General features: G+C 43.8%; 51 protein-coding genes and 2 tRNA genes (1 of these 53 only partly in view). 47 read left to right on the forward strand and 6 right to left on the reverse strand.

The features are described from left to right. The 6 genes from rpiA to D8791_RS04645 all read left to right on the forward strand — a co-directional run. On the forward strand, positions 1-172 hold the 3' end of the coding sequence (gene rpiA / locus D8791_RS04615) for a ribose-5-phosphate isomerase RpiA (RefSeq protein WP_125446448.1). Its footprint begins 506 nt before the window's first position; only the last 172 of its 678 coding nucleotides appear in the window; its start codon lies beyond the left edge, outside the window; the stop codon is at positions 170-172. A 13-nt stretch (positions 173-185) separates the two neighbouring features. Continuing rightward, positions 186-1,397, forward strand: a complete 1,212-nt coding sequence (locus tag D8791_RS04620; RefSeq protein ID WP_048764634.1) for a phosphopentomutase — start codon at positions 186-188, stop codon at positions 1,395-1,397. Positions 1,398-1,422: 25 nt separating this feature from the next. Beyond that, a complete protein-coding gene (locus D8791_RS04625; protein ID WP_125446449.1) occupies positions 1,423-2,235 on the forward strand; it encodes a purine-nucleoside phosphorylase in 813 nt (270 codons plus the stop codon). A 355-nt stretch (positions 2,236-2,590) separates the two neighbouring features. Next, the gene (gene deoD / locus D8791_RS04635) at positions 2,591-3,298 is read left to right on the forward strand and encodes a purine-nucleoside phosphorylase (protein ID WP_015604594.1); all 708 of its coding nucleotides are present in this window, start codon (positions 2,591-2,593) and stop codon (positions 3,296-3,298) included. A gap of 2 nt (positions 3,299-3,300) precedes the next feature. Further along, the gene (locus D8791_RS04640; protein WP_125446451.1) at positions 3,301-4,077 is read left to right on the forward strand and encodes a Gbs1250 family HEPN protein; all 777 of its coding nucleotides are present in this window, start codon (positions 3,301-3,303) and stop codon (positions 4,075-4,077) included. Continuing rightward, the gene (locus tag D8791_RS04645) at positions 4,070-4,801 is read left to right on the forward strand and encodes an NAD-dependent protein deacylase (RefSeq protein ID WP_048792245.1); all 732 of its coding nucleotides are present in this window, start codon (positions 4,070-4,072) and stop codon (positions 4,799-4,801) included. The genes D8791_RS04640 and D8791_RS04645 overlap by 8 nt, the downstream gene beginning before the upstream one ends. Positions 4,802-4,849: 48 nt before the next feature. Here D8791_RS04645 and D8791_RS04650 read toward each other — a convergent pair whose 3' ends face one another. After that, entirely contained in the window at positions 4,850-5,758 is a 909-nt protein-coding gene (locus D8791_RS04650; RefSeq protein WP_002895403.1) for a LysR family transcriptional regulator, read from the reverse strand. Between the two features lie 110 nt (positions 5,759-5,868). On the opposite strand from D8791_RS04650, the gene D8791_RS04655 reads away from it, so the two are divergent. The 13 genes from D8791_RS04655 (at position 5,869) to nt5e (ending at position 19,452) form a co-directional block, all read left to right on the forward strand. Continuing rightward, positions 5,869-6,684, forward strand: a complete 816-nt coding sequence (locus tag D8791_RS04655; RefSeq protein WP_125446452.1) for a hypothetical protein — start codon at positions 5,869-5,871, stop codon at positions 6,682-6,684. 145 nt (positions 6,685-6,829) lie between these two features. Then, the gene (locus D8791_RS04660; RefSeq protein WP_125446453.1) at positions 6,830-7,675 is read left to right on the forward strand and encodes a hypothetical protein; all 846 of its coding nucleotides are present in this window, start codon (positions 6,830-6,832) and stop codon (positions 7,673-7,675) included. 27 nt (positions 7,676-7,702) lie between these two features. Beyond that, entirely contained in the window at positions 7,703-8,668 is a 966-nt protein-coding gene (locus tag D8791_RS04665; RefSeq protein WP_125446454.1) for a hypothetical protein, read from the forward strand. 212 nt (positions 8,669-8,880) lie between these two features. Then, positions 8,881-9,687, forward strand: coding sequence for a dihydroorotate dehydrogenase electron transfer subunit (locus tag D8791_RS04670; RefSeq protein WP_125446455.1), 807 nt, complete (start codon positions 8,881-8,883; stop codon positions 9,685-9,687). A 12-nt stretch (positions 9,688-9,699) separates the two neighbouring features. Next, complete coding sequence (locus D8791_RS04675) at positions 9,700-10,638, forward strand: dihydroorotate dehydrogenase (protein ID WP_125446456.1); 939 nt, start codon at positions 9,700-9,702, stop codon at positions 10,636-10,638. 203 nt (positions 10,639-10,841) lie between these two features. Beyond that, the gene (pyrF, locus tag D8791_RS04680) at positions 10,842-11,534 is read left to right on the forward strand and encodes an orotidine-5'-phosphate decarboxylase (RefSeq protein WP_015604612.1); all 693 of its coding nucleotides are present in this window, start codon (positions 10,842-10,844) and stop codon (positions 11,532-11,534) included. Between the two features lie 47 nt (positions 11,535-11,581). Next, on the forward strand, positions 11,582-12,211 hold the full coding sequence (gene pyrE, locus D8791_RS04685) for an orotate phosphoribosyltransferase (RefSeq protein ID WP_005589648.1): 630 nt from the start codon (positions 11,582-11,584) through the stop codon (positions 12,209-12,211). Between the two features lie 112 nt (positions 12,212-12,323). Then, entirely contained in the window at positions 12,324-13,856 is a 1,533-nt protein-coding gene (locus D8791_RS04690) for a glycosyltransferase-like membrane protein (protein WP_125446457.1), read from the forward strand. A gap of 1 nt (position 13,857) precedes the next feature. Beyond that, a complete protein-coding gene (locus D8791_RS04695; protein ID WP_125446458.1) occupies positions 13,858-14,610 on the forward strand; it encodes a DUF4336 domain-containing protein in 753 nt (250 codons plus the stop codon). Between the two features lie 34 nt (positions 14,611-14,644). Then, positions 14,645-15,298 (forward strand): uracil-DNA glycosylase, encoded by a 654-nt coding sequence (locus D8791_RS04700; RefSeq protein ID WP_125446459.1) that lies wholly within the window; start codon positions 14,645-14,647, stop codon positions 15,296-15,298. Between the two features lie 8 nt (positions 15,299-15,306). Continuing rightward, positions 15,307-15,771, forward strand: coding sequence for an NUDIX hydrolase (locus D8791_RS04705; protein ID WP_125446460.1), 465 nt, complete (start codon positions 15,307-15,309; stop codon positions 15,769-15,771). A gap of 12 nt (positions 15,772-15,783) precedes the next feature. Continuing rightward, positions 15,784-17,052, forward strand: coding sequence for a dihydroorotase (locus D8791_RS04710; RefSeq protein WP_125446461.1), 1,269 nt, complete (start codon positions 15,784-15,786; stop codon positions 17,050-17,052). A 141-nt stretch (positions 17,053-17,193) separates the two neighbouring features. Next, positions 17,194-19,452 carry a cell surface ecto-5'-nucleotidase Nt5e gene (gene nt5e / locus D8791_RS04715; protein ID WP_125446462.1) on the forward strand — a complete coding sequence of 753 codons (2,259 nt, stop codon included), beginning with the start codon at positions 17,194-17,196 and terminating at the stop codon, positions 19,450-19,452. 183 nt (positions 19,453-19,635) lie between these two features. Here the strand turns inward: nt5e and plsY are convergent, their stop codons facing one another. Then, a complete protein-coding gene (plsY, locus tag D8791_RS04725) occupies positions 19,636-20,280 on the reverse strand; it encodes a glycerol-3-phosphate 1-O-acyltransferase PlsY (RefSeq protein WP_125446463.1) in 645 nt (214 codons plus the stop codon). A gap of 222 nt (positions 20,281-20,502) precedes the next feature. Here plsY and parE point away from each other — a divergent pair, with 222 nt between their 5' ends. From parE to D8791_RS04860, 26 genes are all read left to right on the forward strand, one after another. Beyond that, positions 20,503-22,446 carry a DNA topoisomerase IV subunit B gene (parE, locus tag D8791_RS04730; RefSeq protein WP_125446464.1) on the forward strand — a complete coding sequence of 648 codons (1,944 nt, stop codon included), beginning with the start codon at positions 20,503-20,505 and terminating at the stop codon, positions 22,444-22,446. 21 nt (positions 22,447-22,467) lie between these two features. Beyond that, complete coding sequence (locus D8791_RS04735) at positions 22,468-22,932, forward strand: hypothetical protein (RefSeq protein ID WP_260473506.1); 465 nt, start codon at positions 22,468-22,470, stop codon at positions 22,930-22,932. A 29-nt stretch (positions 22,933-22,961) separates the two neighbouring features. Further along, positions 22,962-23,792 carry a hypothetical protein gene (locus D8791_RS04740; protein WP_125446466.1) on the forward strand — a complete coding sequence of 277 codons (831 nt, stop codon included), beginning with the start codon at positions 22,962-22,964 and terminating at the stop codon, positions 23,790-23,792. Positions 23,793-24,000: 208 nt separating this feature from the next. After that, entirely contained in the window at positions 24,001-24,741 is a 741-nt protein-coding gene (locus D8791_RS04745; protein ID WP_125446467.1) for a DUF6261 family protein, read from the forward strand. Positions 24,742-24,815: 74 nt separating this feature from the next. Continuing rightward, a complete protein-coding gene (locus D8791_RS04750) occupies positions 24,816-25,499 on the forward strand; it encodes a hypothetical protein (RefSeq protein WP_125446468.1) in 684 nt (227 codons plus the stop codon). 75 nt (positions 25,500-25,574) lie between these two features. Beyond that, a complete protein-coding gene (locus D8791_RS04755; protein WP_125446469.1) occupies positions 25,575-26,408 on the forward strand; it encodes an aminoglycoside 6-adenylyltransferase in 834 nt (277 codons plus the stop codon). Then, entirely contained in the window at positions 26,389-27,123 is a 735-nt protein-coding gene (locus tag D8791_RS04760; protein WP_125446470.1) for a CPBP family intramembrane glutamic endopeptidase, read from the forward strand. Before D8791_RS04755 ends, D8791_RS04760 begins: the two co-directional genes overlap by 20 nt. A gap of 52 nt (positions 27,124-27,175) precedes the next feature. Next, entirely contained in the window at positions 27,176-29,626 is a 2,451-nt protein-coding gene (gene parC, locus D8791_RS04765) for a DNA topoisomerase IV subunit A (RefSeq protein WP_125446471.1), read from the forward strand. Between the two features lie 62 nt (positions 29,627-29,688). Next, positions 29,689-30,792 (forward strand): branched-chain amino acid aminotransferase, encoded by a 1,104-nt coding sequence (locus tag D8791_RS04770; RefSeq protein ID WP_125446472.1) that lies wholly within the window; start codon positions 29,689-29,691, stop codon positions 30,790-30,792. Positions 30,793-30,885: 93 nt separating this feature from the next. Next, complete coding sequence (locus D8791_RS04775; protein WP_125371053.1) at positions 30,886-31,116, forward strand: DUF2969 domain-containing protein; 231 nt, start codon at positions 30,886-30,888, stop codon at positions 31,114-31,116. 50 nt (positions 31,117-31,166) lie between these two features. Beyond that, a tRNA-Tyr gene (locus D8791_RS04780) sits at positions 31,167-31,247 on the forward strand. 9 nt (positions 31,248-31,256) lie between these two features. Next, a tRNA-Gln gene (locus D8791_RS04785) sits at positions 31,257-31,328 on the forward strand. Between the two features lie 163 nt (positions 31,329-31,491). After that, a complete protein-coding gene (rpsA, locus tag D8791_RS04790; RefSeq protein ID WP_015604624.1) occupies positions 31,492-32,694 on the forward strand; it encodes a 30S ribosomal protein S1 in 1,203 nt (400 codons plus the stop codon). Positions 32,695-32,863: 169 nt separating this feature from the next. Next, entirely contained in the window at positions 32,864-33,583 is a 720-nt protein-coding gene (locus D8791_RS04795) for a matrixin family metalloprotease (protein WP_125446473.1), read from the forward strand. 4 nt (positions 33,584-33,587) lie between these two features. Beyond that, complete coding sequence (locus D8791_RS04800) at positions 33,588-33,953, forward strand: hypothetical protein (RefSeq protein ID WP_125379614.1); 366 nt, start codon at positions 33,588-33,590, stop codon at positions 33,951-33,953. Between the two features lie 425 nt (positions 33,954-34,378). Further along, positions 34,379-35,212: a PRD domain-containing protein gene (locus D8791_RS04805; RefSeq protein ID WP_125379613.1), complete on the forward strand. Its 834-nt coding sequence runs from the start codon at positions 34,379-34,381 to the stop codon at positions 35,210-35,212. Between the two features lie 24 nt (positions 35,213-35,236). Continuing rightward, positions 35,237-35,554, forward strand: coding sequence for a PTS lactose transporter subunit IIA (gene lacF, locus D8791_RS04810; protein ID WP_125371058.1), 318 nt, complete (start codon positions 35,237-35,239; stop codon positions 35,552-35,554). Next, positions 35,554-37,260, forward strand: a complete 1,707-nt coding sequence (locus tag D8791_RS04815) for a lactose-specific PTS transporter subunit EIIC (protein ID WP_125446474.1) — start codon at positions 35,554-35,556, stop codon at positions 37,258-37,260. The genes lacF and D8791_RS04815 overlap by 1 nt, the downstream gene beginning before the upstream one ends. Positions 37,261-37,491: 231 nt before the next feature. Continuing rightward, complete coding sequence (gene lacG / locus D8791_RS04825) at positions 37,492-38,898, forward strand: 6-phospho-beta-galactosidase (RefSeq protein ID WP_125446475.1); 1,407 nt, start codon at positions 37,492-37,494, stop codon at positions 38,896-38,898. A 223-nt stretch (positions 38,899-39,121) separates the two neighbouring features. After that, on the forward strand, positions 39,122-41,017 hold the full coding sequence (locus D8791_RS04830; protein ID WP_125446476.1) for an ABC-F family ATP-binding cassette domain-containing protein: 1,896 nt from the start codon (positions 39,122-39,124) through the stop codon (positions 41,015-41,017). A gap of 417 nt (positions 41,018-41,434) precedes the next feature. Continuing rightward, positions 41,435-42,298 carry an Rgg family transcriptional regulator gene (locus D8791_RS04835; protein ID WP_125446477.1) on the forward strand — a complete coding sequence of 288 codons (864 nt, stop codon included), beginning with the start codon at positions 41,435-41,437 and terminating at the stop codon, positions 42,296-42,298. Between the two features lie 78 nt (positions 42,299-42,376). Further along, positions 42,377-43,558 carry an MFS transporter gene (locus tag D8791_RS04840; protein WP_125446478.1) on the forward strand — a complete coding sequence of 394 codons (1,182 nt, stop codon included), beginning with the start codon at positions 42,377-42,379 and terminating at the stop codon, positions 43,556-43,558. Between the two features lie 256 nt (positions 43,559-43,814). Then, positions 43,815-44,219: a PaaI family thioesterase gene (locus tag D8791_RS04845; protein ID WP_005589681.1), complete on the forward strand. Its 405-nt coding sequence runs from the start codon at positions 43,815-43,817 to the stop codon at positions 44,217-44,219. Continuing rightward, positions 44,200-44,961, forward strand: a complete 762-nt coding sequence (locus D8791_RS04850) for an HAD family hydrolase (RefSeq protein ID WP_125446479.1) — start codon at positions 44,200-44,202, stop codon at positions 44,959-44,961. The genes D8791_RS04845 and D8791_RS04850 overlap by 20 nt, the downstream gene beginning before the upstream one ends. A 158-nt stretch (positions 44,962-45,119) precedes the next feature. Next, positions 45,120-45,878 (forward strand): triose-phosphate isomerase, encoded by a 759-nt coding sequence (gene tpiA, locus D8791_RS04855; protein WP_005589685.1) that lies wholly within the window; start codon positions 45,120-45,122, stop codon positions 45,876-45,878. Between the two features lie 64 nt (positions 45,879-45,942). Continuing rightward, a complete protein-coding gene (locus D8791_RS04860) occupies positions 45,943-49,467 on the forward strand; it encodes a GBS Bsp-like repeat-containing protein (protein WP_125446480.1) in 3,525 nt (1,174 codons plus the stop codon). Between the two features lie 187 nt (positions 49,468-49,654). On the opposite strand, the gene D8791_RS04865 is transcribed toward D8791_RS04860, so the two are convergent. Genes D8791_RS04865 through D8791_RS04880 form a run of 4 tightly spaced genes read right to left on the reverse strand, consistent with a single transcriptional unit; the run spans position 49,655 to position 54,231 of the window. Next, positions 49,655-50,890: an aminoacyltransferase gene (locus D8791_RS04865; RefSeq protein ID WP_125446481.1), complete on the reverse strand. Its 1,236-nt coding sequence runs from the start codon at positions 50,888-50,890 to the stop codon at positions 49,655-49,657. 14 nt (positions 50,891-50,904) lie between these two features. After that, on the reverse strand, positions 50,905-52,119 hold the full coding sequence (locus D8791_RS04870) for an aminoacyltransferase (RefSeq protein WP_185760560.1): 1,215 nt from the start codon (positions 52,117-52,119) through the stop codon (positions 50,905-50,907). Next, entirely contained in the window at positions 52,119-52,928 is an 810-nt protein-coding gene (yidA, locus tag D8791_RS04875) for a sugar-phosphatase (RefSeq protein WP_125446483.1), read from the reverse strand. Before yidA ends, D8791_RS04870 begins: the two co-directional genes overlap by 1 nt. A 1-nt stretch (position 52,929) precedes the next feature. Further along, positions 52,930-54,231 carry an HD domain-containing protein gene (locus D8791_RS04880; RefSeq protein ID WP_125446484.1) on the reverse strand — a complete coding sequence of 434 codons (1,302 nt, stop codon included), beginning with the start codon at positions 54,229-54,231 and terminating at the stop codon, positions 52,930-52,932. Positions 54,232-54,348: 117 nt separating this feature from the next. Here D8791_RS04880 and D8791_RS04885 point away from each other — a divergent pair, with 117 nt between their 5' ends. Together D8791_RS04885 and D8791_RS04890 are read left to right on the forward strand one after the other, a co-directional pair. Beyond that, positions 54,349-54,738: a YwiB family protein gene (locus D8791_RS04885; RefSeq protein WP_185760561.1), complete on the forward strand. Its 390-nt coding sequence runs from the start codon at positions 54,349-54,351 to the stop codon at positions 54,736-54,738. A gap of 206 nt (positions 54,739-54,944) precedes the next feature. Beyond that, positions 54,945-57,641: a cation-translocating P-type ATPase gene (locus D8791_RS04890; RefSeq protein WP_125446486.1), complete on the forward strand. Its 2,697-nt coding sequence runs from the start codon at positions 54,945-54,947 to the stop codon at positions 57,639-57,641. Positions 57,642-57,671 lie beyond the last annotated feature (30 nt).

Consider the following 57,671-nt stretch of genomic DNA (forward strand, 5'->3'; position numbering starts at 1 on the left):
GCAGAACTTCATTATTGATCTAGATCTAGGTGTAATCGAAAATCCCGTCGAATTTGGCCGAGAATTAGATCATATCGTGGGCGTTGTTGAGCACGGCCTTTTCACCAAAATGGTCAACAAGGTGATCGTCGCTGGTCAAGGTGGCGTAAACATTTTAGAAGCAAATAACTAGAAAAGAGGTTTTCATGTCAAAATTTAATCGTATTCACTTAGTTGTTATGGACTCAGTCGGCATTGGGGCAGCACCAGATGCTAACAATTTTGTTAATGCAGGGGTGCCAGATGGAGCTTCCGATACGCTGGGACATATTTCCAAAGCAGTCGGCCTAGACGTGCCAAATATGGCTAAGCTGGGCTTGGGCAATATCGAGCGTGAGCAAGCCTTGAAAACTGTACCAGCTGAGGAAAATCCAAGTGGTTACTATACTAAATTAGAAGAAGTTTCTTTAGGTAAAGACACGATGACAGGCCACTGGGAAATCATGGGTCTGAATATTACTGAGCCTTTTGATACTTTCTGGAATGGCTTCCCAGAGGAAATCTTGACTAAAATTGAAGAATTTTCTGGTCGCAAAGTTATTCGTGAGGCGAACAAACCTTATTCTGGCACGGCAGTTATTGACGACTTCGGGCCTCGTCAGATGGAAACTGGCGAATTGATTATCTATACTTCTGCAGATCCAGTTCTTCAAATTGCGGCCCACGAAGAAGTGATTCCTTTGGAAGAGCTCTATCGTATCTGTGAATTCGCCCGCTCTATTACCTTGGAACGCCCTGCGCTTCTAGGACGGATCATCGCTCGCCCTTATGTAGGTGAGCCAGGCAACTTCACTCGTACAGCCAATCGCCATGACTATGCAGTTTCTCCATTTGAACCAACTGTTTTGGACAAGCTCAATGAAGCCGGCATTGATACTTATTCAGTTGGTAAGATTAACGACATCTTCAACGGTGCTGGTATCAACCACGACATGGGTCACAACCAATCCAATAATCATGGAGTGGACAATCTAGTCAAGGCTATCCAGTCTGAGGACTTCAAGTACGGTTTCTCATTTACCAACTTGGTAGACTTTGATGCTCTTTATGGTCACCGTCGTGACCCGCATGGCTACCGTGATTGTCTGCAGGAGTTTGACGCTCGCTTGCCAGAAATCATTGAAAACATGCGTGAAGATGATTTGCTCATGATTACCGCTGACCATGGTAATGACCCGACCTATGCTGGAACTGACCACACTCGTGAGTACATTCCGCTCTTGGTCTTTGGTAAATCCCTCAAGGGGAATGGTCACTTGCCTGTCGGACATTTTGCGGACATTTCAGCAACCATCGCTGACAACTTCGGTGTGGATAAGGCCATGATTGGTGAAAGCTTCTTGGACAAATTGGTATAAGCATAGAGAGTGAGGGAAATATTTTATGACAACATTATCTGAGAAAATCAAAGCAACGGCAGCCTTCCTGAAAGAAAAAGGCATGACGGAACCTGAGTTTGGTCTGATTTTGGGATCTGGTTTGGGAGAGTTGGCTTCTGAAATTGAAAATGCCGTTAGTCTTGACTATGCGGACATTCCAAACTGGGGCCGCTCAACTGTCGTTGGGCATGCTGGTAAATTAGTCTATGGAGATTTGGCAGGGCGCAAAGTATTGGCACTGCAAGGTCGTTTCCATTTCTACGAAGGAAATCCTCTCGAAGTTGTCACTTTCCCGGTGCGCGTGATAAAGGCTCTTGGTGCGACAGGTGTTATTGTGACAAATGCTGCCGGTGGTATTGGATATGGTCCTGGTACGCTTATGGCGATTACTGACCACATCAATATGACGGGTCAAAATCCTTTGATTGGTGAAAACTTGGATGAATTTGGCCCACGTTTCCCTGATATGTCTAAATCTTACACTCCAGAATACCGTGCAACTGCTCATCAAGTCGCTGATAAGCTTGGTATTAAGCTGGATGATGGTGTCTATATCGGTGTTACCGGTCCAACTTACGAAACGCCAGCAGAAATCCGTGCTTATAAGACACTCGGAGCAGATGCAGTTGGCATGTCTACTGTTCCTGAAGTTATTGTGGCAGCCCACTCAGGCTTGAAAGTTCTCGGTATTTCATGTATTACTAACCATGCTGCTGGTTTCCAAGAAGAACTCAACCATGAGGAAGTTGTGGAAGTAACAGAACGTGTCAAAGGTGATTTCAAACGACTACTTAAAGCGATTCTTGCTGAATTGTAAGAAAATAAAACATTAAACGAAAGAAAGGTAGAGCGTGTGTTTTGATGTGAACACGAGCGGGAAACTTTTCTAAAAACACAGAAAGGAAGGGCGTCTGAGTTTAAATTGAACTCGGGCTAGAGGCTTTGTAAAAAAGATAAATCCTCCTAGATGCCTTGCATCTTTGTCGGATTTCCTATTTTTGCTTGGTTCTCTATCGCTATCCTGAATCTTAAAAAAAGAAAGGTAGAGCGTGTGTTCAAATTTGAACACGAGCGGAAAACTCGGAAAATAGATAATCTGACTGAGAAATCAGGATTTCTCGTCAGATTCCTAATTTTCAGTCGTTTTCTTGTCGCTCTTTGTATCATAAATTATGTCTATCCATATTGCTGCTAAACAAGGTGAGATTGCTGATAAAATTCTCTTGCCGGGTGATCCGCTTCGTGCTAAGTTTATTGCGGAAAATTTCCTAGAAGATGCCGTTTGCTTTAACGAAGTGCGGAACATGTTTGGCTACACTGGTACTTACAAGGGTCAGCGGGTTTCTGTTATGGGAACGGGCATGGGAATGCCGTCAATCTCTATCTATGCGCGTGAGTTGATTGTGGACTACGGTGTGAAAAAGCTGATTCGTGTGGGAACGGCTGGTTCCCTCAATGCAGATGTTCACGTTCGTGAATTGGTCTTGGCACAGGCTGCTGCGACCAACTCAAACATTATCCGCAATGACTGGCCTCAGTATGATTTTCCGCAAATTGCCAGCTTTGACCTGCTGGACAAGGCTTATCATATCGCCAAAGACTTGGGCATGACGACCCATGTCGGAAATGTCTTGTCGTCAGATGTTTTCTATTCCAACTATTTTGAGAAAAATATCGAGCTGGGTAAATGGGGCGTGAAAGCTGTTGAAATGGAAGCTGCAGCCCTTTACTATCTGGCTGCCCAGCACCAAGTAGATGCGCTAGCTATCATGACCATTTCTGATAGCTTGGTCAATCCTGACGAAGATACGACAGCAGAGGAACGCCAAAACACCTTCACCGATATGATGAAGGTTGGTTTGGAAACTTTGATTGATTAAGCATGAATCTAGATTTAAAAGAGGAAATTCTCTTTGCGATTTCCCGTTATGACTATGCTTATGCCTATAAACTGGCGCAACAGTTGATGAGCGGCTCACCAGTTTTGACAAAATTGTTGCATATTCTGGCAGAGCGAAGAGAGCTCAATATTCTGCCAGCCATGGATGAAGAGTTGAAGACTGCCTTGCAGACGCAAAGCGGTTTTCAGCTTTTTTGTCATACCGATTTGGCTGATGAACAGCTGGCTAACTATCTCTATGATTTGGAAGCCAAGCTGCGCAATGAGCAGATTATTGATTTCGTTCGAGCGGTTAGCCCAGCGATTTATCGGATTTTCATGCGCTTGATCAAGCTGGAAATTCCTGATATTGAGCACTTTATCCATAATTCTCGTGAAGCCAGCTATGACCGCTGGAAGTTTGAACGGATGCGGGAGTCGGATTATGCTGTCTTGCAGGTCTTTCATGCGGAAAGCACGGTCAATTCATCCAGTCTGACAGAGTTGATTTTGCATTTGGATCTGCCAGAGTCTGTCAAGGAAGAGGTCAGACAGTTGCGGGAATTGGAGAAGTCAGTCCGAAATCCGCTGGCTCATCTGATTAAGCCCTTTGATGAGGCAGAATTATATCGGACAACGGGCTTTTCATCCCAGCATTTTATGGAGATTTTGGTGGACTTGGCACGTTTCACAGGTATTGTCTACGATCGGGAACATTTTTATTTTGATGAGGCAAACCGCTTGGTTAGAGCTTTATTGATAGGAGAGGAAAATGGATAAAATACAGCAGTTGCAAGACATGATTGACCAAAGTCAGAATATCGTCTTTTTCGGCGGGGCGGGTGTCTCGACTGAGTCTAATATCCCTGACTTTCGCAGTTCGGATGGGATTTACAGTGTTAAGCTGGGGCGGCATTTTACGGCAGAGCAGCTGGTTTCGCATACTATGTTTGAGCGCTATCCGCAGGAGTTTTTCGACTTTTACAAGAAATACCTGCTCTATCCAGATGCCAAGCCCAATGCGGCTCACGCCTATCTGGCTCATCTGGAGAAGACCGGCAAGCTCAAGGCTGTAGTGACGCAAAATATTGATAGCCTGCACGAAATGGCTGGTTCAAAAAATGTCCTCAAGTTGCACGGCAGTGCGGATAGAAATTTCTGTCTAGATTGTCAGCGATTTTACGATTTGGAGGCATTTCTAGCTCTACCTGGAACGGTGCCCTACTGCCCTGACTGCGGCGGCATGATCAAGCCTGATGTGACCCTCTATGAAGAGTCTTTGGATATGGAGACTTTCCAGCAAGCTGCGCAGGCCATTCATCAAGCCGACCTGCTCATCATCGGGGGCACCTCCTTGGTGGTCTATCCCGCAGCCAGTCTCATCCAGTACTTTGCTGGCAAGCATCTGGTCGTTATCAACAAGACCAGCATTCCACAGGATAAGCAAGCTGACCTCGTCATCGAAGGCAAGATAGGGGAAGTTTTGGAGAAATTACGACAATAAAAAGAACACCTGATGTGAGCACTGGATGCTTGTTTCAGGTGTTTTACTTTATTTATCAAACTGTACTTCCTCAATCAAATACTCGATAAAGCGCTCGCCCATCTTGGACAGGCTAGCCTTTTCGTGCTGGATATAGACCAGCTCGATTGGGTCATCGATGTCCAAAGGGATGGAGACGATATTATCACCGTTGAGGTTGCTGTTGAGAATACCAGTCGCAATCGTGTAGCCATCCAGACCGATCAAAAGGTTAAAGAGGGTTGCGCGGTCGCTGACAACGATGGACTTTTTATGGTGCTCCTGTGAGAGAATTTCCTCAGAAAAGTAGAAGGAGTTGTGAGTACCTTGGTCGTAGCTGAGGTAGGGGAAGTTTTCTAAGTCAGATAATTGAACCAGCTTTTTCTTGGCCAGCGGATTGGACTTGCTGACAAAGATATGGGGCTGCGCTGTGAAGAGATGAGTGGCAATCAAGTGATTGTCATCCAGCATCTTGGATAGGACATCGCGGTTGTAGCTATTGAGAAAGAGGACGCCAATTTCGCTGCGGAAGTTTTTTACGTCGTCAATAATTTCCCAAGTCCGAGTTTCCCGCAGAAAGAGCTCGTATTTCTCCATATCGCTTTTTTTAAGCAGGGAGACAAAAGCGTTGACTACAAAAGCATAGTGCTGAGCAGACACGCTGAAAAGCTCGCGGTGGGCGACAGGGTTTTTGTATCGCTCCTCTAGAAGTTGCGTCTGCTCAACAACCTGCCGGGCATAAGAAAGAAACTCCATGCCGTCCTTGGTCAAGGTAATTCCTTTGGGATTGCGAATGAAAATCTCGATACCCATTTCATTTTCCAAATCCCGTACAGCGTTAGATAGGCTAGGCTGGGTAATGAAAAGCTGCTTGGCAGCTTCGTTCATGCTGCCAGTCTCGACGATTTTGATAATATAGTGTAACTGTTGAATTCTCATAGGACTATTTTATCACAAACTGGGGATTTTTTCCTGATAAATCAGAAGTTTAGAAAATGTTTGCTTGCTAAAGTTTCCTATGCTAAAATGAAGGAAATAAGGAGGGCGATATGGCCAAAAATGATGACTATAAAAATCGTTCGGTAGGACTACCCATTACTATTTTTATAGTATTTTTGACAATTTGCTTAATGATTCCACTTGGGAAGGTGATGATCATGTGGGGGCTTAAATCTGCTTATGAGGGACTTGGGCGAAGCAGCATGTCTTCATCTGTTCGTCAAAAGTCATCAGAGGAGCTTCTGTTAGAGGAGAAAGTTGTTGATAGAGAAAACTCTCGTTTTACATGGACAACTGCTGACATCATCAATCTGCAAATTAAGGAGACTGCAGCTGGTCAAAACGGAGCTTCTCTGGATCAAATCCTTGAAAAGCATGGCAAGGCTTCAAGCTTTTTTTATACTGAGAGCAATGGGAATATTGAATTAAACTATACAAGTGAGATTACTCAAGGCCATCATAGTAGTTTAAGGTTGACATTTGAAAAAGATGGAGCAGGCTATTATTTAATTAGAAAGAGCGCGAATATTCTTGATGAGGCCTATCCAAGGTTGCCTCAGGAAGATAGTCCCCATCTCTGGACAAAGGATGACATTACTGGTTTACAAGTTCGTGACGAGAGCACAGGCAATCCTGGTATGTCCTATGAAAAAATCATTCAATTATTTGGCCTACCTAGAGAATCAGAAGTGGTTATTTCTCACTTGGATGCGGCAGATAGTCAGCATATTGGCTTGGAACTCCAATACTTAACTTCAGATGAAAGATATAATAATGAATGGGTTCATTTAATCTTTCATCGTCAAGAAGATGGCTTCTTTCGGTTGACGACAGTTACTAGTCATATCGATAGAAGAGAAAGATAGGGAGACTGATGGTCTCCTTAGGTAACCAAAGCAAGCAGAAAAGACGGGGAATTTGTGCTTTCCTCTATATAAACAGACTGAGGTACATTTTGCAATCTCGATCTATTCATGATATGATGAGTTTTTAGACTGATAAGGAGCAGTGATGAAGAGACAAGAAGATTCGTTTGAAGATATTGCTTTCGAGTTAGAAAAGCAAACCTATAAATCTAAGTTTTTACCATTCATGGTAGTAGCTATTGTTGTATTTTCTGTCATTGGAACGGTTTTTTTGACACTTTCTCTGTCAGAAAAAAGCAAAGCTAAGCAGACGCCAACTCCGTCTAGCCAGATTAGTTCATCATCAAATAGTTTGGAAGATGAGAAAGCTGAAGCAGAACAATTGGCTAAAAGTCTTATTGTTTCTCCAGAAAAAAGCGGTCCCTTTCTTTGGACAGTTGAAAAGGCAGTCGCGCTTCCCATAAACAAATACAAGGGCGGAGCCGTCTTGGAAGATGTTTTAAAGGAATTTGGGAAACCAGTTCAAGGTGGGGCCTGGATTGATTTTTTGCCAAATCATAAAGTTCAAAAACATATTCGCCTTATCTGGAAATCGAAAAATGGTAGTATGGGCTATGTATCTTTAACCTTTGCTGAATTTGATGGTGTCTATAAGCTCATTTCAAAATACCATTTTAGCCTTTCAAGTGATAAAATTCAGGTGGATAACAATCCTAATAGATCCTTTTTATGGACGCAAGAATACATCGATAGTCTTGTTATTGGTGCTAGAGAAGGAACAGCTAAAGGTACACCATATGATGAGATTGTTTTAAAAGTCGGCTTACCTCTACATCAGACGATTTCTGGAGACGACAATCAACTGAAGATGCGGGTTGATTATGTTAATCCGCATTCTTGGCAAAATCCAGAACAATTGAAAAGAGTTCATTTAGAATTCTACAAGCAAGGAGATGGTAGATGGCGTTTGGTGTCTAAAGAAAGTGAGTAAACTAAATCGATAAGAAAGAGGAGGAAAATGAGGAGAAGTAGCAAGAAAAAGCGTGATCTTCATTCATTTAGAGAGATCAAAAGAGACCTTTATCGGCAACAAAAGCTAAAAAGGGAAGAGCTCAGCACGATGACGATGCAGGAGGAGAGAAAAAGAATTAGCTTGGCTTTTACCCTTCTTTGTTTGGCAATCTCTTTTGCTTTGTTCTTTGGCTTCTATTATTTATCGCAACAGGTTCCTAATAAAGCTGAACTGAAGTACAAATATGACGATAAATCCTCGTCAGTTCGTGGAGACAGCTCGGCTAGTCAGCAAGATGATGATGAATCAACATTGACCCAAGAACAAAAGGAGCTGAAACAGAAAATTGTTGAGGAAGATGAAGAGAAGTTTGCTTTTAATTGGACATTGGATAATTTTGTAGAGCTCAAGGTGGAAAATGGGGGGACTAATAGCCCAACTTTAGAAGAGGTCATTGCGAAATACGGTAAGGGTTCAGATGTGAGTTTTGGTACAAAAGGATTGACACTAACTTATAAGACAAGAATTATAGATGTTCCTAGATATGGCTCATCGGGACATCCTCAGGAAATCAATTTGGTTTTTTATGACCCTGATTCGAATGGCAAGAACTATTATTTGATAAGTAAAAGTGCAGTATATTTAGATGACAGTAACTATCCTTCAGCGACGAAAGACGAATTTGTCTTTAAGTGGAAGCCAGAAGATATGGAAACATTAAAAATAGGTGATAGCCAGTATGGCAAAGGTGGGATGACTTACCAAGAGGTTGTTGAGCGTTTTGGACTTCCTTCAGAACTTAATATTTATGGAAGTGGCATGAGCGGTAGCCCCTTATCACTACAGTCCAATTATAGAAACTTTCGAAATATAGAACGAAAATATGATTCAGTAACCTTGACTTTCAAGAGGCAGGAAGATGGCCGTTTTTATCTGGCAAATGCAAATAGTGAATTTGATAAGAGCTGGTAAGACTGTAATTCCTGAGAGAACATTTGAAAGTTCTAATGTTTTTTCTGTCTTGACAATCCTTATTGCTAACGATATAATGTTTACAATTTAACCTTTAATCAAGTCCAGTGAGGCTGCAAGGTAGGAAAAACGGTATAAGGGCAATTTGACTGCCTTGTTTTTTGCGAAACCTTGCTGCGGCGAGGTTTTTTCTTGTAGAAAGTGAGGTTGTCATGGTTAGTGACAGTTGTAAAAAGAGATTTGGCAAGATTATGCTGGAGCAGATGGAGCTGCTGGAGCAAGTAGAAATTGCGCCTCAGATTTTTTCGATGCGCCTGAAAGGCCAGATGGTGAGCCAGATGCAGGTCGGGCAATTCCTGCATATCCGAGTGCCAGATGATAGCAAGCTGCTGCGGCGTCCCATTTCCATATCGGAGATTGACCGAGAGCAACAGATATGCCGGATTATTTATCGGGTCGAAGGTGGCGGGACAGCTATTTTTTCTCAACTTCCAGTTGGGTCTTTTCTTGATGTTATGGGGCCTCAGGGAAATGGCTTTGATTTGTCTCCGGTAGAAAAGGGCGACAAGGTCTTGATTATCGGAGGTGGTATCGGTGTGCCTCCTCTTTTACAAACGGCGAAAGAACTCCATGCTAAGGGTGCCCATGTTACAGCAGTATTAGGCTTTGCCAATCAATCTGCGGTTATTTTGGAAGAAGAATTTCGTGAGTGTAGTCAGTTGTTTATCACTACAGATGATGGCAGTTACGGACGAAAAGGCTATGTATCAAGCATTGCCGATGAGCTGACTGAGGATTTTGCTGCGGTCTATTCTTGTGGGGCGCCCGGTATGCTCCAGTATGTGGATCGGAAATTTCACGATCATCCCCATGCCTATCTCTCAATGGAGTCTCGCATGGCTTGTGGCATGGGCGCTTGCTATGCCTGCGTCGTTCATGTAGCAGGTCAGGATGAAGCGGTCAATAAGCGGGTTTGCGAAGATGGACCAGTTTTTGAGACTGGGACCATCGTGCTTTAGGAGGATAAGGAAATGACTGAAAATCGTTTGAAAATTTCTCTGCCAGGATTAGAGCTGAAAAATCCAATCATTCCTGCTTCAGGCTGTTTTGGTTTTGGTCAAGAATATGCCAAATACTATGATTTGGATCTACTGGGCTCAATCATGATCAAGGCGACGACGCAACATCCCCGCTTTGGCAATCCGACGCCCCGTGTGGCTGAGACGCCAGCTGGCATGCTCAATGCTATCGGCCTCCAAAATCCAGGTGTTGATGCAGTTTTGGCTGAAAAACTTCCTTGGCTAGCTCAGCACTATCCAGACTTGCCAATTATTGCCAATGTGGCTGGTTTTTCCAATGAAGAATATGCTTATGTATCTGGAAAAATCTCCCAAGCTCCCAATGTCAAGGCCATTGAGCTCAATATTTCCTGCCCCAATGTGGATCATGGAAATGCGGGTCTTTTAATCGGGCAAGTCCCTGAGCTCGCCTATGAAGCTGTAAAAGCAGCAGTTGCTACATCTCAAGTCCCAGTCTATGTCAAATTGACCCCCAGCGTAGCAGATATTACCCAAGTGGCCAAGGCGGCAGAAGATGCGGGCGCGAGTGGCCTGACCATGATCAATACCTTGGTGGGAATGCGTTTCGATCTGAAAACGAAGCGGCCAATCATTGCCAATGGAACGGGTGGCATGTCTGGTCCAGCTGTCTTTCCCGTGGCGCTCAAGCTGATTCGTCAGGTTGCTCAGTTCACCAAACTGCCAATTATTGGCATGGGTGGAGTTGACTCGGCAGAGGCGGCGCTGGAGATGTTTATCGCCGGTGCGTCAGTTATCGGCGTTGGAACGGCGAATTTTACCGACCCGTATGCCTGTCCCAACATTATAGAAAACTTGCCGCAAGTCATGGATAAATACAGTATCGAAAGCCTAGAAAGCTTGAGAAAAGAAGTCAGAGAAAATTTACTTTAAGCTCGATTTTCTCTTGACAAACTTCCCAGTAAATTATAGAATGTTTAAGATAAAACCTTTAAAGAAGTCCAGAGAGGCTCTAAGGCGCATACGTTTAAAATGGCAGATTCTGCCACATTTTCGTGTAACCTTGCTCTCGGGCAAGGTTTTTTCTATGATTGTAATCATCTTTATAGTAAGTACAAAGCAAGGAGAAGAACTGCATGCGTGAAGAACGTCCTATTATCGCCCTAGACTTTCCATCTTTTGATGATGTCAAAAACTTTCTGGAGCATTTCCCTGAAGATGAAAAACTGTACGTCAAAATCGGCATGGAATTCTTTTATGCCATCGGTCCAGAAATTGTGCATTATCTGAAAGGCTTGGGACATAGTATTTTCCTAGATTTGAAATTGCACGACATCCCTAATACCGTGCGTTCCGCTATGTCTGTATTGGGAACATTTGGCATTGATATGGTGACAGTTCATGCAGCTGGCGGCGTTGAGATGATGCGGGAAGCTAAAAAGGTTCTCGGTGACAATGCTAAATTGGTAGCGGTGACCCAGTTGACTTCGACCAGTGAAGAAGACATGCGCGACTGCCAAAATATCCAAACAACCGTGCAAGAATCCGTTGTCAATTATGCCCGCAAGGCTAAGGAAGCTGGGCTGGATGGGGTTGTTTGCTCGGCCTTGGAAGTTGAGCTGATCAAGGAAGCTACGGCGGACGATTTTCTTTGCGTGACGCCGGGTATCCGGCCGGCAGGTGCTGAAATCGGTGACCAAAAGCGGGTCATGACACCGCAGGAAGCCCACCAGATTGGCAGTAATTATATTGTGGTTGGTCGTCCGATTATTCAAGCTGAAAATCCTTGGGATGCCTATCACGAAATTAAGAAACAGTGGAATAGCTAAGTAAGAATTTTAAATGAAACGAATAACAGATTTATAAGGAGTGAAAAATGACTTTAGCCAACGATATTGCACGCGACTTGTTGAAAATCAAAGCGGTTTACTTGAAACCAGAGGAGCCTTTTACTTGGGCTTCTGGGATTAAATCACCGATTTATACAGATAACCGAGTGACTTTGGCCTACCCAGAAACTCGGACTTTGATTGAAAATGGCTTTGTTGAAAAGATTCGTGCAGAATTTCCTGATGTGGAAGTGATTGCGGGAACGGCGACGGCGGGTATTCCTCACGGTGCTATCATCGCTGACAAGATGAATCTGCCTTTTGCTTATATCCGTAGCAAACCAAAAGATCACGGAGCGGGCAATCAGATTGAAGGTCGAGTGGCTCCTGGTCAAAAGATGGTTGTGATTGAAGATTTGATTTCCACTGGCGGCTCTGTTTTGGATGCTATTGCGGCAGCTAAGCGTGAAGGAGCAGATGTAATCGGTGCTGCAGCAATCTTCACCTACGAATTGCCAAAGGCAGATAAGAACTTTGCGGATGCAGGCGTGAAGTTGGTGACCTTGTCTAACTACACAGAGCTTATCCACCTGGCTGAGCAAGAAGGCTATATCAATGCAGAAGGATTGACTTTGCTGAAGAAGTTTAAAGACGATCAAGAAAACTGGCAAAATTAAGAAGGTACGAGGAGGCGGGACTAGCATGTTCCTGTCTCCTTTTTAGGATTTACTTGGCCTCTGCCCACTTTTTAAAATAGCAAAAAGTGCCTGATTTTGTTATAATAAAGCCATGTCTAAGATTTATCATATCACTTTTTTGATTCTGCAAAAAATCATGCTGGTATTGAGTCTTCATTGGCTGTTTACAGCTATTTTTCATGTGTCGCAGTTAAGTAGCTTGGCTCTGATTTTGTTTGGAGTCTTGGCAATCCTAGCGAATCGCTATCGGTTTCAGCTTAAAAAGTCTTATCATTTTCTCATGAGGCACAAGCTTGCCATTGCTTTAGCAGCTCTCCTTTTTCAGCTCATCATGCTCTTATCGGCTGAGCTTTTGATTAGACGGGACGCAGCGGTGGTTTTCACAGGGGCTTTCAAGTACCTGAAGGAGTCCTCTATTTCCAGCTACCTGACGCGCAATCCCAATAATCTGTCCCTCTTTCTCTATGAGCGTTTCTTCTTTAATCTCTTTGGCGAAGCAGCTCTTTGGATTATGCAGGGCCTCAATCTTTTTTACGCCAATATTGCGACTTGGATCCTCTACAAAGGCTGTCAGCGATACTTTTCGCAGGCTACAGCAGATGCGGTTTTTAGCCTTTATGTAGCCTTGGTCGGATTTTCGCCTTACTACATGTCCATGTACACAGACATTCCCCCCTTGCCTTTGATTAGTTTGCAGATTTTTCTGGCTCTGAGTCTGTTGGAAAATAAGGGGAATAGTCGCCAAATCATTTCTAGAAGCCTTTTATTAGGGATTCTGACCAGTCTTGCTTTTTTGATTCGTCCGACAGTGATGATTCTGCTGATTTCTGTTTTTGGAGTTTTGTTTTTGAGACAAAACTGGAAAAAATTTTTCTTGACTGCGGCGGTCTTTGCTCTAAGCTTTTCAGCAGGCTATCTTCCGCTTCATTATGGCCTAGCCCACCAGACAGAAGTGACGATTATCCAAGGCCAAGGACTGGCCAAAGGGCCACTGCTTTTCATCAATCTGGGGCTAACCAATATCGGTCACGACCAGGAGGACATGAAGGAAGGGCTGTTGCAATACGTTGAGCCTGACAAGCGAGCTGACTACAATAACGGCATGTTTGCCAAGGAAAATGTCATCAAAGAAATCAAACGCCGCTTGAAAGAATACACTCCTCTGACCTTTCTACAGCACCTGTATTATAAACACTCTTTGACAGTTGCTGAAGGAAACTTGGGTTGGCTCTATCGCAGTGTTGAAAATGAAAAAACACCTTATATTTCACCGCTTTATGAGTTCACAAAAGACAATGCATTCGCCCAGTTTATCCGTGATTTCTTCCTCAATTCTGATAAGGACAGTTTTCGATTTTATTCGCTGATCAAGCAGGCAGTTTGGATTGTCATGGCTTTGGGGCTGGTCTTTGCTCTTTGGAAATATCGACCAAACGATTCCTTGAATTTCTTGATCTTGGCAGTTTTCGGTGGCCTCCTCTTTCTGCAGATTTTCGAAGGAGGAAAGACCCGTTATCTGATTCAGTTTTTGCCACAGATTTTGATTCTGTCAGCTGTGGGTTTGACTCAGTATCCTCAAGGTTTAGACAACATTCGCTTTTGGAGTAGAAAGAAGAGTCGTTAAGATGAAAAAACCTGTACCTATCTACGAACCGCTTTATAGCTTGAAACCTATCGCTGAGAATATCTGGATTGTCGACGGTGATTTGATTGAGATGGATGCAGTGGTGACAAAGTTGCCCTTTTCTACCCGCATGACTGTCATCAAGTTAGCAAATGGTCATCTCTGGTGTCATTCACCAATCCAGCCAAATCAAGCCTTGTTTGACCAGTTGGACGCCTTGGGACCAGTTTCGCATCTTGTTTCTCCAAATAAGATTCACTATGCCTATATAGCTGACTGGAAGAAGCATTATCCTAAGGCAATTGCTTGGTCTAGCCCAGGAGTTGAGGGGAGAGCGGCCAAGCAGAAAATCCCAGTCTCTTTTGATGAAAAGCTGACGAATGAGGTTCCTGAAGCTTGGGCAGGTCAGATAGATCAGTTAGTTTTCAAGGGAAGTACTTATATTGAGGAAGTTGTCTTTTTTCATAAGGACAGTCAAACCTTGATCTTGACAGATTTGATTGAGAATTTTGAAACAGAGCGTTTTCCGAGTTCGCTTCGCAGCAAGGTTTATAAATTGGTTCGTGTTGCAGCTCCGGATGGCCAGACACCTATTGACTACCGTATGACCTTTATCGGTCATCAAAAAGAAGCCAAGGACTGTCTAGAGAAGATGTTAGCATGGAAACCAGAAAAAATTATTCTGGCTCACGGTCGCTGTTTTCTGGAAAATGGAGTAGCAGAACTCAGAAGAGCACTAAGGTGGATTCGATAAAATATCCAATTGTAGGAAATGAGAGGAGACATGTATGCAGCATTCAGCTTGGCACGCTTTGATTAAGGAGCAGTTGCCGGAAGGTTATTTTGCAAAAATCAATCATTTTTTAGATGAGGTGTATGCTTCAGGGACCATTTATCCACCACGGGAAAAGGTGTTTAATGCAATTCAGACGACAGATTTAGCGGATGTTAAGGTGGTTATTTTGGGGCAGGATCCCTACCACGGACCGAGACAGGCACAGGGCTTGAGTTTTTCTGTACCTGATGACATTCCAGCTCCGCCTTCTTTGCAGAATATTCTCAAAGAACTGGCTGATGATATCGGCGTGAAAGAGTCGCACGATTTGACGTCATGGGCTCAGCAAGGTGTTCTCTTGCTCAATGCCGGTCTGACAGTGCCTGCTGGCCAAGCCAATGCGCATGCTGGCTTAATTTGGGAGCCTTTTACAGATGCTATTATCAAGGTCGTCAATGAGAAGACTGATCCAGTTGTCTTTATCCTCTGGGGATCTTACGCCCGCAAGAAAAAAGCCTTGATAAGCAATTCGCAACATTTGATTATCGAGTCGGCTCACCCAAGTCCGCTGTCTGCCTACCGTGGCTTCTTTGGCAGCAAACCCTTTTCACGGACCAATGATTTCTTGGTGACTAAGGGCTTGGAACCAATCGATTGGTTAGCATAGGAGGTAGTATGGTTCAGTTAGCAACAATTTGTTATATCGATAATGGGCGGGAATTTCTCATGCTGCATCGCAACAAAAAGCCCAACGATGTTCATGCTGGGAAATGGATTGGAGTCGGTGGTAAGTTAGAGCGAGGAGAAACCCCGCAGGAATGCGCGGCACGAGAGATTCTAGAGGAAACAGGTCTAAAGGCCAAGCCTGTCTTAAAAGGTGTCATTACTTTTCCAGAATTCACTCCTGACTTGGACTGGTACACTTATGTTTTCAAGGTGACGGAGTTTGAGGGGGAACTGATTGATTGCAATGAAGGGACGCTGGAATGGGTGCCTTACGATCAGGTTCTTTCAAAGCCGACTTGGGAAGGAGATCATACCTTTGTTGAGTGGCTACTGGAGGATAAGCCCTTCTTTTCAGCCAAATTTGTTTATGATGGTGATAAACTGCTCGACACGAAGGTCGATTTTTACGAATAAAGGAGATAGAAAATGCTACTAATCAAGAATGGCCGTGTAATGGATCCTATGTCTGGTCTGGATCAAGTGTGCGATGTGCTGGTGGAGGGCAAGAAAATTGTCAAAATTGGCCAAAATCTGGAAGTGGCTGGTGCCCAAGTCCTAGATGCTAGTGGTTTGGTCGTTGCCCCCGGTCTGGTTGACATTCACGTTCATTTTCGGGAACCGGGTCAGACTCATAAGGAAGACATTCATACAGGAGCTTTGGCAGCGGCAGCGGGCGGCTTCACAACGGTCGTTATGATGGCCAATACCAATCCGACCATTTCTACAGTTGAAACGCTGCAGGAAGTGCTAGAGTCAGCCAGTCGTGAAAATATCCATATCAAGTCGGTCGCAACGATTACAGAGAATTTTGATGGCCAGCATTTGACAGATTTTAAAGCGCTCTTGGCAGCTGGTGCAGTAGGTTTTTCTGATGACGGTATTCCGCTGACCAATGCTGGCATTGTCCGCCAAGCCCTGATCGAAGCACGTAAAAACGATACTTTTATTAGCTTGCACGAGGAAGATCCCAATCTCAACGGCATACTCGGTTTCAATGAGCATATCGCCAAAGAGCATTTTCATATCTGCGGCGCGACAGGTGTGGCAGAATACAGTATGATTGCCCGTGATGTTATGATTGCTTATGATGCCAAGGCTCATGTGCATATCCAGCATTTGTCCAAGGCTGAGAGTGTAAAGGTAGTGGAATTCGCTCAGAAGCTAGGTGCTCAAGTCACTGCTGAAGCAGCACCTCAGCACTTCTCTAAGACAGAAGCTCTGCTATTGACCAAGGGCAGCAATGCTAAGATGAATCCGCCTCTGCGCTTAGAATCGGACCGTCTGGCCGTTATCGAAGGGCTCAAGTCTGGTGTTATTTCTGTCATTGCAACGGACCATGCTCCACATCACGCTGATGAGAAAAATGTTGAAGACATCACTAAAGCACCTTCTGGTATGACTGGTCTTGAGACCTCGCTTTCTCTGGGGCTGACCTACTTGGTTGAGGCTGGTCATCTAAGCTTGATGGAACTTTTGGAGAAAATGACAGTCAATCCAGCTAGTCTCTACGATTTTAATGCTGGTTTTCTAGCCGAAGAAGGCCCAGCGGATATCACTATTTTTGATCCTAAAGCTGACCGTCTGGTTTCCGACCATTTTGCCTCCAAGGCAGCCAATTCACCTTTTGTTGGCGAAGAGCTGAAAGGCCAAGTCAAATATACCATCTGCGATGGGGAAATCGTCTTCCAAGCCTAGCAGATATTCGTAGAAAATCAACGTTCCATTTCATTTTGGAACGTTTTTCGTATTAAGAAGAAGGATTCTTTGAAAAGGCATTCCCTTTTTACAATAAAAACAGTATAATAGTAGAAAAAACATAGACTGGAGCTTTTATTTATGAAAAAGAAGCATCTTATTTTACCTGTTTTGTCGACGGTTCTGTTGGCACCTGCCTTTTTGGACCATCAAGTTGCTGCGGATGAGGTTCAGCCAGCAACTGCTGTGGCAAATGTGAGTGACTCAGCTCAAAAACCAGCTGAAACGGATTTGGCACAAGCAGGTGGAGTTTCTGCCGATGAAGCTAGCGTCAATGTGGCCATCGCAGCTAATGCTCAAGATGTATCAGGAGCGTCTGACGCAAGCTTGCCTGAAGCTACCATTCTTCATACAAACGATGTGCACGGCCGTATCGTCGAAGAAAAAGGTGTTATCGGAGATGCCAAACTTGCAACGGTTATCAAGGAAGAACGTGCGAAAAATCCTCAAACGTTGGTCGTAGATGCAGGAGATGCTTTCCAAGGCCTACCAATTTCTAATAGCTCCAAAGGGGAAGAACGCGCGAAGATCCTCAATGAAATCGGCTATGATGCTATGGCGGTCGGCAACCATGAATTTGACTTCGGTTTGGATGAAGCCAAAAAATACAAAGAAATCCTCAATTTCCCACTTCTCAGTGCTAACACCTATGCCAATAATGCCCGTGTGTTCCAAGCATCAACCATTGTGGACAAGGATAAGAATGTAGAAGGTGATGAATTTGTCGTGATCGGGGTGACCACTCCTGAGACAGCTACAAAAACTCACCCAAAAAATATTCAAGGTGTGACTTTCGCGGATCCAATCACAGAGGTTAATCGGGTGATTGACGAAGTTGAAGCGCGTGCAGCAGCTGAAGGCAAGACTTACAAAAACTATGTCGTTCTGGCTCACTTGGGTGTGGATACTACGACACCAGTTGAATGGCGCGGTTCTACCTTGGCTGAAGCCCTTTCTAAAAATGCTAAGCTGAAGGGCAAGCGCGTTACAGTGATTGACGGTCATTCTCACACAGTAGAGTCCACTACTTACGGTGAAAATGTGACCTACAACCAGACTGGTAGCTATTTGCATAATATCGGTAAAGTTACTTTCAAGGCCAACCAACTTCTGGGCGATCCTCAGCAAATCCCAGCTGCAACAGCTAAAAAAGCTAGTCCAGACCCAGTTGTAGCAGAGATGGTCAAGAAGATCAAGGAAAAATACGATGCAGAAAATGCCAAGGTAATTGTAGCCAATAGTCCTGTGGAGCTTAATGGGGACCGTGAAAATGTCCGCGTTCGAGAAACCAATCTGGGGAATGTGGTAGCTGATGCCCTCTACAAATATGGCCAAACAGGCTTTGCCAACAAAACAGACTTGGCTGTGACCAATGGTGGCGGCCTACGGGAAACCATTGCCAAAGACAAACCCATCACAAAGGGAAATGTCATCGCTGTACTGCCATTTGGAAATACCATTTCACAAATCAAGGTAACAGGTCAGAATATCGCAGACATGTTTGCCAAATCTTTGGGCTCAATCCTGCAAGAAAAAGATGGAAAACCTGTCTTGGATGAAAACGGCCAACCATTGCTAGAGCCAAGCGGCGGTTTCTTGCAAGTCTCTGGTGCCAAAGTTTACTATGACACAACTCTGCCAGCAGAGAAACGGATCCTTCGCATTGAAATCAAAAACAAAGAAACAGGTGCTTATGAAGCCCTTGACTTGGCTAAGACCTATTACCTGACAACCAATGACTTCCTAGCAGCAGGTGGTGATGGTTATACCATGCTGGGTGGTGCGCGTGAGGAAGGGCCATCTATGGACGTGGCCTTTGCAGAATATCTGGAAAGTGCAGATTTGACAGCTTATGCAGCAATCAATCCAAATTCTCGCACAATTTCTATGTCTGCTAGCAAGGATACAGATGGAGATGGTTACACAGATATCGAGGAAATCCAGCAAGGTACTGATCCAAAAGATGCCACTTCTAAGCCTGAACAAAGCAATCCAGCAAACCCAACCAATCCGACTAACCCAGCAAATCCTACCAACCCAACTAATCCAACAGTTCCAACAAGACCAAGCAATCCAGTGGTTCCGAGCCAGCCTAATCATCCGGTTGTGCCTGAGACAAAACCACAAGAACAGCCTTCTGTTGAGAAGCCAAATACAGCTCAGCCAGCAGCTAATAAGGCGACTTATCAAGCTCCAGCACAGGTTCGTCCGACAGAACTAGCAAGCAAACAAGGAACTCTTCCGAAAACAGGAAGCAAGAATCCTTTCCTTCTTTCTATGTTTGGCTTGGTATTCGGAATGCTGGGTGCAGCAGGCCTGAAAAAAACTCAAAAAGATTAAAAAAAAATGAGGCTGGGACAAAAGTCCTAGCCTCTCAATTGTTTTTTTTGATTGTCGAGCGAGACGCAGTGGTTGAGTGGGCTCTACTACGCTGATTTCATCAGCTTTTACAGCCCTACTCAACTGTGCGGAGGTGGGACGACGAAATCGAATTCTATCGAATTACCGATTTCTGTCCCACTCTCATTTTTTTGGATTTTGCTTGGTCAGGTTAATGCCCCAAGGGATTAGGTTTTCAGTTTTATTTCGAATCCGCTGGATATTGTCGCGATGACGAAGGATGATAATGGCTGCTAAGAGAATGATAATCAGGGTAAAGAGGAAATCATAGCTAGGTAGGATAAAACCTAAAGCAGGAAAAATCAAGACAGACAGGATAGCCACGCTTGCAGAAACCACGCTGGCGAGAGAAATCATACTTCCCAGATAGAGAGTTGTCACAAAGACAAATATCAGGTAGATAAAGAAAGCTGGCGAGAAGCCCAGAACAGCTCCTGCACTGGTCGCCACGGCTTTGCCGCCCTTGAAGCCAGCAAAGATCGGAAAGGTATGCCCAATCACGGCCAAGAGACCAAAAATCAGTGGTGAAATCCCATCAATATGTAGGAAAAGTGGCAGCAACGTTGCCAGTGTACCTTTGAAAAAGTCAATGGCAAAGGTGGCAGTGCCGGCCGTCTTACCCAAAATCCGGAAAGTATTGGTCGTGCCAGTATTGCCACTGCCGTATTCTCGCAGGTTCTTTTTAAAGAAAATCTGCCCAATCCACAAACCTGTCGGAATGGAGCCCAGTAAATATGCTAGTATTAATCCAATTATCGTGTTCATCATGATTTTATTATACCATGATTTAGAACTTGGACAAAGAACTATGATAAGAATATTTTTAGAGAATTGTCTAGTCTGACGCTTGCAGCTAGGCTGCCTTTCTCCAAAATCACTTAAAATCCAGATTCTATCAGTCTTTAAAGGGTATTTTGTAGAAAAAAACTTTGCAAAATTTATCAAAAACTTGTAAGATAATAAAGATGACTATCATGCAGGAGGTTCCTTGTGGCAAAAAAGGAAATCAATATTAACAATTACAATGACGATGCCATTCAGGTATTAGAAGGGTTGGATGCGGTCCGTAAACGTCCGGGGATGTATATCGGATCGACCGACGGAGCAGGACTCCACCATCTGGTCTGGGAGATTGTGGACAATGCAGTCGATGAAGCCCTGTCAGGCTTCGGTGACCGGATCGATGTGACCATCAACAAGGACGGCAGTCTAACCGTTGCTGACCACGGACGCGGGATGCCGGTCGGCATGCACGCTATGGGTATTCCCACGGTCGAGGTCATCTTCACCGTTCTCCACGCAGGTGGTAAGTTCGGCCAAGGTGGCTATAAGACCTCGGGTGGTCTCCACGGTGTAGGTTCCTCTGTTGTCAATGCCCTGTCCAGCTGGCTGGAAGTGGAAATTACGCGCGACGGGGCTGTTTACAAGCAACGCTTTGAAAATGGCGGAAAACCTGTCACGACGCTCAAGAAAATCGGCACTGCACCTAAGTCCAAGTCTGGGACCAAAGTGACTTTCATGCCGGACGATACGATTTTTTCAACGATAGACTTCAAGTATAACACTATTGCCGAGCGGCTTAAGGAATCAGCCTTCCTGCTCAAGAATGTCCGCCTGTCGCTGACCGATGCGCGGACTGGCGAAGAAGTAGAGTTCCACTATGAGAATGGGGTCGAAGACTTTGTCAGCTACCTCAATGAAGACAAGGAAACCCTGACGCCTGTCCTCTATTTCGAGGGCGAGGAGAGTGGCTTCCAAGTCCAGGTGGCCCTCCAGTATAACGACGGCTACTCTGACAATATCCTGTCCTTTGTCAATAACGTCCGCACCAAGGATGGTGGTACCCATGAGACGGGACTCAAGACCGCAATTACCAAGGCCATGAACGACTATGCCAGAAAGACAGGTCTGCTCAAGGAAAAGGACAAAAATCTGGAAGGCTCAGACTATCGCGAGGGTCTGGCTGCTGTTCTTTCTATCCTAGTTCCAGAGGAGCACCTGCAGTTTGAAGGCCAGACCAAGGACAAGCTGGGCAGCCCTTTGGCTCGTCCTGCCGTGGACTCCATCGTCTCTGACAAGCTGACCTTCTTCCTCTTGGAAAATGGTGAGCTAGCATCTAACCTTATCCGCAAGGCTATCAAGGCCAGAGATGCCAGAGAGGCGGCCCGCAAGGCGCGTGATGAAAGTCGGAATGGCAAGAAGAATAAGAAAGACAAGGGCTTGCTGTCTGGTAAGCTGACTCCGGCCCAGTCCAAGAATCCAGCCAAGAATGAACTCTATCTGGTCGAGGGAGACTCTGCCGGTGGCTCTGCCAAGCAAGGCCGTGACCGTAAGTTCCAAGCCATCCTGCCTCTGCGCGGTAAGGTTATCAATACTGCTAAGGCTAAGATGGCTGACATTCTCAAGAACGAAGAAATCAACACCATGATTTACACGATTGGAGCGGGTGTTGGGTCAGACTTTACCCTTGAGGATGCCAACTATGACAAGATCATCATCATGACCGATGCGGACACCGACGGCGCCCATATCCAGACCTTGCTGCTGACCTTTTTCTATCGCTATATGCGCCCGCTGGTCGAGGCTGGCCGTGTCTATATCGCCCTGCCGCCTCTCTACAAGATGTCCAAGGGCAAGGGCAAGAGCGAAGTCGTCGAGTATGCCTGGACCGATGGCGAACTGGATGACCTGCGCCGCAAGTTTGGCAAGGGCGCCATGCTTCAGCGCTACAAGGGGCTCGGTGAAATGAACGCTGACCAGCTCTGGGAGACGACCATGAATCCCGACACCCGCACCCTCATCCGAGTTACCATCGAAGACCTGGCCCGCGCCGAACGCCGCGTCAACGTGCTCATGGGAGACAAGGTCGAACCCCGCCGTAAGTGGATTGAGGATAATGTGAAGTTTACGCTTGAGGAGAGTGGGGTATTTTGAACGATGCAAAATACACAAATTATGATAAATGAATTGAAAGAAATAGCTATGGAATTTAGGAAAGCTATTGAAAAAGCAATTCAGACAGAAGAGATTACCGATTATAACCTAGTGAATTTTCCTAAAGGATGCTGCAGTTTTGTAAGTGACTACCTTCAGAGATATTTATATGAACAAGGAATTGAATCATTGTATGTTTCTGGCGAATATGGTTCTGGATGCGAATGGTATTCTCATGCTTGGTTAGTTGCCTACGAAGATATCATTGTTGATATTACAGGAGATCAGTATCAAGATAACGAAGGGGAACTCTTTTATGATATTCCGGTGTATGTTGGCGAAGAGGATGAGTTTCATAAATTATTTAAATACAATCGTCCACCGATTTCATATTCTGAGCAAGGAATAAATGATTCTCGTAGTCGTCGTTTGAAAGAAAAGAATAACAAAAATTATAATATAATTTTGAAATACATTCAAAATTAGAATTCTGGACTGTGAAAAGGAAAACTCTTATGAAAGAATCAGATGTTTTGACTAGGATTGGATTGAAAGATAAGGACGAATTGCTCTCTTTATTAGAAAATAGTGGGTTAAATGAAAGATTGTCTAGACTTACTTCTATTGATAGAGAAACACATTCTATTAAGTTAGAATTTTGTGAATCAGGATGTTACTTTAAAATAGTACAAGATGATGTGAGGGATATATCGGAAGTTACAGAAGAAAGTACAAATGTTCATAGAAAGGGCTGGTCTTGTATTTTAGAATCCTCTACGGAGGAAATAAACTTTAAAAACAAAAAAACTCCTAAACCAATCGGATTCCCTAGATCAAACTGCAGAGTAGAAATGGATAAAGTAAAAGTCTGGTGTTTTCATAAAGGGCATATATTGGGAAGAGGAGTTTCTAAGTATGTATCCAACTATTGTTATTTTAGTAATGATTCAGAGGAGAACTTTGGGGCCTTAAATCGAGGGTTAATTGATAACATAAATACAAATTTATTTACGCAATTTGCAAGCGCAAATTACCAAATAGGCTCTTCAAAAAGAAATAGTCAGGCTTATTTTGAAAGAGAAGTTGAGAATTTTTTTAAGGATAGCGAAAATGGAGTGATTTTCTATGAAGTAAAGGCCATTTATAAAAAGTCAGAAGATTCAATAGATAAATATCCTATTGGAACGGAAATTTTTTATACAACTTTAGATAATAATAGCAGAGAAGAATCTATAGAGCAACATGTTTTTGTCCCCAATTGTGCTGTCTATTTTGACTTGTCTGGTTTGGGTGTCAGTTATCAACAGTTTTATAAACATGGATATGATGAAATATGCCGAAAATAGTATCTCGCCAGTTCTAAAGTGAGTCCGTCCGATTTTAGGACGAGGCCTTTCATGGCGAATTCTGTTTGTCCGAAAATCGGACGAGTGTTTTTTGAGTAAAAGACGAACGTTTGTTTTTCGGACGAGCTCTTGCAAGAGCAAAAAACTTTTTCCGAAAATCGGATGAAGTTAAAAGTACATTAAAATAAAAAATTAGGAGATTGTAAAAATGAAAAAAATTTATGGAACTACTAGTTTGGATGTTAAGTCTTTAGAAAACAACGAATTTTTCCAGCTCATGTCTGAGAGCATGGAGGAGATTGCGGCTTTTAATAAGGCCAACAAGGTAGATGCTATTTACACGACTAAGCTGACAGAGATGGAGCAGCTTTTGGCTAAGCTACAAGGAGGGCTTCATCAGACCAAATCCAGCAAGCTGGTGGCTAGTCTAGATAAAGCTGACCGTGAGCGCGACGATACTTTGGCTACGCTCCATTCTCTGGTTCGGGCCTTTGCAAGGGTCAAGGACGCAGCAACCAAGGAAGCCTACGAGACCCTGTCTCAGCTACTGAAAAACTATAGCGGTCTAGCTAGCACTAGCTTGGAAAAGGAGACCGAGGGCATCAACCACCTGCTCCAAGAGCTGAAAAAGCCAGTCTACCAGACAGCGCTAGCTAAGTTGCATCTGGAAGCCCATGTCGACAGTCTGGCTGCTGCTCAGAAGGCTTTTAACAAGACCTACAAGGAGCGACTGACTGAGCTCAAGGGCAAGGCTCCAAGCCAGAATAAGACCGTCCGCTTCAAGCTGCAAGAAATCTATGATTTCCTTGTGGACTTTACGGCTATCGGTGCTTATGCTTATCCCGAAAGAACTCACATGGTCAATCTCCGCGACCACCTCAACGCTATCCGCAGCCGCTACAAAAAACGAAAGCCAGCCAAGAAGGTGAAAGAAGAAGTGGAAGGATAAATAAAATGGTTTTATAAGAGATAGAATATAAAGTAATCTCATTTTCCATAGCTGGATTTATGGAGGAGTAACTTATGACACCTGAAATGTTTGATAAATTAATCAAAGCTATTGATTCAACTGATTGGATTTCCAATTGGATTCAAATAGGTTTAGGAATCTTTTCAATTCTTATACCTATTATCTATGCAACTTGGATTTCAAAGAAAGATACTAAAGAAATTGATGAACGTCAACAAAAGCTAGAGATTATTCAAAATTCAATCGCAAATAATATATTAGAATTAACAGGGCAGCAAAATCAATTATCCGATACTCAGAAAAAAGTTGAAGAAAGCTTAAGAGAGCTTAAAGCAATAGCTCAACAATCAAGAAAGTCAAATCTTATAAAATTACAAAATGATTTCCCAATATTTTTTAGAGCTTTGGATGATTTTGAATGGGAGTATAGCAAATTATCGAAGACTATTAGTGATTTCAATACTAAGAAGAAAATGTCGTCTGATGTTAAGGATGAAGTAGGTGAAATTTTTATAGCAATGGAAGATCTGATTGAAGCCGAAATTAATCATCTGAACAATTCAGAAATCCCTCCAATAATTTTAGGTAGTTTTAACAAATTATTAAGATCGATAAATTCTTCATCAAAATATTATTTGACAAACTTTGACGATATTCAATGTACAAATTTTATATTTGATGAGTTTTCAAGAATAAAGATAGCTAGAGAAGAATTGCTTATGTTTCTTAATGTGTAATCTTTCTATCTATATGAAACTTTTTTTAAATTGATATAGTTAATTTCAATCTCCAATAAAAAGGTAGGTATTCCCATGAGAACTGAATCCGAAATGTTTGATGTGATTTTGCAAACCGCAAAAGTGCTACAAGTCGACGCTGTCGCCATGTCCGGCTCACGGACAAATCCAAACGCCCCCAAGGACGAGTTCCAAGATTATGATGTGGTCTACATTGTGGAGGATTTGGATGGTCTGACGGCCGACCTTGCTTGGTTGGAAGAATTTGGCAAGCGCATCATCGAGCAGCATAACGTACTTGACCATCGCCGCCTCTATCTCATGCTCTTTGAAGATGGCAATCGGATCGATTTGACCCTCTGCCCCAAGGAGCACATCAAAGAGTGGATAGATAGCGAAGCGGATTTCACGGTGCTGGATGACCCGCAGGGGTTCTTTCAGCCTCATGCACCGACACCTAAGCGCTATTGGACGGCACCAGCTCGTGCGATTGATTTTGATAAATCTTGCAATGAATTTTGGTGGGTATCAGCCTATGTGGTCAAGGGCATTTGTCGAAATCACCTGATCTATGCGACGGATCATCTCTATGGCATCTGCCAGCAAGAATTGCTTAAGCTGTTAGCTTGGCAAGTCGCAGCAGATAAGGGGACGGTCGATGTTGGCAAGAATTACAAGTATCTCTTTCAGTATTTGCCTGCTGAGAAAGAGAAAGAATTTACAGCCTTGCTTGACTTTTCTGACCAGAAAAGTCTCACCAAGTCTCTCTTGGCGACCATGGACTTTTTCCACAAAGAAGCTCAAGATTTCTCTCTCAAAACCGGCTTCCACTATGACAAAGAAACCGCAGAGACGATGATTGAGTATGCTGAGGAGAGACTCGAAACAAATGAAACATTTACAAAATAATAAGATAACAAAATTTTTATTGATTAGTTTTCTCATTTCTTGGGGATTTGGTTGGGGATTGCTCGCTTTTCTGACGCAAATGAGCCTCTTAAGTCTAACAAGTCCACTAGGAGTTTTTCTCCATTTACTAGGAGGTTTCGGTCCAACCATTGCAGCCATTTCTTGTTTGCCTCAAAAATCCATTAAAAGCATAGTCTCTTTTATCTTAGGGGACTCAAAGAAATATATTTTGTTATTTCTTTTACTAATTTTCGTGCAGACGGGTGTTATTGCTTTTTCTTCTAAGGAGATTAATCCAGCTTTTCCGCTAGGAAATTTGTTTGTTGTTTTTTTGAGTGCAGTCTGTGTTTATGGAGGTGAAGAAGAATTGGGATGGCGAGGCACCTTGCAACCAACTTTGGAAACTAGATTCTCCTTTTGGATTTCCGGTTTGATAACAGGTTGTATTTGGGCAATATGGCATGTACCTTTATGGTTTGTGATTGGAAGTTCCCAAAGTAGGATGCCTTTTATATTCTTCAGTCTATTTGCAATTTATCTCAGTATTCTTCTGGCAGCTGTTTTCAAAAAGACTAAGTCGATCCTTTATTGCGCCATTTTTCACGGCTTAATTAATACCCTACTTAGCTTATTTGTTATTAAAATTAATCTTTTATTCATTATAGGATTAGTAGGATTGCTCTTCTTTTCTCACTACCTACAAAGAAACAGTTAAATTTATAAAATATAGATTTACTTTACAATAAAACACTAAAAAGAGAATTATTATGTCCAACATTCAAAACATGTCCCTTGAGGACATTATGGGAGAGCGCTTTGGTCGCTACTCCAAATACATCATTCAAGAGCGGGCCTTGCCGGACATTCGCGATGGCTTGAAGCCTGTTCAGCGCCGTATTCTTTATTCGATGAACAAGGACGGCAACACCTTTGACAAGGGCTACCGCAAGTCAGCCAAGTCTGTCGGGAACATCATGGGGAATTTCCACCCCCACGGTGACAGCTCCATCTACGATGCCATGGTCCGTATGTCTCAGGACTGGAAAAACCGTGAGATTCTCGTTGAGATGCACGGGAACAATGGTTCCATGGACGGTGATCCACCGGCGGCTATGCGTTATACTGAGGCGCGGCTGTCTGAGATGGCTGGCTATCTTTTGCAGGATATCGAGAAAGATACCGTTCCTTTTGCTTGGAACTTCGACGATACTGAGAAGGAGCCGACCGTTCTGCCGGCAGCCTTTCCTAACCTCTTGGTCAATGGAGCAACTGGGATTTCCGCTGGTTATGCGACCGATATCCCGCCTCATAATCTAGCCGAGGTCATTGATGCGGTCATCTATATGATTGATCATCCGTCTGCCAAGGTGGACAAACTCATGGAGTTTCTGCCTGGTCCAGACTTCCCGACAGGAGCTATTGTTCAAGGTCGTGATGAAATCAAGAAGGCTTACGAGACTGGCAAAGGTCGCGTCGTGGTGCGTTCCAGAACTGAGATTGAAAAGTTGAAGGGCGGTAAAGAGCAAATCGTCATCACCGAGATTCCTTACGAGATTAATAAAGCGGTCTTGGTCAAGAAAATCGACGATGTGCGGGTCAACAATAAGGTGGCTGGCATTGCTGAGGTGCGGGACGAATCCGACCGGGACGGTCTGCGTATTGCCATCGAGCTCAAGAAAGATGCAAATACTGAGCTGATTCTCAACTATCTTTTCAAGTACACTGATTTACAGGTAAATTATAACTTCAACATGGTGGCAATCGACAACTTTACGCCTCGTTTGGTGGGAATTGTGACAATCTTGACTAGTTATATTGCCCACCGCAAGGAGATTATTCTGGCTCGCAGCCGTTTTGACAAGGCTAAGGCTGAGAAACGGCTGCATATCGTGGAAGGACTGATTCGGGTGCTTTCCATCTTGGACGAGGTGATTGCCCTGATTCGGGCTTCCGAAAACAAAGCAGACGCCAAGGAAAATCTTAAAGTCAGCTATGATTTCACTGAGGAGCAGGCTGAGGCTATCGTCACTCTCCAACTCTACCGTTTGACAAATACAGACGTAGTGGTTCTGGAAGAGGAAGAAGCAGAGCTGCGCGAGAAGATTGCGATGCTGGCAGCCATTATCGGTGATGAGCGGACTATGTATAACCTCATGAAGCGGGAGCTCCGCGATGTCAAGAAGAAGTTTGGCAACCCGCGTCTCAGTGAGCTGCAGGATAGGGCAAACGCCATTGAGATTGATACGGCTAGCCTGATTGTGGAGGAAGAGACCTATGTCAGCGTGACACGTTCCGGCTACATCAAGCGGACCAGTCCGCGTTCCTTCTCTGCTTCAACCCTAGAGGAAATGGGCAAGCGTGATGACGACCGACTGATTTTCCTCAGTCCAGCCAAGACGACTCAGCATTTGCTGATTTTCACAAGTCTGGGAAATGTCATTTACCGGCCTGTTCATGAGCTGTCAGATATTCGCTGGAAAGAGATTGGAGAACACCTCAGCCAGACCATCAGTAACTTTGATACAAAGGAAGAGGTTATCTATACAGAATTGCTGGATAGCTTTGAGGAGGGCACTTACTTTGCAGCGACCAAGCTGGGTCAAATCAAGCGTGTAGAGCGTAAAGAATTCAGTCCTTGGCGGACCTACAAGTCCAAGTCGCTTAAGTTTGCCAAGCTGAAAAATGAAGACGATCAGGTTATTGCTCTGGCGCCGATTAAGCTGGATGATGTCATGCTTGTGACTAAGAATGGCTATGCTCTGCGTTTCAATATTGAGGAAGTGCCAGTTATCGGAGCTAAGGCAGCTGGGGTTAAAGCCATCAACCTCAAGAAGGACGATGTCCTAGCGGCAGCCTTTATCGCCAACACCGACTCGCTTTACATCCTGACTCAGCGCGGTTCCCTCAAGCGTATGGCAGTCGCAGATATTCCTGTTACCAGTCGGGCAAATCGCGGTCTTCAGGTTCTGAGAGAGCTTAAGACCAAGCCGCATCGTGTCTTCGCAGCTGGTCCTGTCTATGGCGAAGCAGCAGACTTTGACCTCTTTACTACTGAAGCAGAAGCTAGTGAGGATCAGATTTTGCAGGTGCTTTCTAATAAAGGAACGGCCTATGAAATCAATCTGGCTGACCTCAGCCTGTCTGAGCGCACCAGCAACGGCAGCTTCATTTCTGATACTATTTCAGATGAAGAAGTTTTCTCTGCTTATATCAAGTAATCAACAAGCCAGTTCACACGAACTGGTTTTTAAAAAAATAAATTTTCAGAAAATTGAAAATAATGATTGAATTTTTCAGAAAAAGGTGTACAATAGGGAGTATCTATAAATTGAAAGATAAGGAAAAGAGGAAAAAGACTATGACAGTAAATCTTGATTGGGAAAATCTTGGCTTTTCATATATGAAATTGCCCTATCGCTATATCGCTTATTATCGGAATGGTCAGTGGGAAGAAGGACAGCTGACAGAAGATGCGACCCTGCATATTTCTGAGTCTTCACCAAGTCTTCACTATGGCCAGCAGGCTTTCGAAGGTCTAAAGGCTTATCGTACCAAGGATGGTAGTGTTCAGCTTTTCCGTCCAGATGAGAATGCTAAGCGCCTGCAACGCACTTGCGATCGTCTCTTGATGCCACAAGTTTCAACTGAAATGTTTGTGGAAGCGTGTAAGGCCGTTGTCCGCGCCAATGAAGAATATGTACCGCCATATGGAACAGGAGGAACTCTCTACCTTCGTCCCCTTTTGATTGGTATCGGAGATATCATCGGGGTAAAACCAGCAGAGGAGTACATTTTTACGATTTTTGCTATGCCAGTTGGAAACTACTTCAAGGGTGGTTTGGTTCCAACCAACTTCTTGATCCAAGATGAATATGACCGTGCAGCTCCACATGGTACAGGTGCTGCTAAGGTAGGCGGTAACTACGCAGCTAGTCTTCTACCAGGTAAGATGGCTAAGTCTCGCAACTTTTCTGATGTTATCTACTTAGATCCGTCAACTCATACCAAGATTGAAGAAGTCGGATCAGCCAATTTCTTTGGAATCACCAAGGACAATGAATTTGTGACTCCGCTTAGCCCGTCCATTCTGCCATCCATTACCAAATATTCTTTGCTTTACTTAGCAGAGCACCGCTTAGGTTTGACGCCGATTGAAGGCGACGTTCCAATTGATAAGTTGGATCGCTTTGTCGAAGCAGGAGCTTGTGGTACGGCGGCTGTTATCTCACCAATTGGAGGAATCCAGCATGGCGATGATTTCCATGTATTCTATAGCGAGACAGAAGTTGGGCCAGTGACTCGCAGACTCTACGATGAGCTGACTGGTATCCAATTTGGTGATGTAGAAGCTCCAGAAGGTTGGATTGTAAAAGTAGACGAATAACTTTAAGAGCCTTTCGAGGCTCTTTTTATTGAGGAAATCACTTGCCAGCTTTGCTATTTTTGTGTAAAATAGAGACTTGAAAGAGGTAAAAGAATGAGTAAAAAAGATAAAAAAATTGAGATTCAGATTGCGGATAGTAAGGTGACACTTGGCGCTGATCAATTTGATGGCTACACCCTTTCTATTGGGAAAAAAGTCATTGGCGAGATTGCCGAGTTTGACGGTCAATTTGCTATTGTCAAGAATGGAAATGTTGAAAGTTTATATAAAAAGCTTGAAAAAGCGGTGGAAACTTTGATTGAAACCTACAATTTAGGAAAATAAGGGCTTGCGCTTTTATTAGATTAATGATATAATTGATATCGTTGATTGTCGGAGAGATAGCGAAGAGGCTAAACGCGGCGGACTGTAAATCCGCTCCTTCGGGTTCGGGGGTTCGAATCCCTCTCTCTCCATTTCATCATTGGGGTATAGCCAAGCGGTAAGGCAAGGGACTTTGACTCCCTCATGCGTTGGTTCGAATCCAGCTACCCCAGTTCTTAGGTAATATATCAGATAAAGGATAAAATATCGTCGGATATTTTATTTCTTTATAGGGTGGAAAACGGTAAAAGATAAATCAATGTCGTTTGCGGGTGCTTAGGAAAATAATTATAAGTATGTCAAGTAGTATACTTGATTGTTGGAGGATTTTTTTAGATGAATGAATTTGAAGATTTGCTAAACAGTGTTAGCCAAGTCGAGCCAGGTGATGTCGTTACTGCTGAAGTATTGACAGTGGATGCTAACCAAGCTAATGTTGCCATTGCTGGTACTGGTGTTGAAGGGGTTTTGACTCTGCGTGAGTTGACAAATGATCGTGATGCTGACATCAATGACTTTGTAAAACCAGGTGACACACTTGAATTGCTTGTTCTTCGTCAAGTAGTAGGTAAAGATACAGATACAGTTACTTACCTAGTATCTAAAAAACGTTTAGAAGCTCGCAAAGCATGGGACAAATTGGTTGGTCGTGAAGAAGAAGTTGTTACTGTTAAGGGCACTCGTGCTGTTAAAGGTGGACTTTCTGTTGAGTTTGAAGGACTTCGTGGATTTATTCCAGCTTCAATGCTCGATACTCGTTTCGTTCGCAACACTGAACGTTTTGTAGGTCAAGAATTTGATGCTAAGATCAAAGAAGTAGATCCAAAAGAAAACCGCTTCATCCTTTCACGTCGTGAAGTTGTTGAAGCAGAAGCTGCAGCAGCGCGTGCAGAAGTATTTGGTAAATTGAATGTTGGTGATGTTGTAACTGGTAAAGTTGCTCGTATCACAAGCTTCGGTGCTTTCATTGACCTTGGTGGTGTTGATGGTTTGGTTCACTTGACTGAACTTTCTCACGAGCGTAACGTTTCACCAAAATCTGTTGTTTCAGTTGGTGACGAAATCGAAGTGAAAGTTCTTGATTTGAACGAAGAAGAAGGCCGCGTGTCACTTTCACTTAAAGCTACAACTCCTGGACCATGGGACGGTGTTGAACAAAAACTTGCTGCTGGCGATGTAGTTGAAGGTACAGTAAAACGTTTGACTGACTTCGGTGCTTTCGTTGAAGTATTGCCAGGTATCGACGGACTTGTTCACATCTCACAAATTTCACACAAACGTGTTGAAAATCCAAAAGATGCTCTTAAAGTTGGTCAAGAAGTGACTGTTAAAGTTCTTGAAGTGAATGCTGCTGCTGAGCGTGTATCACTTTCTATCAAGGCTCTTGAAGAGCGTCCAGCTCAAGAAGAAGGCCAAAAAGAAGAAAAACGTCAATCTCGTCCGCGTCGTCCACGTCGTCAAGAAAAACGTGACTTCGAGCTTCCAGAAACTCAAACTGGTTTCTCAATGGCTGATCTTTTCGGTGATATCGAATTGTAATTTACTTAAGAAGAGGCTGAGTTTCTCAGCTTCTTTTTTCGTCTTTTCAAGTGGGACTTTGCATTCGAGTCATTTATTGCGATACTTGCTCTTTATGCATATTCAGTTTTATTTAAGCGAAAGATGCTAGACTAAGTCTCTCGTTCATTCTATGAGAAAGGAGCTTGCCATGAAGTTTATTTTCGATTGTATTAGATTTATATTTCGCTTGATTTGGCGGCTCATTTGGGGTCTTATTTGGTCTGTGGCACTCAGTTTCCTTGTTCTTGTAGGTGTTTTTTATTTTACTACTTCGACAGAGACAGGGGCAGAGGGATTATCGCAGGCTCTTCGAACTACTGTTACTCAAGTGGATCAATTTTTAACGCATCAAGGACTTTCCACTGGTCTTCAGACTAGTGAGGGAATTCAGCCCCATCAGCTGACAGATGAGCATAAAGGGACGGGAGCTCGCTGGGAGAAGGCTAGTGCTACGGTATATATCGATACCACGAATGAAACTTTACGTTCAGCCTATCAGGAGGCCATTAGTTCCTGGAACCAGACAGGAGCTTTCACCTTTCAAATCATCAATGACAAAGAAGAAGCGGATATCGTTGCGACGGAAATGAATGACGGCAGTGTCAGTGCAGCTGGTGAGGCAGAGTCCAAGACCAACCTGCTGACCAATCGTTTCACCCATGTGACTGTTCGTCTTAATAGTTACTACCTGCTGGACAGTCGCTATGCTTATTCTCATGAGCGAATTGTCAATACAGCAGCGCACGAATTGGGCCATGCTATCGGATTAGACCATAATGAGGAGGAATCAGTGATGCAGTCGGCAGGCTCATTTTATAGTATTCAGCCGATAGATATCCAGGCTGTAAAAGACTTGTATCAATCATAAAGGTATGCTAAAATCGATTTTTAATATTATTAGACGCTTCCCAGAGCAAGTTTTCCTTTTTCTTTTTAATTCAGGCATTTTTGCTTGGCTGTGGAAAAGCGGCAGCGACATTGCTAACCAGCTAGGCGTGACAGCAGCTTGGAAAACTCATGTTCCAGCGCCCATTCAGGCCTTCTTTGGCGAGAATGTTGAGACGGTTCAAGGATTTTTCCAGCATTCAGCCATTATGTGGTTGATTGGTTCCATGATTATTCTTTGGATCGTTCGTTTTGTCAAAGGGATGATAAAGCTAAGTCTCTTTGTTTTGATTGTTTTGTTGGGCATTTACTTGGTCATGCAAAATCAAGAAGTTCTAGGGAGTTTTCTGTAAACTACAAGCAATTTATAGAAGAAAAAAACTTATGACATGAAGAGGCTTAATTGAGCGAGAGCAAGTTTTTCATGGCAAGTTCAGTGCAAGCTTTCCAAGAAGTTTGTAGAAGGTCTTGTACTCTCTGATATTTCCTTATACATATTTTTAAGCAAAAAATTTCGTGTGGACAAGCTTGCAACAGTACTAAATCCTTACTAAAAAAGTGAGATTCTAAAAAATATTTAAAAAAAGCAAAAGAAAGGGTTTACATTCACATTTTGATGTGCTATAATGAAACCATAAATTGAATAGGGTGAGCGTTACTAAGTTGGATTAGGCGTGACCGCAAATGAATTGGAAGAGGCAAGTTCTCTTGTGTTTTTCCGTTTGTTTGCGGTCATTTTTATTTCACGAAGGCTCAAGAAAATGATAAGGAGGGAACTATGTATCGAATTATACTTCCTATGAATAACAATGTTGCTCTAGCCAAACATGAAAATGGTGAAGAGGTTGTTCTGATTGGTAGTGGGATAGCATTCAATAAGAAAAAGGGTGATCCTGTTCTGGAAAGTAAGATTGAGAAAGTCTTTCGTATGAGAACGGAAGAGTCCAAGGAAAACTTTGTGGCCTTGCTCAAAGATGTGCCACTGGACTTTATCACAGTGACCTATGATGTGATTGACACGCTTTCCAAGAAATACCATTACCCAGTCCAGGAGTATATCTATGTCACACTGACGGACCATATCTACTGTTCTTATCAAGCACTTCAGCAGGGGCGGTACAAGGAGAGTGACCTGCCAGATGCTTCAGGTAAATATCCCACTCCTTATCAAATCGCGCAAGAAGCAGTGGCTATTTATCGGGAACGACTCTTAGAAGCATTTCCAGACGATGAAATAAACAGAATCGCCTATCACTTTATCAATGCAGAAGGGGTCTCCAGTCCAGCAGGTCAGGGTCATTTGGATCAGCGGAAGGAAATTCTAGCGGCTGTAGAAGAAGAGCTGAGAAAGCAGGGAATTAAAAGAACATCGGAGAATAGCAACTTCTATGACCGATTTATGATTCATCTCAATTACTTCTTAGATTACTTAGACAGAAGCCGAGATGACAACGTTTCACTGTTAGAAATGGAAAGTCAGATTAAATTGACCTATCCCAAAGCTTATCAAATCGGAAGTAGTCTTTATGAGATTATTGCCCAGAAAACTGGAATAGACTTATATCATAGTGAGCGAGTTTATCTGGTATTACATATTCAACGATTATTATAAGGAACATTAAAAGGAGGATCTATCATGAATAGAGAAGAAGTAACATTACTTGGTTTTGAAATCGTAGCCTACGCAGGTGACGCTCGCTCCAAGTTGCTGGAAGCACTAAATGCAGCTCAGGCTGGAGAATTTGACCGCGCAGAAAGTTTGGTGGAAGAAGCCAATGCTTGTATTGTCGAAGCGCACCATGCTCAGACCAGCCTTTTGACCAAAGAAGCTGCTGGTGAGGACTTGGCTTATAGCGTGACGATGATGCACGGCCAAGACCACTTGATGACAACCTTGTTGCTCAAGGATTTGATGAAACACATGATTGAACTATATAAAAGAGGAGTAAAATAATGAACAAACTCATCGGACTTATTGAGAAAGGGAAGCCTTTCTTTGAGAAGATTTCTCGGAACATCTATCTCCGTGCTATTCGGGATGGCTTTATCGCCGGTATGCCAGTCATCCTCTTCTCATCTATTTTTATCTTGATTGCCTATGTGCCAAATGCGTGGGGCTTCCACTGGTCTAAGGATATTGAAACTTTCTTAATGACCCCTTATAGCTATTCAATGGGGATTCTGGCTTTCTTTGTGGGTGGGACCACTGCCAAGGCTTTGACGGACTCTGTCAATCGCAGCCTGCCTGCTACAAACCAGATTAACTTCTTATCTACTATGCTGGCTTCTATGGTCGGCTTCCTCCTCATGGCAGCTGAGCCTGCCAAAGAAGGTGGCTTCCTGACTGCCTTCATGGGAACAAAAGGTCTTTTGACAGCTTTCATCGCAGCCTTTGTGACGGTTAATGTCTACAAGGTTTGTGTAAAAAATAATGTCACCATCCGCATGCCAGAAGAAGTTCCACCAAATATTTCCCAAGTATTTAAAGACTTGATTCCATTTACTGTTTCAGTCGTTCTGCTCTACGGTTTGGAACTGCTTGTTAAAGCAAGTCTGGGAGTAACGGTTGCTGAATCCATAGGAACGCTTCTAGCTCCACTCTTCTCAGCAGCTGATGGCTATCTGGGAATCACGCTTATCTTTGGTGCTTATGCTTTCTTCTGGTTCGTGGGAATTCATGGTCCGTCTATTGTTGAGCCTGCTATTGCTGCCATTACTTATGCCAATATCGATGCCAACTTGGCCTTGCTTCAAGCTGGTCAGCATGCGGATAAGGTCATCACTTCTGGTACTCAAATGTTCATCGTTACCATGGGTGGTACTGGTGCGACCTTGATTGTTCCATTCCTCTTCATGTGGATCTGTAAGTCCGAGCGTAACCGTGCGATTGGACGGGCATCTGTTGTCCCAACTTTCTTTGGTGTTAATGAGCCCATTCTTTTTGGTGCTCCAATCGTACTGAATCCGATATTCTTCATTCCATTTATCTTTGCACCTATCGCAAACGTATGGATTTTCAAATTCTTTGTTGATACTTTAAACATGAACTCCTTCTCAGCCAACCTTCCTTGGGTGACACCTGGACCTCTGGGAATTGTGCTGGGGACCAACTTTCAGCTTCTGTCTTTTGTACTAGCAGCCCTTCTTGTCGTAGTGGATGTGATTATTTACTATCCATTTGTCAAGGTTTATGACGAACAAATTCTAGAAGAAGAACGTTCTGGCAAAGCTAACGATGCTCTTAAAGAAAAAGTAGCAGCCAACTTTAATACTGCTAAAGCGGATGCTATCCTTGAAAAAGCAGGAGTGGATGAAGAAGCTCCTGCTCAAAACAATATTAGCGAAGAAACCAATGTTCTGGTGCTCTGTGCAGGCGGTGGTACTAGCGGATTGCTGGCCAACGCTTTGAATAAAGCAGCAGCTGAATACAATGTTCCTGTCAAAGCAGCAGCGGGCGGCTACGGTGCTCACCGTGAAATGCTGCCTGAGTTTGACCTGGTTATCCTGGCTCCTCAAGTTGCTTCAAACTTTGAAGACATGAAGGCGGAAACTGATAAATTGGGGATCAAGCTAGCTAAGACCGAAGGCGCCCAATACATCAAACTAACCCGTGATGGTAAAGGAGCACTGGCCTTTGTTCAGGAGCAATTCAACAACTAAATCTGTTTATTTGAGATGAAGCAACTTGATAGAGAGTGGGACAGAAATCGGTAATTCGTTAGAATTCGATTTCGTCGTCCCACCTCCGCACAGTTGAGTAGGGCTGTAAAAGCTGATGAAATCAGCGTAGTAGAGTCCACTCAACCACTGCGTCTTGCTCGATAATCCAAAGACAATTGAGAGGCTAGGACTTTTGTCCCACTCTCCAAATGTTATTGAAAGGAAAATAAGATGACAAAAAGCTTACCTAAAGATTTTATTTTCGGTGGTGCAACAGCAGCCTATCAAGCTGAAGGAGCAACCCACACAGATGGGAAAGGGCCTGTTGCCTGGGATAAGTACCTAGAGGACAACTACTGGTACACGGCAGAACCTGCCAGCGACTTTTACCACAAATATCCTGTGGATCTGAAATTGGCTGAAGAGTATGGTGTCAATGGGATTCGGATTTCCATTGCTTGGTCGCGGATTTTCCCGACAGGCTATGGCGAGGTCAATGCAAAAGGTGTGGAATTTTACCATAATCTTTTCGCAGAATGCCACAAGCGCCATGTAGAACCTTTTGTGACCCTCCACCACTTTGATACACCAGAAGCTCTCCACTCAAACGGAGATTTCCTCAATCGGGAGAATATCGAGCACTTTGTAGACTATGCGGCTTTCTGTTTTGAAGAATTTCCAGAAGTTCGCTATTGGACGACTTTCAATGAAATTGGCCCCATTGGTGACGGGCAGTACTTGGTCGGAAAATTCCCCCCAGGTATTCAGTATGACTTGGCCAAGGTTTTCCAATCTCATCACAATATGATGGTCTCACATGCCCGTGCTGTTAAGCTCTATAAGGACAAGGGTTACAAGGGTGAAATCGGTGTCGTTCATGCACTTCCGACAAAATATCCTTACGATCCAGAAAATCCAGCAGATGTCAGAGCAGCAGAGTTAGAAGATATTATTCATAATAAATTTATCCTTGATGCGACTTATCTGGGACACTATTCAGATGTAACTCTGGCAGGAGTGAATCATATCCTTAAGGTCAATGGTGGTCAGCTGGATTTGCGAGATGAAGACTTTGCGGCTTTAGAAGCAGCTAAAGACCTCAATGACTTCCTTGGGATCAACTACTATATGAGTGACTGGATGCGAAACTTTGACGGTGAAACTGAAATTATCCATAACGGAAAAGGCGAAAAGGGAAGCTCCAAATACCAAATTAAGGGTGTCGGGCGCAGAGAATCTCCAACCCATATACCAAAAACTGATTGGGATTGGATTATCTATCCGCAAGGTCTCTATGACCAGATCATGCGGATTAAGAAAGATTATCCAAACTACAAGAAGATTTATATCACAGAAAATGGTCTGGGTTATAAAGATGAATTTGTGGACAATACGGTTTACGACGATGCTCGGATTGACTACGTCAAGCAGCATTTGGAAGTTTTATCCGATGCGATTGCGGACGGGGCTAATGTCAAGGGCTACTTTATCTGGTCTCTGATGGATGTCTTTTCTTGGTCTAACGGTTATGAAAAACGCTACGGCTTATTCTACGTAGACTTTGAAACGCAGGAACGCTATCCTAAGAAATCCGCTCACTGGTATAAGAAACTAGCTGAAACACAAATCATTGAATAAAAAATAAAGCCGTTAGAGTTGAGCTCTTTCGGCTTTTTTGGGTATGCTAATCCATAGAAGTCTGATTTGATGGTATTCAATCGCTAGACAGGATATTCTGGTCTGAGTGCTTGCGGAAAAATTTAAAATTTTCCTTTGAATTGGCTTGAGAGACAGACAGTTTGGATTTCATTTTTTATGACAGCCAATGGCTCTGTACTTGGAAATCTGCTATAATGGTTTTATGATTATTTTACAAGCAAACAAGATTGAACGCTCTTTTGCAGGGGAGCTACTTTTTGATAATATCAACCTGCAGGTGGATGAGAGTGACCGGATTGCACTGGTCGGTAAAAACGGAGCTGGTAAGTCAACCCTGCTCAAGATTTTGGTGGGCGAGGAAGAGCCTACTTCTGGTCAGATCAATAAAAAACGAGACCTTTCCCTATCTTATCTGGCTCAGGACAGCCGCTTTGAGTCGGAGAATACTATCTACGACGAGATGCTGCTGGTCTTTGATAATCTGCGCCAGCAGGAAAAGCGACTACGCCAGATGGAGCTGCAAATGGGAGAATTGTCAGGGGAAGACCTGACGGCTCTCATGACCCAGTACGACCAGCTGTCAGAGGACTTTCGCCAGAAAGGTGGGTTTACCTATGAGGCCGACATTCGAGCGATTTTGAATGGCTTCAAGTTTGACCAGTCCATGTGGCAGATGAAGATTTCTGAGCTTTCAGGCGGGCAGAATACCCGTCTGGCTCTGGCCAAAATGCTTTTAGAGAAGCCAGAACTGCTGGTCTTGGACGAGCCAACTAACCATTTGGATATCGAGACCATCGCCTGGCTAGAGACTTACTTAGTCAACTACAGCGGTGCCCTGATTATCGTCAGCCACGACCGCTATTTCCTAGACAAGGTTGCGACTATCACGCTGGATTTGACCAAGCATTCTTTGGATTGCTATGTGGGCAATTACTCTAGCTTTGTGGTCCAAAAGGAGCAGAAGCTGGCCACCGAAGCCAAGAACTACGAAAAGCAGCAGAAAGAAATCGCAGCCTTGGAGGACTTTGTCAACCGCAACCTGGTCCGGGCCTCTACGACCAAGCGGGCTCAGTCCCGCCGTAAGCAGCTGGAAAAGATGGCGCGTTTGGACAGGCCGGAGACTAACAGTCGCTCGGCTAATATGACCTTCAAATCCGATAAGGTTTCGGGAAATGTTGTTCTGACCCTGGAAGATGCAGCTATTGGCTATGGCGAGGAAGTCCTGTCGGAGCCGATCAACCTCGATATTCGCAAGTTTAATGCGGTAGCTATTGTCGGACCAAATGGGATTGGAAAGACGACCTTGATTAAATCACTAATCGGGCAAGTGCCCTTCATCAGAGGCAAGGAGCAGCTGGGAGCTAACGTGGAAGTGGGCTACTATGACCAGACCCAGAGCAAACTGACTGCCAGCAATACAGTACTTGACGAGCTATGGAATGACTTCAAGATGACGCCAGAGGTCGAAATTCGCAATCGCTTAGGCGCTTTCCTCTTCTCGGGAGACGATGTCAAGAAGTCCGTCGGCATGCTGTCGGGAGGAGAGCGGGCGCGGCTGCTTCTAGCCAAGCTGTCTATGGAAAACAACAACTTCCTCATCCTAGACGAGCCGACCAATCACCTGGATATTGACAGCAAGGAAGTGCTGGAAAATGCCCTGATTGACTTTGACGGCACCCTGCTCTTTGTCAGCCATGACCGTTACTTTATCAATCGCGTGGCCACACAGATAGTTGAGCTCTCTGAGACAGGCTCCACCCTTTATCTGGGTGATTATGACTACTACCTAGAGAAAAAGGCAGAGCAGGAAGCCTTGCGTGAAGAGACGGAGCAGACTAGTCCTGACAAGCCAGCACCTGCTAATGACTATCAGCTCCAAAAGGAAAACCAGAAAGAACAGCGCCGACTTGCCCGTCGCCTAGAACAACTGGAAGTGCAAATCGAGGACTTGGACAGACAGATCAGTCAGCTTCAGGAAGCCATGGAAGCCACTAATGACGCCGCCGAACTCATGGAGAGCCAGCAGCAAATCGACCAGCTGACCGCTGCCCAAGAAGAAGCCATGCTAGAATGGGAAGAACTGGCGGAGAAGGTGTAGGAGGAGCCAATCGAAGCTGCGCAAAAATGCCTAGTTTCCGTGTAAAATGAGCTCTCCAGAGCTCATAATGCTTAATTCACATGTGAAATCAGCTAAAAAAGAGTAAAAAACGAATTTTTACATGTGTTCTGAGATTTTTTCGAGGAAAATAAACTATTCTTCATGCAATCTAAGTTCTTTTAAAGACAAGTCAGTCCGTCAGATTTTCTGACGGTTGGTCTGAGAGCAAATCCCGAACTTTCTATTTTCTGACGAGTTCTTTTAGCAGAATCTGCCTTTTCTGATTTTCAGCCGATAAGATTTTGACGAAAAGAGCCTCGTCTGAAAATAAAATCCTAACAAAGGGGCTGGAAGGTAGTTTTGAAAGAAGCGACTAGGGAGCAGAACAGCAATTAAAGGAATTGAAGTGGTAAACAAATGGAAGATTTAGGCAAAGTTTTTCGCGATTTTCGTTTAAATGGACAGTATTCTTTGAAGGAAGCGGCGGGCCAGGTCTGCTCGACCTCTCAGCTGTCTCGTTTTGAGCTGGGTGAGTCGGACATGACCCTCTCGAAATTTTTAGATCTCTTGGATAATATCCATGTGACTCTTGAAAATTTTATGGACAAGGCCCGGAATTTCCAGCAGCATGAGCACGTAGCTATGATGGGTCGGATTATCCCTCTTTACTACTCAAATAACGTCAAGGGATTTCAAGACTTGCAAGCAGAGCAGTTGGAAAAGGCCAAGGCAAGCAACGCGCCTCTTTACTATGAACTGAATTGGATTTTGATGCAGGGCTTGATTTGTCAGCGAGACAGTCAGTTTCGCATGAGGCAAGAGGATTTAGATAAGGTGGCTGATTATCTCTTCCAAGTGGAAGACTGGACCATGTATGAGCTGATCCTATTTGGTAATCTCTATAGCTTCTATGATGTGGACTACGTCTACCGTCTGGGCAAGGAAGTCATGGAGCGGGAGGACTACTACAAAGAAATCGGTCGCCATAAGAAATTAGTCTTGATTATAGCGCTCAATTGTTACCAGCATTGTTTGGAAAGTTGTTCTTTTGATAAGGCTAGTTATTTTGAGACTTACGTAGAGAAAATCATTGGCAAGGGCATCAAACTCTATGAACGCAATGTATTCCTCTATCTAAAAGGTTTTGCAGCTTATCAGAAGGGAGAGAAGAAGCAGGGAATCAAGCAAATGCAGGAAGCCATGCATATCTTTGAAGTGCTAGAACTACCTGAGCAAGTCGACTATTATCAAGAGCATTTCTATAAGTTTGTAAAAGTATAATTTCCCAAATATGGGAAAAATAAAGAAACTCCCTCTATTCCTGATACAATAGTTTCAGAAATGGAAGGAGGTATTTTTATGAATCGACAGGCAGCACAGCTGATTACACGGGCTACTATTAATAAAATCGGAAATATGCTCTATGACTATGGAAACAGCATCTGGCTTACTTCTTTGGGAGCTCTGGGACAGACGGTTTTGGGCATTTATCAGATATCAGAGCTAGTCACTTCCATCTTATTCAATCCTTTTGGGGGAGCTATTACGGACCGCTTTTCCAGACGTAAGGTGCTGATGGTAACGGACTTGATTTGTGCTGGACTTTGTCTGCTTATTTCCTTTATTTCTAATGACCAGCTCATGATTGGAGCGCTGATTTTTGCTAATGTGGTTCAGGCTATAGCCTTTGCTTTTTCTAGGCCAGCTAATAAGTCTTATATTACAGAAATTGTGGACAAGGAAGACATTGTAACCTACAATTCTCATCTGGAATTGGCCTTGCAGGTTATCAGTGTCTCAGCTCCAGTTTTGTCTTTTATCGTAATGCAGTATGCAAATTTGCGCGTAACCCTTCAGCTGGATGCTATTAGCTTCTTTCTGGCTTTTGCCTTGGTTTACTTTCTGCCTAATCATGAGCCAAGCAAGCAGAAGTCTCCCATTAATCTTGGAAATATCCTGGGAGATATCAAGGAAGGTTTAGTTTATATCCGTCAGCAAAAAGAAATTTTCTTTCTGCTCTTGGTAGCTTCTGCAGTCAACTTTTTCTTTGCGGCTTTTAATTATCTATTGCCTTTTACCAATCAGCTCTACGGCAAGACCGGCTCTTATGCAACTATTCTGAGTTTGGGTGCTATAGGCTCAATCATTGGAGCCATTCTAGCCAGCAAGGTTAAGGCTAGTATGGGCAACCTGCTTGTAGCCCTGTTATTGACAGGTGTTGGAGTCGCAGTCATGGGCGTCTCTTCCTTGCTACCGGTTCATCCCTATTTTTCTTATTCTGGTAATCTTATCTGTGAGCTCTTTATGACTGTTTTTAACATTCATTTCTTCAGTCAGGTTCAGACCAAGGTGGAGCAGCAGTATCTAGGCCGAGTTTTCTCAACGATCTACACGCTGGCAATTCTTTTCATGCCTCCTGCGACTTTCCTGATGACTCTTCTGCCGAGTGTCCACACCCTTTCCTTTCTTCTGATTGGTTTCGGAGTGATGGGATTGGCTTTGATTTCCTACCTTTATCAAAAGAGAATACAAAAAGACTAGGCTGGAGTGATTTCCAACCTAGTTTAATGTTTTGTCTTGCAAATCTTCAGCTGAGAATTTTTAAATTCATTACTAGTCTAATTTGGCTTAGAACTTTATTTCCAACCTACCAGCTCAAATCGGCTGATAGATTAGGAGTGCTAGAGATTTGGATAGCTGGTAGAAAAAATTTTTCCATTGGAATGTACATATAATCATTGTTCCTTGCTAGTAAAAGTAGTATGATGGGGTATAAGCAAAATTAATGGAGTGAGGAATGAAAGATTTTCATTTTGATGCGATTTCAGCATTTGAAAACTATAAAATTGAGGAGGCCAAAGATGGCCATGTTTTAGTAACGACAGAGGTCGTCCCCTCTTCTCTAAACTATTATGGCAATGCACATGGAGGTTACTTGTTCACCTTGTGCGATCAGATAAGTGGTTTGGTTGTCATTTCACAAGGAGCTGACGCTGTGACCTTGCAATCTTCTATCAATTATCTAAAAGCGGCCAAACTAGGTGATACTCTGAGCATTGAGGGGAACTGTATCCATGCCGGCCGGACAACTAGAGTGGTGGATGTGGATATTGTCAACCAAGATGGAAAGAATGTCTGCAAGGGAACCTTTACCATGTTTGTCACTGGCGAAAGGGGAGAAAATGCACAAGTTAGAATATAAACATTATCTTTTTGACTTTTACGGAACACTAGTAGATATCCGGACTGACGAAGATGATCCGACTTTATGGTTGTATCTTTCCCGCATCTATGCAGCATATGGAGCAGATTATCAGCCAGAAGACTTGAAAAAGAAATATGGGCAATTGGTAGTAGAGCAAGAAAGTAAGATAGCCCAAGAGAAAGGCCTTGTCTATCCAGAGGTTGATTTGGTGGCGGTTTTCATTCAGCTTTTGGAGGAAGCTCCAACTAAGCATGAAACCCAGGCTCCGCTTCCTGATTTGCAGGCTTGGGGAGAGCAGCTGGCCGTAACGTTTCGGAGTTTGTCCCGTCGTCAGCTCCATGCCTATCCCAATACCTTGAAAGTTTTAAAGGCCATTAAGGACCAGGGAGGCGATATTATATTGCTATCCAATGCTCAAAAGGCTTTTACAATGCCAGAAATTGAATTGACGGGTTGTGCCGATTATCTGGACAAAGTTTATATTTCTTCGGATTATCAGATCAAAAAACCACAAGCAGAATGGTTAGAACTCGTACTGGAGGAGAATCAGTTCAATCCAGAAGCTACGGTGATGGTTGGCAATGATTTTTCTACGGATATGGCTATTGCTCAAGCTGTTGGGATTGATGGCGTTTTGCTGAACACCTTTCCATACTCGGATTCAGAGATAAACAATCTCAATAAAATGCAGGCTAGAGTCATTACAGATATAGAAGAACTGCTGGAAAATAGGAAGTAAAGGATGCTACGAGGTCTTTTAATGGTTTATTCACAGCCAAAACTGTGGATAACTCGCAGAAACATTACGATTTGATGAAAAATTGTGGATAACCTTTATTAATTTGCTTACTTATGATATAATAGCCCATATAAATAAAAATAGAAGAGGTATGTGAAATGTCACGTAAACCATTTATCGCTGGTAACTGGAAAATGAACAAAAATCCAGAAGAAGCAAAAGCATTCGTTGAAGCAGTTGCGTCAAAACTTCCTTCATCAGATCTTGTTGAAGCAGGTATCGCAGCTCCTGCAGTTGATTTGACAACTGTTCTTGCTGCTGCAAAGGGTTCAAACCTTAAAGTTGCTGCTCAAAACTGCTACTTTGAAAATGCAGGTGCTTTCACTGGTGAAACAAGCCCACAAGTTTTGAAAGAAATCGGTACAGATTACGTTGTTATCGGTCACTCAGAACGCCGTGACTACTTCCATGAAACTGATGAAGATATCAACAAAAAAGCAAAAGCAATCTTTGCAAACGGTATGCTTCCAATCATCTGTTGTGGTGAGTCACTTGAAACTTACGAAGCTGGTAAAGCTGCTGAGTTTGTAGGTGCTCAAGTATCAGCTGCTTTGGCTGGATTGACAGCTGAACAAGTTGCTGCATCAGTTATCGCTTACGAGCCAATCTGGGCTATCGGTACTGGTAAATCAGCTTCACAAGACGACGCACAAAAGATGTGTAAGGTTGTTCGTGACGTTGTAGCTGCTGACTTTGGTCAAGAAGTTGCTGATAAAGTTCGCGTTCAATACGGTGGTTCTGTTAAACCTGAAAACGTTGCTTCATACATGGCTTGCCCAGATGTGGATGGTGCCCTTGTTGGTGGTGCGTCACTTGAAGCTGAAAGTTTCTTAGCTCTTCTTGATTTTGTGAAATAAGAATAACAATAAATGGCTTGTCGCCTTAAAGGTGGCAAGCTTTTTAAAAGTTTGGAGATAAAAGGTGAAATCAAAGGAACTTATCTATTTAGCCAGTACAGCTATATTGCTAGCAGCAACGGCTAACGTAGTACAGGCAGAAGAAAATACGCCGACAACCACAGACCCTGAAGTAGCTAAGGCAGAACTTCAAGTAGAAAAGGATCATCAACATCAGCAGGTAGCCTTACCAGAAGCGGTGTCTACTGACCGTCAAGTCAAACAAGAAAGCTCGGTCGCAAAAGCTGAAGCTAGTACAGTATACAAGGCACCAGAAAATCTGGCACCTGCTGCTAGTCTGGTCAAGGAGAATGTATCAGAAAATAAAGCGAGTGAACAAGCAAAGACAGTTGCTTCTGAAGCGATTCAGAATCCAGTAAAGGCTGAGCAGACTTCCCCAGCGATCAGCGCCAGTCCTGTATCTAAAAAAGGAAGCACTTCTTTTTATAATGCGGCTTCTTCATCTGGACAAACAGCGCGTAGCAATTCACAAGCAGAAATCAAGGGCTCTACCTTTGTGGATGTGAGTAGTCATAACGGCCATATCAGTGTAGAAGACTATCGCCAATTAGCATCCAAAGGTGTCGGCGGTGTCGTTGTCAAACTGACAGAAGGAACCTACTATACAAATCCTTATGCTGAGTCTCAGGTTCGAAATGCGCAAGCAGCTGGTTTGCAAGTATCAACCTATGCCTTCTCGCATTATACAAATGATGCAGAAGCCAGAGCAGAGGCTCGTTACTATGCTGCTTTTGCTAATAAACTGTCCTTGCCTAAAAATACAGTCATGGTCAATGACATGGAAGACCCTAAAATGCAAACGGGGATCAACCAGCATACTCAGGCTTGGGCAGATGAAATGCGCAAGCAGGGATATGCAAATCTGATGTATTACACAAGTGCTAGCTGGGTTGACCAGAACAACCTACGCCACAAGGGTTCAATCAATACATCTCTCTTTGGTCTTGATAATTTTTGGATTGCTCAGTATCCAGCACCGAAGCTAAGTGCAAATGATGCTAAAAGTTTGAAGTACAATAGCAGAGCAGGAGCTTGGCAATTTACTTCTCAAGCGCAGCTGCTTTCTGGTAAGCATGTTTTCGATCAAAGTATTGACTACTCTGGTAGATTTACTGCTAGAGCTACTTTGGTTAAACAACCGCTGACAGGTAAGATTAGTATTCAAAATAATAATCCAAAAACTGGCACATTTGATGTTGTTGTTTCCGAAGTTTCCGCACCACATGGAGTTCAGGAAGTTAAACTTCCGACTTGGTCCAGTGAGCGTGGGCAAGATGATATTGTTTGGTACACTGCAACGAAGCAAGCTAACGGGACTTATAAGCTGACAGTGAATGCTGCCAACCATAAAGGCTCTACGGGCGAATACAATGTTCATTTGTATTACGTTCAAGGTGATGGTAAGTTAGTCGGTGTTGGTGGTACAACGACTAAGGTTTCAGTTGCTAAACCAGAGGGCAAGCTGACTATTGCCAACAACAATCCTAAGACCGGTACATTCGATGTGATTGTTTCTGAGGTTTCTAGCCCCCAAGGCGTTCGTGAAGTCTTGCTTCCGACTTGGTCAAATGAGAATGGTCAGGATGATATTATTTGGCACAAGGCACAGAAACAGTCAGACGGTACTTATAAATTCACCGTCCGTTCTAGCGAGCATAAGAATTCTGTTGGCGACTACAGTGTCCACTTGTACTATATCCAAAACGACGGCAAGATGGTCGGTGTTGGCGGTACAACGGCTAAAGTCACTCGTGCTTCAGTTGCTAAGCCAGAAGGCAAGCTGACTATTGCCAACAACGATCCAAAGACCGGTACATTCGATGTGATCGTGTCAGAAGTTTCTAGCCCGCAAGGGGTTCGTGAAGTCTTGCTTCCAACTTGGTCAAATGATCAAGGTCAGGATGACATCATTTGGCACAAGGCACAGAAACAGTCAGATGGTACTTATAAATTTACTGTCCGTTCCAGCGATCATAAGAATTCTGTTGGGGACTACAGTGTCCACTTGTATTATATCCAAAACGATGGCAAGATGGTCGGCGTTGGCGGTACAACGACTAAAGTCACTCGAGCTTCAGTTGCTAAGCCAGAAGGCAAACTGACTATTGCCAACAACGATCCAAAGACCGGTACATTCGATGTGATCGTGTCAGAAGTTTCTAGCCCGCAAGGTGTTCGTGAAGTCTTACTTCCAACTTGGTCACATGAGCAAGGTCAGGATGACATCATCTGGCACAAGGCACAGAAACAGTCAGATGGTACTTATAAATTTACTGTCCGTTCCAGCGATCATAAGAATTCCGTTGGTGACTACAGTGTCCACTTGTATTATATCCAAAACGATGGCAAGATGGTCGGCGTTGGCGGTACAACGACTAAAGTCACTCGAGCTTCAGTTGCTAAGCCAGAAGGCAAACTGACTATTGCCAACAACGATCCAAAGACCGGTACATTCGATGTGATCGTGTCTGAAGTTTCTAGCCCACAAGGTGTTCGTGAAGTCTTGCTTCCAACTTGGTCAAATGAGCAAGGTCAGGATGACATCATTTGGCACAAGGCGCAGAAACAGTCGGACGGTACTTATAAATTTACTGTCCGTGCTAGCGAGCACAAGAATTCCGTTGGTGACTACAGTGTCCACTTGTACTATGTTCAAAATGACGGCAAGATGGTCGGTGTAGGTGGTACAACAACCAAGGTTTCCATTGCGACAGGGGAGAAACCACAGGGAAAAATCAGTATCCAAAATAAAAATAATGAAACTGGTGAATTTGATATCGTCGTTTCTGGTGTTGTAGCTCCAGAAGGGGTCAAAGAAGTCTACCTGCCAACTTGGTCCAGTGAAAACGGACAAGATGATATTAAGTGGTACACAGCAGAACGCCAAGCAGATGGTACTTATCGCAAGCGTGTTTATGCGAGAGATCATAAAAATAGTCAAGGCGAGTACAATGTGCATCTGTATTATTTGAACAATCGCAATCAGCTGCAAGGAGCTGGTGGAGAGAAAACTACGGTTTCTATTAAACATCCTCAATCGCCTAGCAGTCAGCGTGATCGTGTTCTTGCAGCAGCAGCAGCGATGGTTGGCGTCAAGGGAGGCAGTGCTGAGCACCACCGTCTGGTCAATGACTATAATAGTGTTAGACCGCTACCAGTCGGTTATGCTGTAAAGAATTCAGATGACTGGTGCGACATTTTCACAACAGTTATTTTCCAAAGAGAAGGCTTGAGCGATCTTATCGGTCGTGAATGCGGTGTTGAGCGCCATATTCACATCTTTAAACGTCTAGGTATCTGGAATGAAGATGGTAATTCTACCCCTAAAGCGGGCGATATCATCACCTTTAACTGGGATCAAAATAGCCAGCAAAACGATGGCTGGGCTGATCATATCGGTATTGTCGAAAAAGTTGAAAATGGTATCATTCATACGATTGAAGGTAATAGTAACGACGAAGTTAAACGCAATACTTACCGTATTGGTCACGGAAATATCCGTGGTTTTGCATCACCTCGTTATAGATAAACACAAAAAGAGAGTGGGACAGAAATCGGTAATTCGTTAGAATTCGATTTCGTCGTCCCACCTCAGCACAGTTGAGTAGGGCTGTGAAAGCTGATGAAATCAGCGTAGTAGAGCCCACTCAACCACTGCGTCTTGCTCGACAATCCAAAGACAATTGAGAGGCTAGGACTTTTGTCCCAGCCTCTTTTTAACGTCTTAGAATTTTCTTTATGAGCTGAAGCAGCTTAAACTTGAGTGGGTTAGGATAATAACGGAAAGTTCCCATTTTTCGGACGATGAAGCCATTGAAGTTTTGCTTGAAGCGCAGAACGCCGTCGGAACCATCGAAAATTCCCATAATACCGAGGAAATTATAAAATGGAATGCCTCTCTTGATGCTCTCGGTCATAACGTATTCCTGCAGCAGGGCTGGAGCGTAGAATTTGTTAAACTCAGGATAGGAGCCGCTGAAGAGATAGGTTGTTTCCTGAGGAGTATAGATAAAGAGACTGGCAGCTAGGACTTGGTCTTGGTCACCGTACTTGTCAATCAGCTCTTGGGCTTCAACTTTGCGGGTTTCAAAGCTGTTAAACTGGCTGGAAAGTTCTCGCAGCTGATTTTGTTTCTTTTCAGATTGAGGATTGTTTTCCAAGTCAGCCTGCAGTTTTTGAATTTTCTGGCCCAGCTTTTCTTGGTCTTTTTGTAAGTTCTGAAGATAGTCCTTGAAGTTGAGACTGGCTGTCATAAAGTCCGCCTGTTGACCAAAGCTATCATAAAAATCTTGATAGTAGTCTAGTGGCTTGTCATCATATTCCCGCCTGTCAGAAGTGGCAGCTGTGATATCTTTGAAAACGCTGAGTTGGTCACGTTCTAGTCTTTTAAGCTTGATACCAAAGGTATTCGCCTTTTTGACAGTCGCCTTACCATTTTTACTGAAGGACTTGAGCAGGTCTTTCTCTGTCAGACCATGTAAGTCTTTGACATAATGCCAATCAGGCTCCCCGCCTGGATAGCCTGTCTGTAGGCCATCAAAGTCAAAGCCTAAATCAGTCAGTTGCTGGATAAGCTCGACTTTTTCATCAGATGTGGGCTGGCCATTGCTGTCAAAGGTCTGATAAGTCTCGTAGGGCTTGATGATGAGCTCTAAGGCGCCTTCTTTTTTAGCGTAAGCCTGCAAGGCTTGATAGAAGGGAGTTAGATATTGAGCATCAGTAGAGACAGGGCCGCAGTTGATTTCCATATGAAGACCGCCAGTCATGGGCATACTGTAGAGGACAGCTGACAACGCTACCTGTCCCTGCGGGTCCGTATAGCCGACATACCGGGTACTGAAGCCACGCTTGCTCAGCAGCTCTGCCATTTCCACGGTCTGCATAAAAGAGCGTTGGGAGCTAGCTGAGGTATGCTGGATGAATTCTTCTTGGCTGAGAAGTTTGAAGGTCATAGGCTTCCTTTCTTTTAATGCTTGCTGCGCAGTTTCTTTCTGAGAGTGTAGGCCAGATTGGAGAGGTGGTAAAGAGGATTGGTCGGCAAGTTAAACTCACCAGCAAATTCCTCAATGGTCGGATTGAACTTGGATTTAAAGCTGTAGAGACCGCCCTTGAGGTCGTTTTCGATTCCACCCATATTTTGCCAATCTGCTCCGCGCTCAAAAGCATGTTTGGCCGTTTCGTACCAAGTGATAATGGCTGGCTGGTAGCGACGGTATTCCTCGTCCATTCCAGCATAGATATTTTCAGAAGTCTTTCCGTATTCTAAGACCAGTGTGCCAGACAGGGGAACGACAGCAGCACCTTGGCTGATTTTATCCTCTATAAAGTCAATTTCTTCTTGGAGGCGTTTCTGTTCTTGCTGGTTATTCTCAATCTTGCCAGGCTTGGTTTTCTCGGTAAATTTCTCTGCTTCTTTAAGTGTCTTGGTCAGCTGAGCCTGCAAGTCTTCCAAGCGTGCCTTTAGATCAATGCTAGACAAGGTGATGTAGGAGTGCTCAGGATAAGTATCCAAGAGTTTTTGGTAATAGTCTTTGCCGCGTAGGTGGATGTTTTTTCTGTTTTCTGTCTTCTTCATCAAGGCTGAAAAGTCATCCAGTAATTCTGCTCCGCCAAATTGGATTTGAATACCTTTATTACGGGCTGTACGAATAGCCTGCCGAGTACTCTTAGAAAGCAGATCCTCGCTGAAATCTTCTTTATGAATATTGGCCTGCAAGCGAGGCTGGATGGTTTCGTCTAGAGACTCAGTCCGTCCGACCCAGACAGCTCCAGCTTGCTGTAGCTTTTGAATCAGCTCAATCGTCTCTGCTTTGTCTTGCAATTCACCGCCCATCTTGCTTTCTGCCAAAAAGAGGCTGGGATCAAACTTGACAAAAAGCGCTTTTTTCTCCTTGGCAAATTTCTTGAGCGACGCCAAAACAAAGGTCAGCAGCTCCTTGTCACTATAGTCCATGATAGGACCGCGCGGGATATAAAGCAGGGTCATCCCCAAAGGCAGTGGTTTGATTAGGATACTGGCTGCAGCAACCAAGTGGTCGTCTTTATAGAAGCCCAAGCGCTCATTTCCCCAGTTGTCCTTGATTTGAGCCCAGGCTGCGCTCTGCAGGAGATTGGCCTGCGGATGAGCCATGACAAAATCATCGTGTTCCTGAGCTGAAATTCCAATTTTGTAGCTGTACATTATTTTAAAACCCACTCTCTAATAGCGTGTGCTACGCCGGATTCTTCGTTCGATTTGGTGATATATTTGGCGATTTTCTTGAGTTCTTCCTTACCGTTTTCCATGACAACAGGAGAGCCGACAGCTTCCAGCATGGCGCGGTCATTTTCTTCATCACCGATAGCCATGGTCTGCTCCTTGCTCAAGCCCAGTTTTTCAGCCAGATGGAGGATAGCAGCTCCTTTATTGACAGTTTTTTTGACAATTTCTAGATAGAAAGGAGCTGATTTAACTAGTGTATATTTTTCGGCCAATCCTGGTGGCAGCTTAGCAATGGCTGCATCCAGAATTTCTGGTTCATCAATATACATGCACTTGACGATTTCTTTATCAGCTATTTCTTCAGGTGTGCGATAGAAAATAGGCATGTTGACCAGATTAGACTCGTAAACAGTGTACTTACCGATGTTGCGATTGGCTGTATAAATGCCGTCCTTGGTGATGGCATGCATGTGAACGCCTAATTTTCGTCCGAGCAGCTCGATATCCAGATAGTCGTCATAGGTCAGTGTTTCTTTGATTAATTCTTGACCTGTAACAGTATCCTGCACCAGTCCGCCATTGAAGGTCACGACATAGTTGCCTGGTTGATTAAGTTCTAGCTCCTCGAGGAGTTTTTTTACACCTGCAATAGGACGGCCGGTTGCAATGACGATTTTAACGCCAGCAGCCTTGGCATCCTGAACAGCGCTGAAGACTTCAGCAGTGATTTCTTTTTGGTTATTTAAAAGGGTACCGTCAATGTCAACGGCAACTAATTTGATAGACATTTTATTCTCCGTAGGTAAATTGGTCGTTTTTGATATAGTGCATAAAGGTCTGGTTTTTTTCGCTGAAAAGTCCTGTATCTGCCAGCATTTCCTTGGGGAAGTAGAAGCGATTGTCGCCCTGTCTGGTGCCGGCCAGCGAATGGACGATAGGAGACAGGCTAGATAGTTCTGCTAAGCTCCCATCTTTTTGCAGGATTTCAATCTGGGTCCGAGGTTTTTCAACATCGGGCCGGTAGAAATCATAAGGCAAATCAAAATTACGATGAATAGCAGTATAGTAATCGGGGTCAAAACCAACCTGTCCAACTAGGTCTCGCATGATAACCAAATGCGCTTCGTTTTCCTGAGAGAAGACGATAGACTTAAAGACCTTGCGGTTGATAAAACGCTGAGCCAAGTCTGATAAAATCTTGTCCGGACTAGTCATCCAAACTTGGAAATAGGTATTCATAACACCATCATCCAAGGCCAGATAATCCTGCAGGGTCACTCTGTTTTCAAAGAAGGGAATGAGATTGGGCGATGACAGCGCAAAATAATCCTTCTGAGCCGGATAGAGAAACTTGGCCCGCTTGAGCAGATTTTGCAGCAAAACTTCCATAGCCCTACTGGCCGGGTGGAAATAGACCTGCATGTACATCTGGTAGCGGCTGACCACATAGTCCTCTACCGCATGCATACCATTGCGCTTGAAGGCGATGCCCTTTTCTACTGGACAAATCACTCGCAGAATCCGAGTCAAGTCAAATTGTCCATAGGAAGCGCCAGTAAAAAAGGAATCTCGCAAGAGATAGTCCATCCGGTCCACATCAATCTGGCTGGAAATCAGCTGAACTACCTGTTTATTGGGGTAAGTGTGATTGATGACGCTAGCCACCTTTTCGGGGAAATCTGGCGAAACCTGCACCAAGGCCTGATGAATCTCTGTTTCAGGACTGGTGATAATTTGCCGCGTAATATCCTCGTGATTAGTATCAAAGAGGCGCTCAAAAGTGTGTGAATAAGCTCCGTGCCCCAAGTCATGCAGGAGAGCGGCTGTCATGGTCAGCAGGCTTTCGTGACTATCCCAGACATCGCTATATTTTTCATTGAAAATCTTGGTGATGCGTCGAGCAATCTCATAGGCTCCCAGACAATGCGAAAAACGGCTGTGCTCCCCGCCGTGAAAAGTATAGCCAGAAGTGCCCAGCTGTTTGATGCGACGCAGCCGTTGAAATTCTTTGGTATTGATTAAATCATAAATGACCTGATGATCCACATGCACATAATTGTGAACCGGGTCCCGAAATACTTTTTCAATCATAATCCTATTATATCATAAATGCTCAGTGGGCGAAATTCAAAGCCCGAAGTAGAAAGGAAGAATTCTCAAGAAATTTTTGATAAAATAGAAGAAAGAAACAAGGAATGTGAGAAAATAATGAAAATTAGAATGAGAAATCAAATCAAATTAGATGAGCAAATGGAGTTGATTGACCAGGTCTATGATGTAGAATGGACACAAAAAGGGAGCAATCACTATTTGATTTATCAAAGCGAGGAGCAGGAAAAAGTCGTTCTGAAGTTTAATGAGGACAAGCTGACCATGACCCGCTTTTCTGAGCCAAAAACCATTCTCCATTTTATCAAGAATGGTCAGCATGTAGTATCCATCCCGACTCCGCTAGGAGCTCAGCATTTTGTGACGGACACTCAGCATTATCACTTAGATGTAGAAAATCAGGCTTTGGAACTTCATTATGATTTGAAAAGAGCCGAAGATGATCAGCTCTTTGCCTCTTATCAGATGAAAATAGAATGGCAAGAATAAAAAATTGAAAAATAACAGCTCTGCCTTGAAAAATACAAAAATTTTGGTATAATAAATACACTCAAGGGAGTAGCTAACGGTTTTACCGTTACAAGGTCGTCAATACGAAAGAAATTTCCGGCCTTGTATGAAATAGCGAGACTTGTTAATAAACAGGTCTCTTTTTTGTTTATTTTGAAAGAGGCCCATCAAAAGGAGGAGACATTTTGTCAAAAGAACAAAAGCGCCAAGCTTTTTATACTCAAAGTCCTGAGGAAGTTTTGCAAGCAATGGAAGCTTCCGAACAAGGGTTGACCAGCAGCCAAGCCCAGCAACGTTTGGCGGACTACGGTCGCAATGAATTGGAAGAAGGAGAGAAAAAGACTCTCTTGATGAAATTCATTGAGCAGTTCAAGGATTTGATGATTATCATCTTGTTGGTAGCGGCTATCTTGTCTGTTGTGACGTCAGGTGGAGAGGATATTGCAGATGCTATCATTATCCTAGCCGTGGTCATCATCAATGCTATTTTTGGTGTCTACCAAGAAGGTAAGGCTGAAGAAGCCATTGCGGCTCTCAAATCTATGTCCAGCCCAGCTGCGCGTGTCCTGCGTGATGGCCATGTCACAGAAGTGGATTCTAAGGTCTTGGTACCTGGAGATATCGTTCGACTGGAAGCCGGCGATGTTGTACCGGCAGATATGCGACTGTTGGAAGCTAATTCCCTGAAAATCGAAGAAGCCGCTCTGACAGGTGAGTCTGTGCCAGTTGAGAAAGATTTGACTGTTGCAGTAGCTGCTGATGCTGGTATCGGCGACCGGGTCAATATGGCCTTCCAAAACTCCAATGTCACTTACGGTCGAGGAGTAGGGGTTGTTGTCAATACTGGGATGTACACTGAAGTCGGTCATATCGCAGGCATGTTGCAAGATGCAGATGAAACGGACACACCGCTCAAGCAAAACCTCAATAGCTTGTCTAAGGTTCTGACCTATGCTATCTTGGTAATTGCTGCGGTGACCTTTGTAGTCGGTGTCTTCATTCAAGGAAAAGATCCACTTGGTGAACTGATGACTTCGGTTGCTCTTGCGGTTGCGGCGATTCCAGAAGGTCTGCCAGCTATCGTTACCATTGTTCTGGCTTTGGGAACTCAGGTTTTGGCTAAGCGGAATTCGATTGTCCGTAAGCTTCCAGCTGTTGAGACTTTGGGTTCAACTGAGATTATCGCTTCAGATAAGACTGGTACCTTGACCATGAACAAAATGACGGTCGAAAAAGTCTTTTATGACGGAGTCTTGAATGAAGCTGGACAAGATATTGAACTTGGCTTGGAGCTGCCGCTCTTGCGTTCGGTTGTCTTAGCCAATGATACTAAGATTGACCAAGAAGGCAAGCTGATTGGTGACCCAACAGAAACAGCCTTTATCCAATATGCCTTGGACAAGGGCTATGATGTTAAAGGATTTTTAGAGAAATATCCTCGTGTAGCAGAGCTGCCATTTGATTCAGATCGTAAGCTCATGTCTACTGTTCACCCATTACCAGATGGGAAGTTCTTAGTGGCAGTTAAGGGGGCTCCCGACCAACTCTTGAAACGTTGTGTTGCCCGTGATAAGGCTGGAGATATTGCAGCAATTGATGATACTACTTCACAGCTGATCAAGTCTAATAACTCAGAAATGGCTCACCAAGCTCTGCGCGTGCTGGCTGGTGCCTACAAGATTATTGATGTAGTTCCGACTGACTTGACCTCTGAAAATCTAGAAAATGATTTAATCTTTACTGGTTTAATCGGTATGATTGACCCAGAACGTGCCGAAGCTGCAGAAGCTGTTCGTGTAGCCAAGGAAGCAGGAATCCGTCCGATTATGATTACTGGTGACCACCAAGATACAGCTGAAGCCATTGCTAAGCGCTTGGGAATCATTGAAGCAGGAGATACGGAAGACCATGTTCTGACAGGTGCTGAGCTCAACGAGCTTTCAGATGCAGAATTCGAAAAAGTAGTTGGTCAATACTCTGTCTATGCCCGGGTTTCTCCTGAGCACAAGGTACGGATTGTCAAAGCTTGGCAAAACCAAGGTAAGGTCGTTGCCATGACAGGTGATGGTGTCAATGACGCACCAGCTCTGAAGACAGCCGATATTGGTATCGGTATGGGAATCACAGGTACAGAAGTATCTAAGGGTGCTTCTGACATGATTCTAGCGGATGATAACTTTGCGACAATTATCGTCGCAGTTGAAGAAGGACGGAAAGTCTTTTCAAATATTCAAAAGACCATTCAATACCTTCTTTCTGCTAATACAGCTGAAGTGCTGACTATTTTCTTGGCAACCCTCTTTGGATGGGATGTTCTGCAGCCCGTTCATCTGCTTTGGATCAACTTGGTAACAGATACCTTCCCAGCTATCGCCTTGGGAGTTGAACCTGCCGAGCCAGGTGTCATGACTCATAAGCCTCGTGGCCGTAAGTCTAGCTTCTTCTCTGGTGGTGTCATGAGTTCCATCATCTATCAAGGACTGCTGCAAGGTGCTCTCGTTCTGTCCGTCTATGGCTATGCTATTGCTAATCCTGTACATATTGGTGATGTAAAAGCGATCCATGCGGATGCCCTTACTATGGCCTTTGCAACTCTAGGCCTTATTCAGCTCTTCCATGCTTACAATGTGAAATCTGTTTACCAATCTATCTTTACAGTTGGACCGTTTAATTCTAAGACCTTTAACTGGTCTATTCTGGTTTCTTTCATCCTCTTGATTTCAACCATTGTGATTGATCCACTGGAAAAGATTTTCCATGTGACCAAGTTAGATTTGACCCAATGGACTGTTGTCCTGATCGGCAGTTTCTCTATGATTATCATTGTTGAAATTGTTAAGTTCATCCAACGTAAATTAGGTATGGACAAGAATGCTATTTAAGAGCAAAAAGTCATCTACGGATGGCTTTTT

The sequence above is a fragment of the Streptococcus cristatus genome, assembly GCF_003943515.1.
Taxonomy (GTDB): domain Bacteria; phylum Bacillota; class Bacilli; order Lactobacillales; family Streptococcaceae; genus Streptococcus; species Streptococcus cristatus_D.

What these genes read in the sequence shown, in the direction of transcription:
- D8791_RS04620 (WP_048764634.1), top strand. Translation starts at nt 186, where the DNA reads ATGTCAAAATTTAATCGTATTCACTTAGTTGTTATGGACTCAGTCGGC.
- D8791_RS04625 (WP_125446449.1), top strand. Translation starts at nt 1,423, where the DNA reads ATGACAACATTATCTGAGAAAATCAAAGCAACGGCAGCCTTCCTGAAA.
- deoD (WP_015604594.1), top strand. Translation starts at nt 2,591, where the DNA reads ATGTCTATCCATATTGCTGCTAAACAAGGTGAGATTGCTGATAAAATT.
- D8791_RS04640 (WP_125446451.1), top strand. Translation starts at nt 3,301, where the DNA reads ATGAATCTAGATTTAAAAGAGGAAATTCTCTTTGCGATTTCCCGTTAT.
- D8791_RS04645 (WP_048792245.1), top strand. Translation starts at nt 4,070, where the DNA reads ATGGATAAAATACAGCAGTTGCAAGACATGATTGACCAAAGTCAGAAT.
- D8791_RS04650 (WP_002895403.1), bottom strand. Translation starts at nt 5,758, where the DNA reads ATGAGAATTCAACAGTTACACTATATTATCAAAATCGTCGAGACTGGC.
- D8791_RS04655 (WP_125446452.1), top strand. Translation starts at nt 5,869, where the DNA reads ATGGCCAAAAATGATGACTATAAAAATCGTTCGGTAGGACTACCCATT.
- D8791_RS04660 (WP_125446453.1), top strand. Translation starts at nt 6,830, where the DNA reads ATGAAGAGACAAGAAGATTCGTTTGAAGATATTGCTTTCGAGTTAGAA.
- D8791_RS04665 (WP_125446454.1), top strand. Translation starts at nt 7,703, where the DNA reads ATGAGGAGAAGTAGCAAGAAAAAGCGTGATCTTCATTCATTTAGAGAG.
- D8791_RS04670 (WP_125446455.1), top strand. Translation starts at nt 8,881, where the DNA reads ATGGTTAGTGACAGTTGTAAAAAGAGATTTGGCAAGATTATGCTGGAG.
- D8791_RS04675 (WP_125446456.1), top strand. Translation starts at nt 9,700, where the DNA reads ATGACTGAAAATCGTTTGAAAATTTCTCTGCCAGGATTAGAGCTGAAA.
- pyrF (WP_015604612.1), top strand. Translation starts at nt 10,842, where the DNA reads ATGCGTGAAGAACGTCCTATTATCGCCCTAGACTTTCCATCTTTTGAT.
- pyrE (WP_005589648.1), top strand. Translation starts at nt 11,582, where the DNA reads ATGACTTTAGCCAACGATATTGCACGCGACTTGTTGAAAATCAAAGCG.
- D8791_RS04690 (WP_125446457.1), top strand. Translation starts at nt 12,324, where the DNA reads ATGTCTAAGATTTATCATATCACTTTTTTGATTCTGCAAAAAATCATG.
- D8791_RS04695 (WP_125446458.1), top strand. Translation starts at nt 13,858, where the DNA reads ATGAAAAAACCTGTACCTATCTACGAACCGCTTTATAGCTTGAAACCT.
- D8791_RS04700 (WP_125446459.1), top strand. Translation starts at nt 14,645, where the DNA reads ATGCAGCATTCAGCTTGGCACGCTTTGATTAAGGAGCAGTTGCCGGAA.
- D8791_RS04705 (WP_125446460.1), top strand. Translation starts at nt 15,307, where the DNA reads ATGGTTCAGTTAGCAACAATTTGTTATATCGATAATGGGCGGGAATTT.
- D8791_RS04710 (WP_125446461.1), top strand. Translation starts at nt 15,784, where the DNA reads ATGCTACTAATCAAGAATGGCCGTGTAATGGATCCTATGTCTGGTCTG.
- nt5e (WP_125446462.1), top strand. Translation starts at nt 17,194, where the DNA reads ATGAAAAAGAAGCATCTTATTTTACCTGTTTTGTCGACGGTTCTGTTG.
- plsY (WP_125446463.1), bottom strand. Translation starts at nt 20,280, where the DNA reads ATGATGAACACGATAATTGGATTAATACTAGCATATTTACTGGGCTCC.
- D8791_RS04735 (WP_260473506.1), top strand. Translation starts at nt 22,468, where the DNA reads ATGATAAATGAATTGAAAGAAATAGCTATGGAATTTAGGAAAGCTATT.
- D8791_RS04740 (WP_125446466.1), top strand. Translation starts at nt 22,962, where the DNA reads ATGAAAGAATCAGATGTTTTGACTAGGATTGGATTGAAAGATAAGGAC.
- D8791_RS04745 (WP_125446467.1), top strand. Translation starts at nt 24,001, where the DNA reads ATGAAAAAAATTTATGGAACTACTAGTTTGGATGTTAAGTCTTTAGAA.
- D8791_RS04750 (WP_125446468.1), top strand. Translation starts at nt 24,816, where the DNA reads ATGACACCTGAAATGTTTGATAAATTAATCAAAGCTATTGATTCAACT.
- D8791_RS04755 (WP_125446469.1), top strand. Translation starts at nt 25,575, where the DNA reads ATGAGAACTGAATCCGAAATGTTTGATGTGATTTTGCAAACCGCAAAA.
- D8791_RS04760 (WP_125446470.1), top strand. Translation starts at nt 26,389, where the DNA reads ATGAAACATTTACAAAATAATAAGATAACAAAATTTTTATTGATTAGT.
- parC (WP_125446471.1), top strand. Translation starts at nt 27,176, where the DNA reads ATGTCCAACATTCAAAACATGTCCCTTGAGGACATTATGGGAGAGCGC.
- D8791_RS04770 (WP_125446472.1), top strand. Translation starts at nt 29,689, where the DNA reads ATGATTGAATTTTTCAGAAAAAGGTGTACAATAGGGAGTATCTATAAA.
- D8791_RS04775 (WP_125371053.1), top strand. Translation starts at nt 30,886, where the DNA reads ATGAGTAAAAAAGATAAAAAAATTGAGATTCAGATTGCGGATAGTAAG.
- rpsA (WP_015604624.1), top strand. Translation starts at nt 31,492, where the DNA reads ATGAATGAATTTGAAGATTTGCTAAACAGTGTTAGCCAAGTCGAGCCA.
- D8791_RS04795 (WP_125446473.1), top strand. Translation starts at nt 32,864, where the DNA reads ATGAAGTTTATTTTCGATTGTATTAGATTTATATTTCGCTTGATTTGG.
- D8791_RS04800 (WP_125379614.1), top strand. Translation starts at nt 33,588, where the DNA reads ATGCTAAAATCGATTTTTAATATTATTAGACGCTTCCCAGAGCAAGTT.
- D8791_RS04805 (WP_125379613.1), top strand. Translation starts at nt 34,379, where the DNA reads ATGTATCGAATTATACTTCCTATGAATAACAATGTTGCTCTAGCCAAA.
- lacF (WP_125371058.1), top strand. Translation starts at nt 35,237, where the DNA reads ATGAATAGAGAAGAAGTAACATTACTTGGTTTTGAAATCGTAGCCTAC.
- D8791_RS04815 (WP_125446474.1), top strand. Translation starts at nt 35,554, where the DNA reads ATGAACAAACTCATCGGACTTATTGAGAAAGGGAAGCCTTTCTTTGAG.
- lacG (WP_125446475.1), top strand. Translation starts at nt 37,492, where the DNA reads ATGACAAAAAGCTTACCTAAAGATTTTATTTTCGGTGGTGCAACAGCA.
- D8791_RS04830 (WP_125446476.1), top strand. Translation starts at nt 39,122, where the DNA reads ATGATTATTTTACAAGCAAACAAGATTGAACGCTCTTTTGCAGGGGAG.
- D8791_RS04835 (WP_125446477.1), top strand. Translation starts at nt 41,435, where the DNA reads ATGGAAGATTTAGGCAAAGTTTTTCGCGATTTTCGTTTAAATGGACAG.
- D8791_RS04840 (WP_125446478.1), top strand. Translation starts at nt 42,377, where the DNA reads ATGAATCGACAGGCAGCACAGCTGATTACACGGGCTACTATTAATAAA.
- D8791_RS04845 (WP_005589681.1), top strand. Translation starts at nt 43,815, where the DNA reads ATGAAAGATTTTCATTTTGATGCGATTTCAGCATTTGAAAACTATAAA.
- D8791_RS04850 (WP_125446479.1), top strand. Translation starts at nt 44,200, where the DNA reads ATGCACAAGTTAGAATATAAACATTATCTTTTTGACTTTTACGGAACA.
- tpiA (WP_005589685.1), top strand. Translation starts at nt 45,120, where the DNA reads ATGTCACGTAAACCATTTATCGCTGGTAACTGGAAAATGAACAAAAAT.
- D8791_RS04865 (WP_125446481.1), bottom strand. Translation starts at nt 50,890, where the DNA reads ATGACCTTCAAACTTCTCAGCCAAGAAGAATTCATCCAGCATACCTCA.
- D8791_RS04870 (WP_185760560.1), bottom strand. Translation starts at nt 52,119, where the DNA reads ATGTACAGCTACAAAATTGGAATTTCAGCTCAGGAACACGATGATTTT.
- yidA (WP_125446483.1), bottom strand. Translation starts at nt 52,928, where the DNA reads ATGTCTATCAAATTAGTTGCCGTTGACATTGACGGTACCCTTTTAAAT.
- D8791_RS04880 (WP_125446484.1), bottom strand. Translation starts at nt 54,231, where the DNA reads ATGATTGAAAAAGTATTTCGGGACCCGGTTCACAATTATGTGCATGTG.
- D8791_RS04885 (WP_185760561.1), top strand. Translation starts at nt 54,349, where the DNA reads ATGAAAATTAGAATGAGAAATCAAATCAAATTAGATGAGCAAATGGAG.